The 56,420-nt window shown below is 66.4% G+C and carries 58 protein-coding genes (2 of these 58 running past the window's edge); 31 read left to right on the top strand and 27 right to left on the bottom strand.

What is annotated here, in order from left to right; genetic code table 11:
• The 3 genes from ACFWB0_RS03930 to ACFWB0_RS03920 all read left to right on the top strand — a co-directional run.
• Positions 1-476: the final stretch of a helix-turn-helix transcriptional regulator gene (locus ACFWB0_RS03930; RefSeq protein WP_378489109.1), read on the top strand. Its footprint begins 487 nt before the window's first position; the window shows 476 of its 963 coding nt (coding positions 488-963); the start codon falls outside the window, past its left edge; its stop codon occupies positions 474-476.
• A gap of 108 nt (positions 477-584) precedes the next feature.
• Positions 585-1,025 carry an OsmC family peroxiredoxin gene (locus ACFWB0_RS03925; protein ID WP_378489108.1) on the top strand — a complete coding sequence of 147 codons (441 nt, stop codon included), beginning with the start codon at positions 585-587 and terminating at the stop codon, positions 1,023-1,025.
• 64 nt (positions 1,026-1,089) lie between these two features.
• On the top strand, positions 1,090-1,794 hold the full coding sequence (locus ACFWB0_RS03920; RefSeq protein ID WP_378489107.1) for a DsbA family protein: 705 nt from the start codon (positions 1,090-1,092) through the stop codon (positions 1,792-1,794).
• 28 nt (positions 1,795-1,822) lie between these two features.
• On the opposite strand, the gene ACFWB0_RS03915 is transcribed toward ACFWB0_RS03920, so the two are convergent.
• Both ACFWB0_RS03915 and ACFWB0_RS03910 read right to left on the bottom strand, forming a co-directional pair.
• Entirely contained in the window at positions 1,823-2,344 is a 522-nt protein-coding gene (locus ACFWB0_RS03915; RefSeq protein WP_378489106.1) for a DUF1990 family protein, read from the bottom strand.
• Positions 2,344-2,649 (bottom strand): antibiotic biosynthesis monooxygenase family protein, encoded by a 306-nt coding sequence (locus ACFWB0_RS03910; RefSeq protein WP_378489105.1) that lies wholly within the window; start codon positions 2,647-2,649, stop codon positions 2,344-2,346. The genes ACFWB0_RS03915 and ACFWB0_RS03910 overlap by 1 nt, the downstream gene beginning before the upstream one ends.
• Positions 2,650-2,682: 33 nt before the next feature.
• Here ACFWB0_RS03910 and ACFWB0_RS03905 point away from each other — a divergent pair, with 33 nt between their 5' ends.
• Positions 2,683-3,420 (top strand): alpha/beta fold hydrolase, encoded by a 738-nt coding sequence (locus ACFWB0_RS03905; RefSeq protein ID WP_378489104.1) that lies wholly within the window; start codon positions 2,683-2,685, stop codon positions 3,418-3,420.
• 16 nt (positions 3,421-3,436) lie between these two features.
• On the opposite strand, the gene ACFWB0_RS03900 is transcribed toward ACFWB0_RS03905, so the two are convergent.
• Complete coding sequence (locus ACFWB0_RS03900) at positions 3,437-4,318, bottom strand: A/G-specific adenine glycosylase (RefSeq protein ID WP_378489103.1); 882 nt, start codon at positions 4,316-4,318, stop codon at positions 3,437-3,439.
• Positions 4,319-4,413: 95 nt separating this feature from the next.
• Here ACFWB0_RS03900 and ACFWB0_RS03895 point away from each other — a divergent pair, with 95 nt between their 5' ends.
• Positions 4,414-5,040 (top strand): carbonic anhydrase, encoded by a 627-nt coding sequence (locus tag ACFWB0_RS03895; RefSeq protein ID WP_378489102.1) that lies wholly within the window; start codon positions 4,414-4,416, stop codon positions 5,038-5,040.
• 57 nt (positions 5,041-5,097) lie between these two features.
• Positions 5,098-5,856: a hypothetical protein gene (locus ACFWB0_RS03890; RefSeq protein ID WP_378489101.1), complete on the top strand. Its 759-nt coding sequence runs from the start codon at positions 5,098-5,100 to the stop codon at positions 5,854-5,856.
• A 22-nt stretch (positions 5,857-5,878) separates the two neighbouring features.
• On the opposite strand, the gene disA is transcribed toward ACFWB0_RS03890, so the two are convergent.
• Positions 5,879-6,961, bottom strand: a complete 1,083-nt coding sequence (gene disA, locus ACFWB0_RS03885; protein ID WP_378489100.1) for a DNA integrity scanning diadenylate cyclase DisA — start codon at positions 6,959-6,961, stop codon at positions 5,879-5,881.
• A gap of 96 nt (positions 6,962-7,057) precedes the next feature.
• On the opposite strand from disA, the gene ACFWB0_RS03880 reads away from it, so the two are divergent.
• Entirely contained in the window at positions 7,058-7,618 is a 561-nt protein-coding gene (locus tag ACFWB0_RS03880; RefSeq protein WP_378489099.1) for a PaaI family thioesterase, read from the top strand.
• Between the two features lie 5 nt (positions 7,619-7,623).
• On the opposite strand, the gene dinB is transcribed toward ACFWB0_RS03880, so the two are convergent.
• Positions 7,624-8,865 (bottom strand): DNA polymerase IV, encoded by a 1,242-nt coding sequence (gene dinB / locus ACFWB0_RS03875; RefSeq protein WP_378489098.1) that lies wholly within the window; start codon positions 8,863-8,865, stop codon positions 7,624-7,626.
• A 78-nt stretch (positions 8,866-8,943) separates the two neighbouring features.
• Here dinB and ACFWB0_RS03870 point away from each other — a divergent pair, with 78 nt between their 5' ends.
• A complete protein-coding gene (locus ACFWB0_RS03870; RefSeq protein ID WP_378489097.1) occupies positions 8,944-9,750 on the top strand; it encodes a crotonase/enoyl-CoA hydratase family protein in 807 nt (268 codons plus the stop codon).
• On the opposite strand, the gene radA is transcribed toward ACFWB0_RS03870, so the two are convergent.
• Together radA and ACFWB0_RS03860 are read right to left on the bottom strand one after the other, a co-directional pair.
• Entirely contained in the window at positions 9,734-11,122 is a 1,389-nt protein-coding gene (radA, locus tag ACFWB0_RS03865) for a DNA repair protein RadA (protein WP_378489096.1), read from the bottom strand. The genes ACFWB0_RS03870 and radA overlap by 17 nt on opposite strands.
• Positions 11,123-11,221: 99 nt before the next feature.
• A complete protein-coding gene (locus tag ACFWB0_RS03860) occupies positions 11,222-11,851 on the bottom strand; it encodes a hypothetical protein (RefSeq protein ID WP_378489095.1) in 630 nt (209 codons plus the stop codon).
• 274 nt (positions 11,852-12,125) lie between these two features.
• Here ACFWB0_RS03860 and ACFWB0_RS03855 point away from each other — a divergent pair, with 274 nt between their 5' ends.
• The 6 genes from ACFWB0_RS03855 to ACFWB0_RS03830 all read left to right on the top strand — a co-directional run bounded on the left by ACFWB0_RS03855 (position 12,126) and on the right by ACFWB0_RS03830 (position 16,526).
• Entirely contained in the window at positions 12,126-12,614 is a 489-nt protein-coding gene (locus tag ACFWB0_RS03855) for a CarD family transcriptional regulator (RefSeq protein ID WP_378489094.1), read from the top strand.
• Between the two features lie 38 nt (positions 12,615-12,652).
• Positions 12,653-13,366 carry a 2-C-methyl-D-erythritol 4-phosphate cytidylyltransferase gene (ispD, locus tag ACFWB0_RS03850; protein WP_378489130.1) on the top strand — a complete coding sequence of 238 codons (714 nt, stop codon included), beginning with the start codon at positions 12,653-12,655 and terminating at the stop codon, positions 13,364-13,366.
• A 6-nt stretch (positions 13,367-13,372) separates the two neighbouring features.
• Complete coding sequence (gene ispF / locus ACFWB0_RS03845; RefSeq protein ID WP_378489093.1) at positions 13,373-13,849, top strand: 2-C-methyl-D-erythritol 2,4-cyclodiphosphate synthase; 477 nt, start codon at positions 13,373-13,375, stop codon at positions 13,847-13,849.
• A gap of 11 nt (positions 13,850-13,860) precedes the next feature.
• Positions 13,861-15,255 (top strand): cysteine--tRNA ligase, encoded by a 1,395-nt coding sequence (cysS, locus tag ACFWB0_RS03840; protein WP_378489092.1) that lies wholly within the window; start codon positions 13,861-13,863, stop codon positions 15,253-15,255.
• Positions 15,255-16,214 (top strand): 23S rRNA (guanosine(2251)-2'-O)-methyltransferase RlmB, encoded by a 960-nt coding sequence (gene rlmB, locus ACFWB0_RS03835; protein ID WP_378489091.1) that lies wholly within the window; start codon positions 15,255-15,257, stop codon positions 16,212-16,214. The genes cysS and rlmB overlap by 1 nt, the downstream gene beginning before the upstream one ends.
• Positions 16,215-16,295: 81 nt before the next feature.
• Positions 16,296-16,526 (top strand): hypothetical protein, encoded by a 231-nt coding sequence (locus ACFWB0_RS03830; protein ID WP_378489090.1) that lies wholly within the window; start codon positions 16,296-16,298, stop codon positions 16,524-16,526.
• Positions 16,527-16,562: 36 nt separating this feature from the next.
• Here the strand turns inward: ACFWB0_RS03830 and tnpA are convergent, their stop codons facing one another.
• Entirely contained in the window at positions 16,563-16,979 is a 417-nt protein-coding gene (gene tnpA / locus ACFWB0_RS03825; protein ID WP_378489089.1) for an IS200/IS605 family transposase, read from the bottom strand.
• On the opposite strand from tnpA, the gene ACFWB0_RS03820 reads away from it, so the two are divergent.
• Positions 16,926-18,248 (top strand): RNA-guided endonuclease InsQ/TnpB family protein, encoded by a 1,323-nt coding sequence (locus tag ACFWB0_RS03820; RefSeq protein WP_378489088.1) that lies wholly within the window; start codon positions 16,926-16,928, stop codon positions 18,246-18,248. The two genes, tnpA and ACFWB0_RS03820, sit on opposite strands and share 54 nt — an antisense overlap.
• A gap of 13 nt (positions 18,249-18,261) precedes the next feature.
• Here the strand turns inward: ACFWB0_RS03820 and ACFWB0_RS03815 are convergent, their stop codons facing one another.
• Together ACFWB0_RS03815 and ACFWB0_RS03810 are read right to left on the bottom strand one after the other, a co-directional pair.
• On the bottom strand, positions 18,262-18,486 hold the full coding sequence (locus ACFWB0_RS03815) for a hypothetical protein (protein WP_378489087.1): 225 nt from the start codon (positions 18,484-18,486) through the stop codon (positions 18,262-18,264).
• A gap of 80 nt (positions 18,487-18,566) precedes the next feature.
• Positions 18,567-19,427 (bottom strand): biotin-dependent carboxyltransferase family protein, encoded by an 861-nt coding sequence (locus ACFWB0_RS03810; RefSeq protein WP_378489086.1) that lies wholly within the window; start codon positions 19,425-19,427, stop codon positions 18,567-18,569.
• Positions 19,428-19,526: 99 nt separating this feature from the next.
• Between ACFWB0_RS03810 and mgtE the strand changes: the two genes are divergently transcribed.
• Entirely contained in the window at positions 19,527-20,900 is a 1,374-nt protein-coding gene (gene mgtE, locus ACFWB0_RS03805) for a magnesium transporter (protein ID WP_378489085.1), read from the top strand.
• A 17-nt stretch (positions 20,901-20,917) separates the two neighbouring features.
• On the opposite strand, the gene pxpB is transcribed toward mgtE, so the two are convergent.
• The 7 genes from pxpB to ACFWB0_RS03770 all read right to left on the bottom strand — a co-directional run bounded on the left by pxpB (position 20,918) and on the right by ACFWB0_RS03770 (position 27,414).
• Positions 20,918-21,526, bottom strand: a complete 609-nt coding sequence (pxpB, locus tag ACFWB0_RS03800) for a 5-oxoprolinase subunit PxpB (protein WP_378489084.1) — start codon at positions 21,524-21,526, stop codon at positions 20,918-20,920.
• 9 nt (positions 21,527-21,535) lie between these two features.
• Positions 21,536-22,294, bottom strand: coding sequence for a LamB/YcsF family protein (locus tag ACFWB0_RS03795; protein ID WP_378489083.1), 759 nt, complete (start codon positions 22,292-22,294; stop codon positions 21,536-21,538).
• A 21-nt stretch (positions 22,295-22,315) separates the two neighbouring features.
• Positions 22,316-23,911: a GMC oxidoreductase gene (locus tag ACFWB0_RS03790; protein WP_378489082.1), complete on the bottom strand. Its 1,596-nt coding sequence runs from the start codon at positions 23,909-23,911 to the stop codon at positions 22,316-22,318.
• An 82-nt stretch (positions 23,912-23,993) separates the two neighbouring features.
• Complete coding sequence (locus ACFWB0_RS03785; RefSeq protein WP_378489081.1) at positions 23,994-24,542, bottom strand: TetR/AcrR family transcriptional regulator; 549 nt, start codon at positions 24,540-24,542, stop codon at positions 23,994-23,996.
• A 28-nt stretch (positions 24,543-24,570) separates the two neighbouring features.
• Positions 24,571-25,458: a metal ABC transporter permease gene (locus ACFWB0_RS03780; RefSeq protein ID WP_378489080.1), complete on the bottom strand. Its 888-nt coding sequence runs from the start codon at positions 25,456-25,458 to the stop codon at positions 24,571-24,573.
• Positions 25,455-26,321: a metal ABC transporter ATP-binding protein gene (locus ACFWB0_RS03775; RefSeq protein WP_378489079.1), complete on the bottom strand. Its 867-nt coding sequence runs from the start codon at positions 26,319-26,321 to the stop codon at positions 25,455-25,457. The genes ACFWB0_RS03780 and ACFWB0_RS03775 overlap by 4 nt, the downstream gene beginning before the upstream one ends.
• 46 nt (positions 26,322-26,367) lie before the next feature.
• Positions 26,368-27,414 carry a metal ABC transporter solute-binding protein, Zn/Mn family gene (locus ACFWB0_RS03770; protein ID WP_378489078.1) on the bottom strand — a complete coding sequence of 349 codons (1,047 nt, stop codon included), beginning with the start codon at positions 27,412-27,414 and terminating at the stop codon, positions 26,368-26,370.
• A gap of 152 nt (positions 27,415-27,566) precedes the next feature.
• On the opposite strand from ACFWB0_RS03770, the gene ACFWB0_RS03765 reads away from it, so the two are divergent.
• A complete protein-coding gene (locus ACFWB0_RS03765) occupies positions 27,567-28,676 on the top strand; it encodes a LacI family DNA-binding transcriptional regulator (RefSeq protein ID WP_378489077.1) in 1,110 nt (369 codons plus the stop codon).
• Between the two features lie 6 nt (positions 28,677-28,682).
• Here ACFWB0_RS03765 and otsB read toward each other — a convergent pair whose 3' ends face one another.
• Both otsB and kstR read right to left on the bottom strand, forming a co-directional pair.
• Entirely contained in the window at positions 28,683-31,241 is a 2,559-nt protein-coding gene (gene otsB, locus ACFWB0_RS03760; protein WP_378489076.1) for a trehalose-phosphatase, read from the bottom strand.
• 106 nt (positions 31,242-31,347) lie between these two features.
• Entirely contained in the window at positions 31,348-32,025 is a 678-nt protein-coding gene (gene kstR / locus ACFWB0_RS03755) for a cholesterol catabolism transcriptional regulator KstR (RefSeq protein ID WP_378489075.1), read from the bottom strand.
• Between the two features lie 91 nt (positions 32,026-32,116).
• Between kstR and ACFWB0_RS03750 the strand changes: the two genes are divergently transcribed.
• From ACFWB0_RS03750 to ACFWB0_RS03720, 7 genes are all read left to right on the top strand, one after another.
• Positions 32,117-34,273, top strand: a complete 2,157-nt coding sequence (locus ACFWB0_RS03750; protein ID WP_378489074.1) for an acyl-CoA dehydrogenase — start codon at positions 32,117-32,119, stop codon at positions 34,271-34,273.
• Positions 34,274-34,445: 172 nt separating this feature from the next.
• Positions 34,446-35,495 carry an acyl-CoA dehydrogenase family protein gene (locus tag ACFWB0_RS03745; protein ID WP_378489073.1) on the top strand — a complete coding sequence of 350 codons (1,050 nt, stop codon included), beginning with the start codon at positions 34,446-34,448 and terminating at the stop codon, positions 35,493-35,495.
• Positions 35,480-36,631, top strand: coding sequence for an acyl-CoA dehydrogenase family protein (locus ACFWB0_RS03740; RefSeq protein ID WP_378489072.1), 1,152 nt, complete (start codon positions 35,480-35,482; stop codon positions 36,629-36,631). The genes ACFWB0_RS03745 and ACFWB0_RS03740 overlap by 16 nt, the downstream gene beginning before the upstream one ends.
• Before the next feature lie 14 nt (positions 36,632-36,645).
• Complete coding sequence (locus ACFWB0_RS03735) at positions 36,646-37,650, top strand: bifunctional MaoC family dehydratase N-terminal/OB-fold nucleic acid binding domain-containing protein (RefSeq protein WP_378489071.1); 1,005 nt, start codon at positions 36,646-36,648, stop codon at positions 37,648-37,650.
• Entirely contained in the window at positions 37,647-38,072 is a 426-nt protein-coding gene (locus ACFWB0_RS03730) for a MaoC family dehydratase (protein WP_378489070.1), read from the top strand. Before ACFWB0_RS03735 ends, ACFWB0_RS03730 begins: the two co-directional genes overlap by 4 nt.
• Positions 38,069-39,241 carry a lipid-transfer protein gene (locus ACFWB0_RS03725; RefSeq protein ID WP_378489069.1) on the top strand — a complete coding sequence of 391 codons (1,173 nt, stop codon included), beginning with the start codon at positions 38,069-38,071 and terminating at the stop codon, positions 39,239-39,241. The genes ACFWB0_RS03730 and ACFWB0_RS03725 overlap by 4 nt, the downstream gene beginning before the upstream one ends.
• Before the next feature lie 44 nt (positions 39,242-39,285).
• Positions 39,286-40,122 (top strand): mycofactocin-coupled SDR family oxidoreductase, encoded by an 837-nt coding sequence (locus ACFWB0_RS03720; RefSeq protein WP_378489068.1) that lies wholly within the window; start codon positions 39,286-39,288, stop codon positions 40,120-40,122.
• Here the strand turns inward: ACFWB0_RS03720 and ACFWB0_RS03715 are convergent.
• Complete coding sequence (locus tag ACFWB0_RS03715) at positions 40,112-41,740, bottom strand: MFS transporter (protein ID WP_378489067.1); 1,629 nt, start codon at positions 41,738-41,740, stop codon at positions 40,112-40,114. The two genes, ACFWB0_RS03720 and ACFWB0_RS03715, sit on opposite strands and share 11 nt — an antisense overlap.
• Positions 41,741-41,895: 155 nt before the next feature.
• On the opposite strand from ACFWB0_RS03715, the gene ACFWB0_RS03710 reads away from it, so the two are divergent.
• Entirely contained in the window at positions 41,896-42,855 is a 960-nt protein-coding gene (locus ACFWB0_RS03710) for an ATP-binding cassette domain-containing protein (protein ID WP_378489066.1), read from the top strand.
• 11 nt (positions 42,856-42,866) lie between these two features.
• On the top strand, positions 42,867-43,655 hold the full coding sequence (locus ACFWB0_RS03705; protein ID WP_378489129.1) for an ABC transporter permease: 789 nt from the start codon (positions 42,867-42,869) through the stop codon (positions 43,653-43,655).
• Positions 43,656-43,659: 4 nt separating this feature from the next.
• Here the strand turns inward: ACFWB0_RS03705 and ACFWB0_RS03700 are convergent, their stop codons facing one another.
• The 6 genes from ACFWB0_RS03700 to ACFWB0_RS03675 all read right to left on the bottom strand — a co-directional run bounded on the left by ACFWB0_RS03700 (position 43,660) and on the right by ACFWB0_RS03675 (position 50,850).
• Positions 43,660-44,706 carry an alpha/beta hydrolase gene (locus tag ACFWB0_RS03700; RefSeq protein WP_378489065.1) on the bottom strand — a complete coding sequence of 349 codons (1,047 nt, stop codon included), beginning with the start codon at positions 44,704-44,706 and terminating at the stop codon, positions 43,660-43,662.
• Between the two features lie 128 nt (positions 44,707-44,834).
• Positions 44,835-46,580: a cholesterol oxidase substrate-binding domain-containing protein gene (locus tag ACFWB0_RS03695; protein WP_378489064.1), complete on the bottom strand. Its 1,746-nt coding sequence runs from the start codon at positions 46,578-46,580 to the stop codon at positions 44,835-44,837.
• Between the two features lie 27 nt (positions 46,581-46,607).
• Entirely contained in the window at positions 46,608-47,468 is an 861-nt protein-coding gene (locus tag ACFWB0_RS03690; protein ID WP_378489063.1) for a MaoC/PaaZ C-terminal domain-containing protein, read from the bottom strand.
• Positions 47,469-47,520: 52 nt separating this feature from the next.
• Positions 47,521-49,236, bottom strand: coding sequence for a 3-oxosteroid 1-dehydrogenase (gene kstD, locus ACFWB0_RS03685; protein WP_378489062.1), 1,716 nt, complete (start codon positions 49,234-49,236; stop codon positions 47,521-47,523).
• A 92-nt stretch (positions 49,237-49,328) separates the two neighbouring features.
• Positions 49,329-49,700, bottom strand: a complete 372-nt coding sequence (locus tag ACFWB0_RS03680) for a hypothetical protein (protein WP_378489061.1) — start codon at positions 49,698-49,700, stop codon at positions 49,329-49,331.
• Position 49,701: 1 nt separating this feature from the next.
• Entirely contained in the window at positions 49,702-50,850 is a 1,149-nt protein-coding gene (locus tag ACFWB0_RS03675) for a Rieske 2Fe-2S domain-containing protein (protein WP_378489060.1), read from the bottom strand.
• A gap of 189 nt (positions 50,851-51,039) precedes the next feature.
• Between ACFWB0_RS03675 and hsaA the strand changes: the two genes are divergently transcribed.
• From hsaA to ACFWB0_RS03650, 5 genes are all read left to right on the top strand, one after another.
• Positions 51,040-52,215: a 3-hydroxy-9,10-secoandrosta-1,3,5(10)-triene-9,17-dione monooxygenase oxygenase subunit gene (gene hsaA / locus ACFWB0_RS03670; RefSeq protein WP_378489059.1), complete on the top strand. Its 1,176-nt coding sequence runs from the start codon at positions 51,040-51,042 to the stop codon at positions 52,213-52,215.
• 9 nt (positions 52,216-52,224) lie between these two features.
• Complete coding sequence (gene hsaD, locus ACFWB0_RS03665; RefSeq protein ID WP_378489058.1) at positions 52,225-53,097, top strand: 4,5:9,10-diseco-3-hydroxy-5,9,17-trioxoandrosta-1(10),2-diene-4-oate hydrolase; 873 nt, start codon at positions 52,225-52,227, stop codon at positions 53,095-53,097.
• Positions 53,097-53,999, top strand: coding sequence for an iron-dependent extradiol dioxygenase HsaC (gene hsaC / locus ACFWB0_RS03660; protein WP_378489057.1), 903 nt, complete (start codon positions 53,097-53,099; stop codon positions 53,997-53,999). The genes hsaD and hsaC overlap by 1 nt, the downstream gene beginning before the upstream one ends.
• Complete coding sequence (gene hsaB, locus ACFWB0_RS03655) at positions 53,996-54,607, top strand: 3-hydroxy-9,10-secoandrosta-1,3,5(10)-triene-9,17-dione monooxygenase reductase subunit (RefSeq protein WP_378489056.1); 612 nt, start codon at positions 53,996-53,998, stop codon at positions 54,605-54,607. The genes hsaC and hsaB overlap by 4 nt, the downstream gene beginning before the upstream one ends.
• Before the next feature lie 133 nt (positions 54,608-54,740).
• Positions 54,741-55,022, top strand: coding sequence for a DUF4193 domain-containing protein (locus tag ACFWB0_RS03650; RefSeq protein WP_378489055.1), 282 nt, complete (start codon positions 54,741-54,743; stop codon positions 55,020-55,022).
• 17 nt (positions 55,023-55,039) lie between these two features.
• Here the strand turns inward: ACFWB0_RS03650 and ACFWB0_RS03645 are convergent, their stop codons facing one another.
• Positions 55,040-56,420, bottom strand: the 3' portion of a protein-coding gene (locus ACFWB0_RS03645) for a bifunctional lysylphosphatidylglycerol flippase/synthetase MprF (protein WP_378489128.1). Its footprint extends 1,085 nt past the window's final position; 1,381 of the gene's 2,466 nt are visible here — the last part of the coding sequence; the start codon falls outside the window, past its right edge; the stop codon is at positions 55,040-55,042.

Genomic DNA, 56,420 nt, shown 5'->3' with positions numbered 1-56,420 from the left:
GAGAGTCCGGGTGGCGGACCGTCGACCCGATCGGTCTCGTCAGTGCCGCTGGACGGTGGTACCTGGTGGCCGCGCATCGCGGTGAGGAACGCACGTACCGGTTCTCGCGCATCGACGAAGTGAAGGTGCTGGACGTGCCTGCCGAGCGTCCCGCCGACGTCGATCTCGCCGAGATCTGGAATCGCAGGCGGGCCCAGTTCCGCGCGGGCATCTCCACCGTCTTCGCGACCGTGCGGGTACGCGAGAACCGCCGAGATGAACTCGCTGCGGTCGCGATCTCCCTCACCGCGTGTGGTGCGGACGGCTGTCATACGGACGGTGAGGGATGGTGCCGCGCCGAGGTGGAATTCGGCGGTTCGGGTCATGCGGGAGCAGTGATGTGGCAATTCGGTGAGGACGCCGAGCTCCTGTCGCCGCCCGAACTGCGCGACGAGATCCGCACGCAGGCGCTACGGCTTTCGACACGCCACGGATGACCGGGTGGTGCAGCTTTCGTCGATTGTCCGCGAACAGGAGACTGCGGTGCAGTCGACGGCGTAGGTTCGGGCCAGACCGTAGTTTCGGGCCAGATGGAGGGAATCACTATGCCGACACGGAGTGCACGGACCGCATGGAACGGTGGACTCGAAGACGGGTCGGGGCAGGTCGAATTGACCAGCTCGGGGCGCGGCACATTCGACGTGTCGTTCCCGAAGCGAGCGGCCGACAACGCCGACGGTACGACGAGCCCCGAGGAGTTGGTCGCCGCGGCCCACTCGACATGCTTCGCGATGCAGTTGTCCGCAGTGATCGCCGAGGCCGGGGGTACCCCGCAGAGCCTCGAGGTCAATGCCGATGTGTCGCTCGGACCGCACCCCGAGGGCGGGTTCAGGCTGACCGAGATCAAGCTGACGGTCCGCGGTGAGGTCGAGGGCCTCGACGCCGCAGGTTTCGCGAAAGCAGCGGAGACCGCAAAGGAGACCTGCCCGGTGAGCCGCGCGCTGACAGGTGTCCCGATCACGCTCGACGCCGCGCTCGAATCCTGACCGAGAGCTCGGTCGGAGACGGTGGCCGGGGAACAACCCCGGCCACGACGTCGTTGATCGAGCCGTGACCTCACCTGCCGGAACCGTACCTCCCACCGCCCACGTCGAAATCTGGTCCGACATCGCATGCCCGTGGTGCTACATCGGCAAGCGCAGATTCTCGGATGCACTCGCCGACTTCCCGCAGCGCGACCGGGTCTCGGTGACGTGGCGGTCGTATCAGCTTGCGCCCGACACCCCGGCGGGACTGCGGAAGCCCGAGATCGAGGCGCTGGTCGAGATCAAGGGGATGCCCGCCGAGCAGGTGCGACAGATGTTCGCCCAGGTGGCCGGGTCCGCCGAGCAGGTCGGGCTGGATATCGACTTCGACACGGTGATCGCGGCGAACACCTTCGACGCGCACCGGCTGCTGCACATCGCCGGCGACAAGCGCGAAGATCTGCTCGAGGCGTTGTTCCGCGCGCATTTCGTCGACGGCGAGGTCGTCGACGATCGTGACGCGCTGGTGCGTATCGCCGTCTCGGTGGGACTGGATGCAGATCAGGTCCGCGCGGATCTCGAGTCCGGCGCCGCTGCAGACTCCGTGCGCGCCGATCTCCTCGAAGCCCGGCAGTTGGGTGTCACGGGCGTTCCGTTCTTCGTCGCCAACCGCGCGGTCGCGGTGTCGGGTGCGCAGCCGAAGGACGTGTTCGTCGCGTTGCTCGAACGTGCGATCTCCGACGCCGAAAGCGCGGAGCTGTTTCCCGCGGAGGACGCCGACGGGTGTTGAGGGGCCGGACAGGGACCGATCCGCACACTTACGGCGGACCGGCGACGATCCCGTCGAGATAGCGCCGAGTGATCCGATGCTGAACCAGGCGGCCGAGCGGACCCGCGATCCGGGTGTACCAGCGTGCCGAGCGGGAGAAGGCCGTGATTCGGGCGGTGACTCGCCCGTCGGTGTCGCGTTCGACGACGAAGGTCTCTTCACCGCTCTCGGGGTGCCCGGTCAGCGTTCCGTACGAGAAACCTCGGCGGCCGGGTTCGTCGATGACGTCGACCACCCGGCACCACGCAGCCGAGCGGATCGGCCCGACGCCCCATTCGAGACACACGTCGACTCCGGGAGCGGGTGCCGGGGTCCCGGGCGCCACTCGAATACCGGCTGCGCGGTGCATGTGCCAGCCGAACAATCGTGCGACGGCAGCATCGAAAATACGGTCGCCACAGCCGATTTCGCGTTCGATCGTGAAGTGCCGATAGCCGGCCGGGGGGGAGCCCCGGCCGGCGCCGACATCGGGGTAGGTGAACTCGCGCCCGGATTCACCGGGCACGGGCATCAGGACTTCTTGACGTCGAGGACGACCTCGAACTCGAGCAGCGATGCGCCCGACGCAACAGGCTTCTTTGCCTCGCCCGCATGGGCTGCACGGGCATCGCCGTCGCGCCATGCAGCGAAGTCCTCTTCGGTCTCCCACTGGGTGACGACGAAGTAGCGGGTCTCGCCCGCCGTCGGGCGAAGGAGCTGGAATCCGAGGAAACCCTTGGAACTGTCGACGGTGTGCGCGCGATTGGCGAACCGCTTCTCCAGTTCGGGGCCTGCGCCCTCGGGGATCTCGATTGCGTTGATCTTCACGACTGCCATGCGCGCGAGCATACTCCGCTACCTTGGGCGATTGTGTTGCACGACGAGGGTGGTAGCGGACGTCCGATCCTGCTGTTGCACGGATTGATGGGAAGCGCGCGTACGTGGCGCCGCCACGTGTCGTGGCTACGAGAGCACGGGCACGTCCACACCTTCGATGCGGCAGGGCACGGACGCCCTGCGCCCGCGGAGTTGACGACCGACGCGTTCGTCGCGGATCTGGCGTCCCGTCTCGACAGGTTCGACGAGCCACTCGTGGTCATCGGGCATTCGATGGGCGCGCTGCACGCGTGGTGCCTCGCCGCCGCACATCCCGACCGGGTGGCGGCACTCGTGCTCGAAGACATGGCCCCGGACTTCCGCGGTCGTACGGCAGCGAACTGGGCCGCGATGATCGAGCAGTGGCCGCAGCCGTTCCCCACCGAGCAGGCGATGATCGACTTCTTCGGCCCGGTGGCCGGGCAGTACTTCCTCGATTCGTTCGAACGCCGCGACGACGGCTGGTATCTGCACGGCGAGGTCGCGACGTTCCGCGACATCTCGGATGAATGGGGCATCCGCCACTTCTGGGAGGAGTGGCGCTCGATCCTGATACCGGCGTTGCTCGTCGAGGGCGAGTTCACCATCACCCCGGAAGGGCAGATGCGAGAGATGGCCGATCAGCCGGGCGCCGAGTACGTGCGTATCGCAGGCGCCGGACATCTCGTTCACGACGACAGACCCGACGAATACCGCGCAGAAGTGGAACGGTTCTTGAAGGCCCTCGACTGACACGCCGGGCTCTCGATCAACGAGCGCCTTCCCCGGCGAGGGCGAAGCGCCCGTCGTCGGTCTGTTCGACGAGTCCGTCGACGAGCAGCGAGTGCAGTGCTCGGTCGCGCTGTCCGGTGTCGGTGAGCCACACCTGATCGAGTGCCGGACGCTCGACGGGTGTGTCGCTGTCGCGGAGCACCGCCATCAGCTTTCCGCGGACCTGTCGGTCGGTGCCTGCGAACTTCTGCACTCGCCGCGGCGGGCCGTCGTGGGCCGGCCGGCCGGCCTGGACCCACGCGCATTCGGGTAGCGGGCACAGGCCACAATCCGGGTTCCGCGCGGTGCACACCGTCGCTCCGAGTTCCATCAGCGCGGCCGAGAACGTCGCGGCTCGCGCGCGAGTGCGAGGCAACAATTCCTCGACATCTGCGAGGTCCCTTCGGGTGGAAGGATTCCCGGGCTCCGCGTTGCCGTGGACGGCCCGTGCGACGACTCGCCGCACGTTGGTATCGACCACCGGAACCCGCTGCCCGTACGCGAAGCATGCGACCGCCCGCGCCGTGTACTCGCCGACCCCGGGCAGCGACAGCAGGACGTCGACGTCGTCGGGGACCCGATCGTCGTGCTCGGCAGCGAGGACTCCGGCGCATTCGTGCAGGCGTAGCGCCCGGCGCGGATATCCGAGCTTGCCCCACGCCCGCAGAACCTCGGCCTGATTCGACGCGGCCATCGCGGAGGGAACCGGCCAGCGCCGCACCCACTCCTCCCAGATCGGCGCGACCCGCACGACGGGAGTCTGCTGCAACATGACCTCCGACATCAGGATCTGCCAGCCCGTCACGCCCTCGTTGCGCCACGGGAGATCCCGTGCCTCGGCGGCGTACCACCGCAGCAATATCGCGGAATCGACCGGCATCTCTCGTCTCCTTCTGTCGCAGCATGCGGTGTTGTTCACCGGGCGGGAACATATCCGCGTGAGTCCGGTCATCAGCGCAGGTGAATAATGTGCCTATGCCGAACTCGAATCCCATCTCAGCCTGGAAGGCCCTGACCGAGGGTAATCAGCGATTTGTCAGCAACACCCCGCTGCACCCCAGCCAGGGCATCGACCGCCGCGCGGAACTCGTCAACGGTCAGAACCCCACGGCCGTCCTCTTCGGGTGCGGCGACTCCCGGGTTGCTGCCGAGATCATCTTCGATCAGGGGCTGGGTGACATGTTCGTCGTCCGCACCGCGGGCCATGTCATCGACAGTTCCGTGCTGGGTTCGATCGAGTACGCCGTCGAGATCCTCGATGTGCCCCTCATCGTCGTGCTCGGTCACGACAGCTGTGGTGCAGTCGGTGCGACGCTCGAGGCGCTCGACGGCGGTGAGGTTCCGTCGGGCTTCATCCGCAGCATCGTCGAGCGGGTCGCCCCGTCGATTCTCCTCGGACGTCACGAAGGCCTCTCCACGGTCGACGAACTCGAGGCTCGTCACGTGGTGGAAACCGGCAAGGTGCTCAACGAACGATCACGGATCATCGCCGAGCGCATCGCCGATGGTCGGTGCGCTGTCGTGGGCGTGACCTACAAGCTCGACGACGGTCACGTTCAGCTGCAAGGCCACATCGGCGACATCGGTGTGACCTCGGACTGACGCGACACGCCGACGACCATGTGGCTATCGTCCGAGCTGGGACATACCGTGTGAAGCGTGCTTGAACCCAACGGCCCACTTCCCCCCGAGATCTACCGGCGTCGCCGCGTTCTTGCGATCGTCGTTGCGGTGGTCGTGCTGGCGTTGGTGATCTGGGCAGTTCTGGCCTTCACCAGCGGTGATGATCCGGAAACGGAACCTACCGCCTCCGAGACCACGATGTCCGAGACCACCACGTCCGCACCGGACGGCGCCGGCGTAGAAGCCGGAGCCGAGACCGGCTCGGGCGTCGCCGGTTCGGGCGCTGCCGCATCCTCCGGCGAGAACGACGCGGATTCGTCCGCGTCGTCCTCGACCTCGGGTGCTGCCGAGTCGGGCCCGGGGGCGGGCACCACCCCGGCCTCGGCATCGACGGCTCCCGGGCAGTGTTCCGATCAGTCGCTCGCAGTGCGAGTGACGGCAGGCGAGCCGAACTACCAGGTCGGGACCGAGCCCGAGTTCACGATCGTCATCACCAATATCGGGACTGCCGCGTGCGAACGTGATCTCGGTGCAGGACTCCAGCAGGTCCTCGTGTACACCCTCGACGGCAACAACCGGGTGTGGGCGAACACCGATTGCTTTCCCGACTCGACCGCCGACCTGCGGTCGCTCGCGCCCGGCGATCAGGCGGCGTTCACGGTGCAGTGGTCGGGCACGACGTCCGAGCCCGGGTGTGAGGCACCGAGGGAGCCGGTCGGGCCGGGTGCGTACACGGTCGTCGGGCAGCTCGGGGGCCTGCGCAGCAGCCCGGAGCCGTTCAACGTCACAGCGTGAGTCGGACGCGTCGTCGTCGGCGCTAGTCGTAGTGGGTGATCGACGCCTCGGCCAGGCGTGAGAGTCCTTCGCGGATGTACCGAGCCCACAGGGCACCGATTCCTTCGACGGCCTGAAGATCCGCGGCTGTCGCGGCGAGGAGACCCTGCAGGGTTCCGAAGGCGCTCACCAGCCGATCGATCTGACGTGCCCGCAGCCGCGGTACGCGATTGAGGACGCGGTATCCGCGCGGGCTCATTGCAGTGTCGAGTGCTTCGATGGTGTTCGGGTATCCGAATGCCCGCGCGAGCGTCGTGAGGTCCAGCAGATCGACGTCGGTCAGGCATCCCAGCGCATCGAGCGCCTGCTCCACGTCGAGGACCGACGGGGAATCGGTTCCCGACAGGTAGTCCAGCACGAGCAACTGCCGGGCGAGTTGATTGTCGCCGACGAGTTCTTCGAGTTGCAGCGCGAGCTGTCGCCCGTCGGTTCCGAGTTCGAGCACGTCCTGCTCGATCTCTACCGACAGGCGATGCATCATCTCGAGGCGCTGCGCGACCGTGAGCGCATCGCGCAAGGTCACGATGTCTTCGATCTCCACCACCGAGAGCTGTCGGGTGACCTCGTCGAGACGGGCCTTGTATCGCTCGAGTGTCGCGACGGCCTGGTTGGCGCGGGAGAGGATCATCGCCGAATCGTCGATGACGTGCCTGCGTCCCTCGACGTACACGCTGACGATGCTCATCGACTGGCTCACCGAAACCACCGGATATCCGGTCTCGATGGCGGTGCGTTCGGCCGCGCGGTGCCGGGTCCCGGATTCGACGGTGGGAATGCGGTGGTCGGGTACGAGCTGCACGTTCGCGCGCACGATGCGGGTGCCGTCGGTGGACACCACCACCGCGCCGTCCATCTTCGACAGTTCGCGGAGCCGGGTGGGGGCGAATTCGACATCGAGTTCGAAGCCACCGTCGCAGATCGATGCGACGTGCTCGTCGAAGCCGAGCACGATGAGCCCGCCCGTTCGGCCTCTCAGAATGCGTTCGAGCCCGTCTCGCAGAGCTGTGCCGGGTGCCAGGCGCGCGATCGTCTCGTTCAACGTCGCCGCGGCGGCCGACTCGGTCATCTGCGAAGTCCTCCCTCGGCCGCGCGTGCGGTTCTCGTCACATCGGCGCGGGCCACGGAAAAGCTGCAACCGAGCGCGCAACTACATTACTTGCTCATGAGTAGTCTCTGGACCTTGCCCGACGACCTCGTCGTTCCTGATCTTCGCGAGGATCATCCCGGTCCTGGTGCGCCGATACCGCAGCATTGGTCCAAGTGCCTCGGGTGCGGCGATGAACAGCCGACCGGCCTCGCGATGCAGTGCACGATCGGTGAAGGGCTGTCGGTGAAGGGCCGCTTCGAGGTGGCCACACGCTTCCAGGGCGGGCCCGGGTTCATCCACGGCGGCATCCTCATGACCGCGTTCGACGAGATCCAGGGCTTCGCCTGCAACGCTGTGTTTCGTACGGCCGTGGTCACCGGACATATGGGCACCGACTTCACGCGACCCATCCCGCTGGGTGCGGTCCTCGAATTCACGGCCCGGGTCGACGGGACGGTGCGCCGCAAGGTGTACACGAGCGCCGACGTGCGCATCGTCGATGGTCCGTTTGCTGATCCGGACGTGGTCGTCGGACGCTCCCACGGACTGTTCGTGATCGTCGGGCACGAGCATTTCGAGAAGGGGAAGGACTTCGCGGACGGACTGCCCGGTGCCGAGGACATCTCGTCGCTCTGAGGATCTCAATCGGGGAGCATCGGCACCCCGGGCCGGTTGTCGCGGCCCAGCAGCGTCGCCGACGTGAGCGACCCCGCCCCGAATCGGCCGTGGACGTCGTCGAGAACGGTGTCGAGGGCGTGCCTGTCGATCGGGCGGTGTGTCGGGGAGGTCTCGTCGGATACCGGATCGCGTGACGGCACGTGTTCGTCGAAGGGCAGTTCGAGTTGCTCGGTGCCCTCGCCGTCCAGGTTCGTCACCGCGACACCGATGAGGGTGAGCCCGCCATCCGCCACCAACGGCCTCGCGGACTCCAGCAGGGCTCGCGCGGTGGTGCTCAGGACATCGGTGCGGGCGGTGGAGACACCGAGCGTGTGCGACCTCGTGGCACGCGTGTAGTCGGCGAACCGCAGCCGCAACACCACGGTGCGACCGGTTCGGTGGGCTCGCCGCATCCGGTAGGCGACCTTGTCGACGAGGAGTTGCAGCGTCGCGTCGACCGACTCGATGCTGTGGGCTCCTCGGCCGAGCGCGTGCTGGGCGCCCATCGAGCGTCGACGTTGCCGTCGAACCGGTCGGGGGTCGTGTCCGGTTGCGAGCGCGTGCAGGTGTCGTCCCGTCGCCGGGCCCAGTAGCGCGGTGAGGTCGGATTCGGATTCGTTCGCGATGTCGGCCACCAGTCGCAGGCCGTGCGAGTGCAGGGTGGCTGCGGTGACCTTGCCGACGCCCCAGAGGCGTTCGACGGGCAGTGGGTGGAGGAACTCGAGCTCGCGGTCGGGTGGGACGACGAGCAGCCCGTCGGGTTTCGCGACACCGCTCGCGACCTTCGCCAGGAACTTGGTCCGGGCGACACCGACGGTGATCGGCAGGCCGACTTCGGCCATGACCGTGGCGCGCAGTCGCGCTGCGATCTCGTCCGGCTCGCCCGAGATGCGCCGCAGACCCGATACGTCGAGGAAGGCCTCGTCGATGGAGACCCCCTCGACGAGTGGCGTGACCCGATCGAAGATCGCGAACACCTCTTTCGAGGCGCGCGAATAGGCGTCCATGCGCGGCGGTACCGAGATCACGTGCGGGCACAGGGCGCGCGCTCCACGGCCCGGCATGGGTGTCGTGATTCCGTAGGCCTTCGCCTCGTAGCTCGCGGCCAGGACGACCCCGCCGCCGACCACCACGGGTTTGCCTCGCAGCCACGGATCGTCGCGTTGCTCGACCGACGCGTAGAACGCGTCGAGGTCGGCGTGGAGGATCGTTGCTCGAGTGGACACGAACGTATGTTCGCATGCGGGTCCGACAAAATGACCGATGCGACAGAACAGGCGCGTCGGCGGTGCTAGAAACGACACATGCCCGTCTCCGACGCCGGTGCCCCGGACGTCGTCGTCGAACGCGACGGCGCCGTCACCACCATCGTGCTCAACCGTCCCGACCGCAGGAACGCCGTGGACGGGCCGATGGCCGTGCAACTTCGCGAGGCCTTCGAACAGTTCGACGCCGACGGCGAGCAACGTGTCGCGGTGCTCTGGGGTGCCGGTGGTCATTTCTGCGCCGGTGCCGACCTCACCGCGGTCGGCGATCCACAGCGGCGGCACGAACTGGACCCGCAGGGCGGAGGAACGGGTCCGATGGGACCCTCCCGGATAGCGCTGACCAAACCGCTCATTGCGGCAGTGAGCGGCTACGCGGTCGCCGGGGGGCTCGAACTCGCGCTCCTCGCAGACCTGCGGGTGTGCGAAGCCGACGCGGTCTTCGGGGTGTTCTGCCGCCGCTGGGGTGTACCGCTCATCGACGGCGGCACCGTGCGGCTGCCGCGGATCATCGGGCAGGGCAGAGCCCTCGACATGATCCTCACGGGCCGTGCAGTGGAGGCGGCCGAAGCCCTGTCGTCCGGCCTTGTCAACCGCGTCGTCGACACGGGGACGTCACTTGCTGCAGCGCGGGAGATCGCGCAGCAACTGGCTGCATTCCCGCAGGAATGCATGTCTGTGGACCGGGCATCGGCGTACCGGTCGTTCGACCTGCCGCTCGACGAGGCCTTGCGCGCCGAGGGCGCCCACGGTGTGCCGATCGTCGAACGGGAAGGTGTCGACGGTGCCGCGCGGTTCGCGTCCGGGGAGGGCAGGCACGGCACCTCGGTCAGCCGATGGTCATGAGGGCCTGCCCGAGGTTCGTCACCTCGTGGACCTTCATGTCGGTGGGGGCGCCGTCGGTGTTGCGGGGGACCACACCGCGGGTGAACCCGAGACGGTGGGCTTCCGTGAGTCGGCGACCGGCCCCGGCCACGCGTCGAACCTCGCCCGCCAGTCCGACCTCTCCGAGGAGGACGGTGCCGGGCGGGACCGGCTGATCTCGCACCGCGGACACGATGGCGAGCGCCAATGCGAGGTCGGCGGACGGATCGGTGATCCGCATGCCGCCGACCGTCGACGCGTATACGTCGCATTTCCCGAGATTGCGGATGTTGCAGCGCCGTTCGAGCACGGCGAGGACCATTGCGACGCGCGCCGAGTCCAGGCCGCTCACCGCGCGCCGGGGTGACGGATTCTGGGTGTGGACCACGAGTGCCTGCACCTCGCCGAGCAGTGGGCGTTTGCCGTCCATCGTGACGGTCACCGCGGTGCCCGAGACTTCTTCGTTCCGATGCTGGAGGAACAATCCCGACGGGTCGGACACCTCGACGATGCCGCCTTCGGTGAGTTCGAAGCAGCCCACCTCCTCGGCCGCTCCGAACCGGTTCTTGATGCCGCGCACCATTCGCAGCGTCGAATGCTTGTCTCCTTCGAAGTGCAACACGACGTCGACGAGATGCTCGAGCGAGCGTGGACCCGCGACCGCGCCGTCCTTGGTGACGTGACCGATCAGCAGCACCGGGATGCCGCTCGCCTTCGCGAGTGAGGTCAGGGCGCTGGTGACGGCCTTGACCTGGGTGACACCGCCCGACACGCCGTCCACGTCGGCGGCGAGCATCGTCTGCACCGAGTCGACGACGAGCAGCGTCGGTTTGACCTGTTCGACGTGGCCGAAGATCGTCGCCAGATCGGATTCGGCGGCCAGATACACCCGTTCGTGTACGGACCCGGTGCGGTCGGCGCGGAGCCTGACCTGGCCGGCGGATTCCTCGCCCGTCACATACAGCGACCGGTCGTCGGCGCCGCGCTGAGCCCAGCGGTGCACGACTTCGAGAAGCAGCGTCGACTTGCCGACACCCGGCTCACCTGCGAGCAGGACGACGGATCCGGGCACGATCCCGCCGCCGAGGACTCGGTCGAGTTCGGAGATGCCCGTGGACTTGGCCGCGGTTTCCTTGCTGTCGATCCGGGTCAGGGGAGTGGCCGGGGTGGTGGGCAGTATTGCCGCGGCGCCCGCGCGAGCGAGCGAGGTACCCGGACGCGAGGCGACGGCTGCGGGCTGCACCGGCGCTTCGTCCAGCGATCCCCACGTTCCGCATTCGGGACAGCGTCCGACCCACTTGGCGACGGTGTGCGAACAGTCGGAGCAGCGATAGATCGTTTTGGTTCTGGCCACGGCCGGAGGATATGCGAAGGCGGTGACAGAACGCGGATGGCCCGGACGAGGATGTTCTCGTCCGGGCCATCCGGTGTGGTGCGTGGGAGCCGTGTCGGCTCAGTGGGCGTCGCCGATGATCGGGGACATCTCCGATTCGTTGCGCTCGAGCAGGGGCCCTGCGTCGACCGGGACGGACAGGGTCACGTCGCCGGCTTCCTGGAAGGAGAAGGTGAGGGGGATCGTCAGGCCGGGCCGGACACCCTCCTTCAGGTCGACCAGTTCGACGGTCTCGACGCCGGCGGGCACGATGGGGGTGTCCTCGGGCGAGGTGGGCTGCGGTGATTCGTCGACGGACTCGACGAGCTTTGCGGTCTCCGGGGAGACGCCTGCGACGACGGAGCCCAGTGCCGGGATCTCGATGCTGTCTGCGCCGGTCACCGAGCCTGCGAAGTCGGTCTCGATGCCGGTGAGCACGTCGTCGCGGTACCCGTCGAGATTCGCGATGGTGAAGCCCAGCAGAGCGGTGCCGCCCGGCTCGATGCTGTACTCCTCGGAATCCGGGTAGATGATGTGCACGTTGCGCAGCGCAAGGGAGCCGGCATCCGTATTGGTGCCGTTGATCGCAGCCACCTGTTCGGAGGTCTGGGTGATCTGACCGGCGCTGCACGCGGACAGCGCCAGCGTCGCACCCGCGGCCAGGGCGACAGCGGTCGCGACTCGACGAGTCGGCGTGTTGAGAGCAGTCACTTTTCCTCCACTCGGGGTTAGCCTCGCAATCCACTAGGCAGAGTAGTAGTTGCCCCACGAGGAGTGCGCGTCGGGTCATCGATATTGCCATTTTGTGCACGACAACGGGCCATAACGCCGCGTCAGGGCTGGTGTGTCGCAGATCACCGAATGCACGTAACCGGTTGCCTGTCAAGCCCTGCGCCCACGTGTCGATGCCCCTGACCTGCGCAGTTGATGAGAGCGCGATGTGGTCACGTGTTAAACTGGAAGAATCGAAAGGGGCACGGGACACATGATTTTCAAGGTCGGAGACACCGTCGTATACCCCCATCACGGTGCGGCGCTGATCGAAGCAATCGAAACACGCACCATCAAGGGGGAGCAGAAGGAATATCTGGTTCTGAAAGTCGCGCAGGGCGACCTCACAGTGCGGGTACCTGCTGACAATGCCGAATACGTCGGAGTTCGCGACGTAGTGGGGCAAGAAGGCCTCGACAAGGTTTTCCAGGTGCTGCGCGCACCGCATACAGAAGAACCGACCAACTGGTCACGGCGATACAAGGCCAATATCGAGAAGTTGGCCTCCGGCGATGTGAACAAGGTTGCGGAAGTAGTACGCGACCTGTGGCGCCGGGAACAGGACCGTGGCCTCTCTGCTGGTGAAAAGCGAATGCTGGCCAAGGCTCGGCAGATTCTCGTGGGTGAGCTCGCGCTCGCCGAGGGAACTGACCAGGTGAGGGCAGACAGCATGCTCGACGAGGTTCTCGCCGCCGCATCCTGATCGGCGACGCGACGTTCTGATCAAGAGAAGTGAATCGAATACAGCAAGTACACGATCGCCGCGGGCCGGTCGTCGGAATCATTCCGGCGGCCGGCCGCGGCGTCCGTCTGGGGGAAGCACTCCCCAAGGCATTCGTCGAACTCGGTGGGCGCACGATGCTCGACCGGGCCGTCGAATCGATGCTCGGCTCCGGCGCGGTCGACCGCGTCGTGGTGGTGGCGCCGCCCGAGCTCGCCGCCACGCCTCCGGCGGAGCTCGTACTCGAGGAGTACGCCGATCGGGTCGTGATCACCGCGGGCGGTGCGGAACGCGCCGACTCCGTACGAGCCGGCCTGCGGGCCGCACCCGACGCGCAGTTCGTGCTCGTGCACGATGCCGCGCGGGCGCTGACTCCACCGGCATTGTTCACCAGGGTGGTCGACGAACTGCGCGCAGGACGACGCGCGGTGATCCCCGTCCTGCCGGTCGCCGACACCATCAAGAGCGTCGACTCGGGCGGTGTCGTCACCGGCACCCCGGAACGCGCGACGCTGCGGGCGGTGCAGACGCCGCAGGGGTTCGATGCGGACCTGCTGGACCGGGCCAATCGCGATACGGGCGACGCGACCGACGACGCCGGTCTCGTCGAAAGGCTCGGCGAGTCCGTGCAGACCGTGGCGGGCGACCCACTCGCCTTCAAGATCACCACACCGTTGGATCTGATGCTGGCACGAGCGCTGCTCGCGGCCGCCCGGACCGAAGAGGGGAACTGAACACACGTGCGTGTCGGAATAGGAACAGACGTGCACCCGGTGGAGCCGGGGCGCCCGTGCTGGATTGCCGGTCTGCTGTTCGACGATGCGGACGGCTGTTCGGGACACTCCGACGGCGATGTCGCCGCGCACGCGTTGTGTGATGCGCTGCTGTCGGCCGCCGGTCTGGGCGACCTGGGGTCGGTGTTCGGGACGGATCGGCCCGAGATGGCGGGCGCCTCGGGAGCCTCGATGCTCGTCGAGGTGCGGCGGTTGCTGGCCGAGCAGGGCTGGGCCGTCGGCAACGCAGCGGTGCAGGTGATCGGAAACCGTCCGAAGATCGGTCCGCGTCGCGACGAGGCGGTGCGCGTGCTGTCCGATCTGCTCGGCGCGCCCGTGTCGGTGTCCGCCACGACCACCGACGGCCTCGGGCTGACCGGCCGCGGAGAAGGTGTGGCGGCTATCGCTACCGCACTCGTATTACCTGACATCGATCAACGGTAGGATGGTCTGTCGTGACTTTGCGCCTTTTCGACACCGAAACACGAGCCGTGCGGGATTTCGAACCGCTGGTGCCCGGACATGCCTCGGTGTACCTGTGTGGCGCCACTGTTCAGGGTGAGCCGCACATCGGCCACGTGCGCAGCGGCGTCGCATTCGACGTACTGCGACGGTGGCTTGCAGGGAAAGGCCTCGATGTCGCGTTTGTGAGAAACGTCACAGACATCGACGACAAGATTCTCCGCAAGGCCGGCGACGCAGGCCGTCCCTGGTGGGAGTGGAAGACGACGTACGAGCGCGCCTTCACTCGCGCCTACGACGCGCTCGGTGTGTTGCCGCCCTCCGTGGAGCCGCGCGCGACCGGACACATCACCCAGATGGTCGACCTCATGCAGCGTCTCATCGACGCGGGTCATGCGTACGCATCCGACGGCAACGTCTACTTCGACGTGATGAGCTTCCCCGAGTACGGCGCGTTGTCGGGTCACAAACTCGACGACGTCCACCAGGGTGAGAGCGCCGGACAGGGCAAGCGCGACCCCCGCGACTTCACGCTGTGGAAGGCGGAGAAGCCGGGCGAACCGTCGTGGCCGACTCCGTGGGGGCGCGGCCGCCCGGGCTGGCATCTCGAATGTTCCGCGATGGCCGAGTTCTACCTCGGCTCTACTTTCGACATCCACTGCGGCGGTATGGATCTGGTGTTCCCGCACCACGAGAACGAGATCGCGCAGGCCCGCGCCGCGGGCGACGGCTTCGCTCGTTACTGGCTGCACAACGGCTGGGTGACCATGGGCGGCGAGAAGATGTCCAAGTCGCTCGGTAACGTGCTGTCCATCCCCAACGTCCTCACTCAGGTGCGGGCCCAGGAGCTGCGTTACTACCTGGGCAGCGCCCACTACAGGTCGATGCTCGAATACTCCGACACGGCGCTGGCCGAGGCCGCCGCGGCCTACCGCGGACTCGAGTCGTTCGTGCTCAAGACACGCGATCGGGCCGGTGACGTTCCCGTCGGAACGTGGACCGACGCCTTCGCCGAAGCACTCGACGACGATCTCGGGGTGCCCAAGGCGCTCGCCGAGATCCACGGCAGGCGCAGCGAGGGCAACAAGGCACTCGACAACGGAGACCTGGCCGAAGCGGTGCGCATCGCTTCCCAGGTCCGTGCGATGCTTTCCGTCCTCGGCGTCGACCCACTCGATGCACACTGGCAGGAGAGCTCCGGCGACGAGTCGGGTGCGCTCGCCGCCCTCGATGTGCTGGTGGGAGCAGAACTCGATCGTCGACAGAGCGCCCGCGCCGAGAAGAACTGGGCGGTCGCCGACGAAGTACGTGACCGGCTGACAGCGGCGGGGATCGAAGTAACGGATACGCCGAACGGACCCGAGTGGTCCCTGAAAGCAGGGCAGTGATGGCAGGCAATTCCCAGCGTCGCGGAGCAATCCGCAAGGGCGGAACGAAGAAAGGTCAGGTCGTCGGCTCGGGCGGTCAGCGCCGTCGCGGACTCGAAGCCCGCGGAGCGACCCCGAAAGCCGAGGAACGTTCGTACCATCCCGCTGCACGGCGCGCCCGTGCAGCGGCGAAAACCGCCGACACCCGCGGTCGTCGCCCGGGTGGACGCAAGCCCGAGGACGGGCCCGAAATGGTTCTCGGCCGCAACCCCGTTGTCGAGTGTCTGCGGGCAGAAGTACCCGCGACCGCGCTCTACGTCGCGGTCGGCGCGGAAGCCGACGATCGGCTCAAGGAATCCGTGCAGCGGGCCGCCGACATCGGTATCTCGATCCTCGAAGTACCGCGCGCAGAACTCGACCGGCTCAGCGCCAACGGCATGCATCAGGGCATCGGTCTTCAGGTGCCGCCGTACCGGTACATGCATCCCGACGACCTGATCGTGCGCGCCAAGGAGAGGCACGAGAGGCCCTTGCTGGTGGCGCTCGACAACATCTCCGATCCGCGTAACCTCGGCGCGATCATTCGTTCGGTGGCCGCGTTCGGTGGTCACGGCGTCGTGATTCCGCAGCGTCGCAGCGCATCGGTCACCGCCGTCGCATGGCGTACCAGCGCGGGTGCTGCCGCGCGGCTCCCGGTCGCGCGGGCAACCAACCTGACCCGCACGCTCAAGGACTGGCAGTCCCAGGGTGTTCGCGTCGTCGGGCTCGATGCAGGCGGCGACACCGATCTCGACGATTTCGACGGCACCGATCCCGTGGTCGTCGTGGTCGGATCCGAGGGCAAGGGACTCTCGCGGCTCGTCCGCGAGACCTGCGACTCGATCCTGTCCATCCAGATGGCCGGCGACGTGGAATCACTCAACGCGTCGGTGGCGGCAGGCGTCGTGCTCGCCGACATCGCGCGCCGTCGTCGTTCCTGATTTTTTCGGCGCTCGTACGGGAACCGATCGGGCCCCCGCTGCGTCTGTATCGGTAGGACCGGACGGAAGCGGGGGCAACGAGTGGCATACACAACGGCGTTCGACGGGCGATTCGAGATCACACCGCCGTTGAACCGGCAGGAGATCGATTTCCTCACCGGGTTCGCGGGATCTGCGAGCGGTCCTCACAATGCGGGCCGCGACGGTCTGCCCACCCGCGGGCGGCCATTGTCGTGGTGTCAGTGGGTCCCGACCGGTGACGGCAGCGCCCTCGAGTGGGACGGCGACCAGGTCTTCTACCGATCTCAGTGAGAGTGCTCCATCGTTCACGGTGGAGGTGAATCACCGTCACTCAGGGCGCCGTTGAGACCTCACGTACTCGGCAATCACCGACAACGGCGCGCCGCCCGCAGTCCCGCAGTAGTAGGAGCGGGACCATAAATGCCCGCCCCACAGGTACCGGGAAAGGTGCTCCGCGTGATCGCGCCGCAGGTGCCGCGATGACACGCCCTTGAGTGAATTCACCAACTTCGACAGCTGCACGGTGGCGGGGAAGCCGACGAGCAGGTGCACATGATCGTCCTCGCCGTTGAACTCCCGCAGCTCGCATCCGAAGTCCGCGCACACTTTCCGCATGATCTTCTCGCAGTCCGCCAAGATCGGTCCGGTGAACGCGCCCCGGCGGAATTTTGTGACAAACACCAAATGTACATGGCAATCCCAGAGAGCATGTCTGCCACGTCGGACAAGGTCAACATCAGTCATGACACCAAATGCTATCGTGCTGGTGTGCTCAAGCGATACCGCTACCGCGCCTACCCCACAGGGGAACAGCACAGGGCACTGTCTCAACTGTTCGGGTGCTGCCGGGTCGTGTTCAACGACGCCCTCGCCGCGAGAGAATCCGCCCGCAGGGCGGGCAGGCCGATCCCGAGTAAAGGTGAGTTGTCGGCGGCGCTGACCGCCGCGAAAACGACACCCGAACGGGCGTGGCTGGCCGAGGTGTCCTCGGTGCCGTTGCAGCAGTCGCTGGCGGACCTGCATCGCGCGTACGCCAATTTCTTCGATTCCCGCACCGGGAAACGCAAGGGCCGCAAGGTCGGTGCGCCGCGGTTCAAGAAGCGGACACATCGCCAGTCTGCTCGTTTCACCCGTAACGCCGGGTTCTCGGTTCTCGAGCCGGGCGGTGGTATCGGCCTGGTGCGGTTGCCGAAGATCGGGCGGGTGCGGTACGAGTCGTCGCGGCCGTTGCCGGCGGATCCGTCGAGTGTGACGGTGATCCGGGAGGCGGACGGCCGGCACTATGTGTCCTTCGTGGTCGACGAGCCGGCGCCGGTGGTGGTGTCGACCCTGCCGGCTCGGGCTGCCGGTGTCGATGTCGGGTTGACCGATCTGGCGGCGATCGTCTATGACGACGGTACTCGCGAGAAGGTCGACAATCCTCGCTGGTTGCGGACGAAGGAACGGCGTCTGGGCCGCGCCCAGCGGGCGTATTCACGCACCATGCGGGGTTCGAAGAATCAGGCAAAGGCTCGCCGGAAGGTCGCTGCGGCGCACCGGAAGGTGCGCGAGACGCGCCTGGATCACCATCACAAGCTGGCATTGAGGTTGGTCCGCGAGAACCAAGCGGTTGCCCTCGAGGGATTGTCGGTGGCGGGTTTGGCGCGCACGAGGGTGGCGAAGTCGGTGCACGATGCCGGCTGGTCGACGCTGACCCGGTTGATCGAGGAGAAGGCCGCCCGGTATGGCGCGGTGGTGCACACGATCAGTCGGTGGGAACCGACGTCGCAGGTATGCGCGGGTTGCGGGGTGCGGGACGGGAAGAAGCCGTTGGATGTGCGGGTGTGGGTGTGCCCGTCGTGCGGGCTGGTGCTGGATCGGGACTACAACGCCGCTGTGAATGTGTTGCTCGCCGCCGGGCTGGTGGAGAGGGTAAACGCTTGTGGAGGGAGCGTAAGACGTGTGCTTGCATGCGCGGACCCGGTGAAGCAGGAACCCGCTGAACAGACCTTGCCGGATGGTGAGGCTGCGTAGGAATCCTCCGCGTTCACGCGGGGGAGGAAGTCAACGCTACACCGAATGGCTGGAGTACCTGATCGCCGCGTTGCTCGCGCCCCGCGGCCACGTGGTGTCCGGAACCGTGGAGGTACGCACGAGCGCCGGCGACTTCGGCCGGATCACTGTGCGTGACAACGAAGTCGACGGAGGAGGTCAACGCTACACCGAATGGCTGGAGTACCTGATCGCCGCGTTGCTCGCGCCCCGCGGCCACGTGATGTCCGGAATCGTGGAGGTACGCACGAGCGCCGGCGACTTCGGCCGGATCACTGTGCGTGACAACGAAGTCGACGCTCAGATCAGTCGGACGAACCGCACACGCCGACCCGGCCGGAGCTGCGCCGCCGTGGGAAGGTCCGCTGTTCTCACTACGGCGATCACCGGATATCCACCGGTGACGGGATGATCCGCGAGGAACAACACAGGGTGCCCCTCCGGCGGCACCTGAATCGAACCCGCAACCATGCCCTCGCTGGGAAGTTCGTCGTGGCGTGAGCGGTGCAGGGGGCCGGGGCCGCGGAACCTGATCCCCACCCGATCGAGTTGCGGTGTCACCGTCCACGGTTCGTGCAGGAGTGCCCGGACCGAGGCGGGAGTGAACCAGTCGTCGCGGGGACCGATCCGCACACGGAGTTCGACGGGATCGCAGACCGGGGCGGGCGGCGGAATCTGCTCCTCACCCGGGAGCTCTTTCGCGAGCGCACCCACCAGCAACCGATCACCGGCGCGCACAGGCGCGGGACCGGTGCCCGACAACGTGTCGGTCGAGCGGCTTCCCAGCACCTCCGGCACGTCGATGCCGCCGCGGACCGCCAGATACGACCGTAACCCCTCGGCCGGCACGCCGACCGAAACGATGTCCTGATCGCGGAGCAGCACTCTCGCGTAGTCGCCCACCGCGCGGCCGTTGACCGTCACGTCGACGCGGGCCCCGGTGACCGCGACCACCGTGTCGCCGACACTGCGGACGGAGAGCCCGCCGGTCATTTCGAGTGTGGCGGCATCCGGGTGATTGCCGACGAGCCTGTTTGCGGCGTCGTGCGCCGTGCGGTCGGCAGCACCGGATCCGGTCACGCCGTCGGTCCCGTGTCCGATGCGCCCGTGATCCTGCACGGTCGTGAAGATGCCACCGATGACGACCTCGAGCCATGCCATGGATCCATCGTCTCGCACACCGCGGTCGGGCGCGAGCACAGTTCGGTGGGCGCACCCGGAGCACGTTAGGTTGGAGTGCCGCAGTTCGAGGGAGACGTGATGAGCCGAGACGATCAGATCACCCGTGTCGAGGCGACCCGTGTCGAGTCGACCCGGATGGTCGAGCGTGCATTGGGCGACGGCGATCTGACCGCGGCGCACGATGCGGTCACCGACCTGAGTGTGGAACTGCTCGTCGACGTGCTCGAGCGGCTGAACCCTACCGACCGTGCGGTGCTCTATCGGTTGCTTCCCAAGGACCAGGCGATGGAGGTGTTCGAGCAGCTGGATCCGAGTCTGCAGAGCGCTCTCGTCGGTGGTCTGCAGGACGATCAGGTCGCCTCGATCTTCGCCGATCTCGAGCCCGACGATCGAGTCGAACTGCTCGACGAGTTGCCGGCCACCGTTGCAGCGAAGCTCATGCGAGGTCTTCCGTACGACGAACGTGAAATGACGGCAGCCATCCTCGGCTACCCGCAGGGTGCGCTGGGGCGGCGGATGAGCCCGGAGTTCGTCTCGTTGCGCCTCGACATGCCGATCGAACGAGCGCTCGCGATGGTTCGGAGCCGCCTCCACGATGCGGAGACGGTCTACACGCTGCCGGTCGTCGACAGGAACCGGGTCCTCGTCGGCGTGGTGGGGCTGCGAGAGCTGATGGGCGCGCCGGAGGGCAGCGTCGTCGGCGACATCATGAACGAGCCGTATTTCGCGCGTGCCACCGACGAAGCGGAGGAAGCGGCCCGTCGCTGTGCCGAGCTGAAATTGCTGGCGCTGATCGTCGTGGACAGCGAGACACGGCTGGTGGGCATCCTCACCGTCGACGATGCGCTGCGCATCCTGGAATCGGCCGAGAGCGAGGACCAGGCCCGCATCGGTGGCACCGAGCCGCTGAGGCAACCGTATCTTGCCACTCCCGTGGGGCAACTGGTGCGCTCACGGGTCGTGTGGCTGTTGGTGCTGGCAGTGGGCGCGACGCTGACCGTGCAGGTGCTCGAGGTGTTCGAGTCGACACTGGAGCAGGCCGTGACGTTGGCGTTGTTCGTGCCGTTGTTGATCGGCACCGGCGGCAACACCGGGAACCAGGCGGCGACCACCGTTACGCGCGCGTTGGCCCTCGACGATGTGAGCCCCCGCGACATCGGTCGTGTCGTCGCCCGTGAGAGCCGGGTGGGGCTCTCACTCGGGGTGCTGCTCGGAACAGTGGCGTTCGTGCTCGCGACTCTCGTCTACGACATGTCGGTGGGAGCGGTGATCGGATTGACGCTGCTCACCGTGTGCACGCTCGCGGCCACCGTCGGTGGGGTCATGCCGTTGGCGGCCAAGGCGATTCGTGCAGATCCCGCGGTCTTCTCCAATCCGTTCATCACCACGTTCGTCGACGCGACGGGCCTGGTGGTGTACTTCCTGATAGCGAAGGCCGTACTGGGAATCTGACGAGGCGAATCGGCGCCTCAGCGGGGTTCGAATCGCACCGTGGCGCCGGGACGCAACAGTGCAGGTGGGGTCCGGTCCGGTTGCCACAGCACCTGTTCCGTGGTGCCGATCAGCTGCCAGCCACCGGGGGAACTTCTCGGATAGACGCCGGAGAATTCGCCGGCCAGCCCGACCGCGCCCGCGGGCACCGAGGTGCGCGGGGAGTCGCGCCGGGGTACGTGCAAGCGGCTGTCGCCGCCCGTGAGATACGCGAAGCCGGGGGCGAACCCGCCGAACGCCACGGTCCAGACCTGGCCGGTGTGTGCCGCAATCACTTCGCTGACACCCAGTCCGGACAGTTCCCCGACCTCCTCGAGATCGGGGCCGTCGTACCGGACTTCGATCACCACTTCCGTACCTGCGGCGGGGTCCGCACGCACCGGCGGTGTCTCGACGAGCCAGCGGCGTACGTCGTCGGCGTGGGCCGTCTCGGCGTCGAAGCAGACCAGGAGTGTGCGGGCGGCGGGAATCAGGTCGACGACACCGGGCATGCGCACCGCATCGAGTGCCCGGAAATGCGCGAGCACGTCGTCGAGCGAATCGAACTCCGCGAGCATCGCGGAGTCGCCGTTGGGTAGCAGTCTCACGCGCGAAACCTAGACGAATGCGCGGATGTCGATGTTCTCGGCGTCCAGCAGTGCCCGGACGGCCACGGCCATGACGGTGGCGTCGGGAGAGTCGCCGTGGATGCATACGGATTTCGCGTCCACCCGTACGTCGGTGCCGTCGATTGCCGTGACCACACCCTCGGTGACCATGCGCAACACGCGCTGGGCCACGACATCAGGGTGGTGCAACACGGCACCTGGTTCGCGTCGTGACACCAGGGTGCCCTCGGGTGTGTATGCGCGGTCGGCGAACGCCTCGGTCACCACGACCAGTCCCGCGCGCTCGGCCTCCTCGAGGAACACCGAGCCGGGAAGGCCGAGCACAGGCAGGGAGGCGTTGTAGGAGCGGATCGCCTCCACCACGGCGCGGGCCTGCTCGCGGTGGTGCACGATCGCGTTGTACAGGGCGCCGTGCGGTTTGACGTAACTGACCGCCGAACCTGCCGCACGAGCGAGACCGTCGAGGGCGCCGATCTGATAGATGACCTCGGCGGTGAGTTCGGCGGGCTCGACGTCGATGAATCGTCGACCGAATCCCGTCAGATCGTGATACCCCACCTGTGCACCGATGCGCACGGAATGATCTGCAGCGCCCCTGCAGGTTTCGAGCAGCGTCGACGGATCGCCCGCGTGGAACCCGCATGCGATGTTGGCGCTCGTCACGAGTGAGAGCATGGTCTCGTCGTCGCCGAGGCGCCACTGCCCGTAGCTTTCGCCCAGGTCGCTGTTCAGGTCGATGCGGGTCACGTGCCCAATTCTAGGCGGGTGTCAGATCGTCACCCCGACGTCCTTCGCGACGATGTTGTCGAGTGCGCGTTCGGCGACGGCAGCGATGGTCATCGACGGGTTGCACGCACCGGCGTGGCCCGGAAGCAGGGCGCCATCGAGTACGTACAGGCCGCGCTGGCCGTGTACTCGTCCGTCGAGGTCGCAGACTCCGCCCATGCTCGCCCCGCCGAGCGGGTGCCACGTGGACGGCATGATGGCATTGGTGTCGGTGGCGATGCCTGTGTTGCCCACGATCCTGCGCACCGTGGGATCGATGTGGCCGTTCTGAATCGCAACGTCGCCGTCCTTCGGCCAATGCAGGATCGCGTCGTCTCTCGCGGAGTCGTAGACGAACGAGCCGCGGCTGTCGCTGATGCCGTAGCCCACGAGCACGGTGCTACGAGAGTTGACGCCCATCGCCGGAATCGACGCTTGGATCACGGTGAAGGCGGCGTTCGGATCGTCCCAGTTCTTGCTGCCGTAGACGACCGGGCCGCCCTGCAAGGCACCGAAGTCCTCGCGCATGTCGGTCCAGAGATAGATGCGATCTGCATTGCTGCCCCAGTTGCGTCCGAGATCGTCGGGGAGATCCGAGATCTGACCCTTCTGCGATGCCCGGACCAGCAGGCGGGTCGTGTTGACGCTGCCTGCGGCCAGGATGAGTGTGTCGGTGGTGAGGATCTTGTTCTCGAGGAGATTCCCCGAGGTGTCGATCCGGTCGACGTGCACGGTCCACCGGCCGTCGGAGGCACGTTCGATGTCCCTGACCTCGTGCTGGGTCTGCACGGTCACCAGACCCGTGGCCTCGGCAGCAGCGATGTAGGTGACATCGACGGAATGCTTGCCGCCGTTGTTGACACCGAGAGCACCGGAGCCGTCGGTGTACGAGGGGGTCATCTCACCGCGCAGCTCGGCGAGGGCATAGTCCCAGTCGATCGGCATGGGAATCTTCTCGAGCGGCAGTCCGGCCTGCTTCACGCGGTCGGCGAAGATGCGCGCTGCGGCGTAGTTGGGGTGGGAGACGAGTTCGTCGGGGGCCGTCGCGAGCTGCAGCATCCGAGCGACGCGCGGGTAGTGGATGCGATTCATGGTGGCCCAGTCGAGCTCGGTCGGGAAGTGGGTGTTGAACACCTCTTCGCTGGGCTGCAACGACATTCCCTGGTAGACCAGTGATCCACCGCCGACGCCCGCGGCACACAGGGCGGTCATGTTCTGTCCGACGACCGCCTCGACCAGCCCGGTGTGCGGCTCGACCATGACGGGCCTGCCGAAGAGCTCGGGTGCGGAGCGGAACCACAGCATGCGACCGTCGGGTGCGTCGACTCGCGGGAAGGTTGTCGAATTCGGTCCGGTAGGCCAGCGTTTTCCTCGCTCGAGGATGGTGACGGGTACCCCGGCTTCGGCGAGGCGTAGTGCGCTCACACCGCCGCCGAAGCCGGAACCGATGATGACGACGCGGTGTTCCTCGCGTGTCAGCGGAACCTTGTTCGTTCGGGCAGCGATGCCGGTGGACGCGTGTGCGGCCGATGCTCCCGCCAGTGCGGCGCCGACGGTGGCTGCCCCTGCGAGAAATGTGCGCCTGGTGATGCTCGACAAGATTTCGACCCCCCAAGAGTCCGCTCGACCCCGGCGGATGTCTCCGGGTCGCGTGCAAAACTAGACACAAGGGTTCTGAGTGTCAAGGTTTGGGCATCGCGGGACCGAGCCATCTGGTGAGAAATCGCCGCAACTCGTCGTCCGAGTGCATCTCCGGATCGTCGAACAGAACCACCGACAATCCGAGGAAGAGCGCGATGTCGGCGATGTCGTCGAGCTGGGGAGCGATCTGCGGATACTTGTCGGTCAATGGTGCAAGCAGGTGATGGACGACCGGTTTCGCCCGGCTCACCATGCCCGTGTCGAAGAAGGGATGCTCGCGTCCCGAACGGTGCAATGCGGCGAGTACCGGGTTGTCACGCACCGCCCCCCGGCCGGCGACAAGCAGTTCGACGACGTACTCGCACGGCGTGTCCGTTCCGGACAACCGGGTGCGGATATCGTCGAGTCCTCCCAGCGCCGCGCTCGCGACCGCTTGCGATACCAGATCTTCCCGGCTCCCGAATATCGAGTACACCGTCTGTCGGGAGACGCCGGCCGCCTTCGCCACGCCCGCGATGGTGACGGCGTCGAACCCGTCGCTCGTGATGAGCGCGAGCGTCGCGTCGAGAACTTTCGTACGGGAGCGCATCCGCTGATTGTCCCGCACCGAGCGGACGTCAGGAGGACGGTGCCAGAACCCGTCCCGCGCCCCGGCGACGTTGCACCGACCCGATCGTCCGGCACACGAGGTAGATGACGAAGGCGATCGTGGTGATGAAACTCGAGACCGGGACACCGGGTGCGAGCGCGAGCAGGATGCCACCGACCGCCGCGACCTCGGCGAAGATCACCGACAGGATCGTCGCCGCAAGCGGCCCACGGGTCACCCGCGCCGCTGCGGCGGCAGGCGTGATGAGCAGAGCCATGACGAGGAGCGCACCGACGATCTGCACACCGAGCGCGGCGGTGATGCCGACGAGTACCGCGAAGACCATGGACAGTGCCCGCACCGGCACGCCACGTGCGGCGGCGACCTCGGGGTCGGTGCTCGAGAACAGCAGCGGACGGTACATCAGGACCAGGGCACCGATCACCACGACCGCGCAGCCTGCGAGCAGTGAGATGCCGGTCCCGCCGGGTGCCACGATCTGACCGGTCAAGAGTGAGAACGCGGCGCCGGTGCGGCCGTCGTATGCCCACAGCAACAACACGGCGAGGCCGAGTCCGAAGGCCATGACGACGCCGATCACCGAGTCCCGTTCGCGGGCGCGGGTGCCGAGCAATCCGAACAGGATCGCCGCGACCACTGCGCCGACGACTGCACCGAGCCCGACGGAGACTCCGACCAGCAGTGCTGCGGCGGCGCCCGTGAGAGACAACTCGGAGGTGCCGTGCACCGAGAACGCCATCTGTCGGCTGATGATCAGCGGACCGATGACACCGGCGAGGAGGCCGAGGATGGCGCCCGAGATCAGTGCCTGTTGCACGAAGTCGTACTGCAGCAGGTCGGCGGTGGTCCGGAAGTCGAACAGCCGTCCCATGGCGTCCGTGAACTTGCTGCTCATGCGTGGTCCTCGTGATGGTGATGGTGGACGCCTTCGCCCGGGCGGAGCCCGCCCGCGCTGCCGAGCGCATCGATGGCGTCGCCGGTGCCGACCACGACGAGCCGCCCGCGCATCTCGAGCACTTCGACCTCGGTGCGGTACAGCTCGGAGAGCACCTCGGAGGTCATCACCTCGGCGGGCGTGCCGATGCGGAACTGGCCGTCGACGAGATACAGCACCCGGTCGACGAGCGGAAGGATGGGATTGATCTCGTGGGTGACGAACAGGACGGCGGTGTCGTGGTCCTTGCGTCGCTGGTCGATGAGCGCCGAGACGAGATGCTGGTTGGCGAGGTCGAGGCTGAGCAGCGGTTCGTCGCACAGTAGGACCTGCGGATCGCCCACGAGTGCCTGTGCCACCCGGAGTCGTTGCTGCTCTCCGCCCGACAGGTCACCGACCAGCGCGTTCGCGTACGACTGTGCGCCGACCTGAGCGATCGCGGCATCCACAGCGGTCTTGCGGCGCTTGAAATGCCGTATGCCCGTGCCCCAACGATGTCCGTCCACGCCGAGTCCGACGAGGTCGCGGCCGCGTAGCGGGACACCCACGTCGAGGGTCTTCTGCTGCGGTACGTATCCGACGTGGGGGCTGCCGGTGTGGACCGGTGTGCCCGCGATGGTGGCGGTGCCCGAGCTGAGCGGGAGCTGGCCGAGGAGAACCTTGAGCAGGGAGGTCTTTCCGGCACCGTTCGGCCCGAGGACCGCGATGAATTCTCCGGGGTGCACCGCGAGGTCGAGGTGGTCCCAGAGGGTGCGTTCACCGAACGCCAATCGGGCGCCGCTCAGTTCGACCGCGTGGGGGTGGTCGGGGAAGGAAGATGTCACCGGGAGTCCGCGTTCTCGAGCTGTGGTCAGGGGCTGTGCGTGGGGGTCACGACGCAGAATCGAGTCCGGTGGCGAGCGACTCGGCGGTCCGGGTCTGCCACTGAATGTAGTCGAGGCCCTCGGGCAGGGTCTCGAAAACCTCGACGACGGGAATGCCTGAAGATTCGGCGGCGGAGCGCATCTCCCGGCTCACCTTGTCCTCGGTCTGCGGGTTGTAGAGAAGGACTCCGACCTTCTTGTCGAGCAGAAGCTGCCGGGTTTCGGCGATGCTCGCGGGCGAGGGGTCGGTGCCGTTCTCGATCGCGTTGGTGAAGTCGGTGGGGGTCACGTCGTCGAGACCGGCCGACAGCACGAGGTAGTGGCCGATGGTCTCGGTCTGCGCGATGGGTGCGTCGGCGTGGGTGTCTGCGATCCGGGTCGTCACGTCGGAGATGCCGTGCAGGCTCTCGTGGAAGGCGGCGGCGTTGTCGCGGTACACCTGCGCACCTTCCGGGTCGAGCTCGGAGAGTTGCTCGGCGACGGCGTGTGCGACGGCGTCGGCGGTCGCGAGGTCGTACCAGACGTGCTCGTTGACGCCGCTGTGATCGTGGCCCTCGTGACCGTCGCCGCCGTGATCGTCGCCTGCGTGGTCGTGTGTGGCCTCGTCTTCTGCCGGTGTTTCGGCCGCGGGGGTATCCGTGCTCGTGCCGTGGTCGTGGCCGGCGTGCAGGTCGCTGTGTTCACCGGACTCGAACAGTGCGAATGCTTCGACGGTGGGAACCTCGCCGCCGATGGACTCGAGGATGTCGTCGACGAAGTGGTCGTATCCGCCGCCGTTGTACACCACCAACGACGCGTCGCTGATCGCTGCGGCATCGAGCGGGCTCGCCTCGTAGGAGTGCGGGTCGGCGCTCGGCTGTGAGATCAGCGATTCGACTTCGATCCGGTCGCCCGCGACCGCTTGGGCGATCGAGCCCCACACGTTCGTCGAGGCGACCACACGCAGTTCGCCGTCCGAACTCGGGCCGCCTGCCGTCTCTGAGCCGCATGCAGCGAGGACGGTGACGCACGACAGGGTGGCCGCAGCGAGCGCGGCGCGGGAGGACAGACGCACAGTTGTTCTCTCCTGGGTCGGGGTGCGACACGGCGACGGTGAGGCCACCCTAACGCTATTGGAAACCGTTACCGTTCCACTTTAGCGGACGATTTCAGCATTCTGCCCAACCCGCTTGGTCGTGAGTATCGACACAGGACTACGGTCCGATCATGTCCAGGTCCCGTCAGCCGCGCCGACAGGCGACCCTGGCGTCGATCGCCGCCGAGCTGAAAATCTCCCGCACCACGGTCTCGAACGCGTACAACCGGCCGGATCAATTATCCACTGAGCTGCGCGAACGGGTCTTCGAGGTCGCGAAACGCCGCGGCTACGCCGGTCCCGATCCGATGGCTCGGTCGCTGCGCACCCGTAAGGCAGGGGCGGTCGGGGTGCTTCTCACCGAAGCCCTGAGCTACTCGTTCCGCGATCCCGCCGCGATGAGTTTTCTCTCAGGTCTGTCCGAAGCATGTGAAGCCGCCGGGCAAGGCCTGCTGCTCATTCCCGCGGGCCCCGGCCTCTCCGACGCCGATGCCGCGCAGGTCGTGCACCGCTCATCCGTCGACGGGTTCGTCGTCTATTCGGTGCCGCCCGAGGATCCCTATCTGGCGGCCGTGCTCGAGCGGCACCTGCCGATCGTCGCGTGCGACCAGCCGCGCGGTCTCGAGGTGGCCCCGGTCGTCGGAATCGACGACCGCAGCCCGATGCGTGATCTGGCCACCCATCTGATCGAGCTCGGTCACCGCGACTTCGGGATCGTCTGCATGCGGCTCGGTCGCGAACGGCACGACGGTGTCGTCGATTTCGCCACACTCGGGGACACCGGCTTCCACGTCCAACGCGAACGCATCCTCGGGGTCCGCGACGCCATGCGCGCCGCCGGGCTCGACGATTCCGCGCTCACCGTGGTCGAACGGTTCACCCACACCTCCGGCGACGGGCAGTCTGCCGCCGCACAGATCATGGGCGTCAACCCGCGTATCACCGCGCTGATGTGCACCACCGATGTGTTGGCGCTCGGTGCGCTCGCGTGGGCCGACCAAGCGGGCCTCGACGTCCCCGGCCACCTGTCGATCACCGGATTCGACGGCGTCGACGAGGCTCTGCGTGAAGGCTTGACGACGGTGAGCCAGCCCCAGAAGGACAAGGGACGCCGCGCGGGCGAACTGCTGTTGGCGTCGCCCGCGCACTCGGGCATACCCGAGCTCGAGATCCTCGACACCCGGCTCGTATTCGGCAAGACCTCGGGACCCGTCGAAAGCACCGGCTGGTACGCAGAGTAGTAGTGCTCAGACGGGTTTCGCGGCCAGCAGCTGAGCGCAGCGCAGCAGCCCGATGTGGCTGTATGCCTGCGGGTGATTGCCCAGCGACCGCTCGGCGACCGGGTCGTACTCCTCACTGAGCAGGCCGGTCGGGCCGGCGGCAGCGACGAGCTGAGCGAACAGTGCCTCCGCGTCGTTGCGCTGCCCGACGAGCAGATACGCCTCGACGAGCCATGCCGCACACAGATGGAAGCCGCCCTCGATGCCCGGCAGTCCGTCCTCGTGGCGGTACCGGTACACCGTCGAACCACTCCGCAATTCCGCCTCGGTGGCCCGGACCGTCTCGCGGAACCGCTCGTCGGTGGGGTCGATCAATCCGGTCAGTCCGATGAACAGGGTTGCCGCGTCGAGATCGGTGCCGTCGTATGCGGCGGTGTAGGAACGGACGTCGTCGTTCCAGCCCTTCTCGAGAACTTCCTCCGCGATCTCGTCGCGGAGGGATTCCCATTCCTCACCGGCGGGTCGCGAGAACGTGGACGCGAGTGCGAGCGCGCGATCGACGGTGAGCCAGCCCATGACCTTCGAATACACATGGTGTCGCGGGTTGTCGCGGATCTCCCAGATGCCGTGATCCGGTTCGAACCAGCGACGTTCGACGGCCGTGACCATCGAGCAGACCAGCTCCCAGTCGCGATCCGTGAGCGCGGACGCGCGGTCGGCGCCGCGTGCGTCGCGCCGATGCGCAACCGCGGAGATCAGATTCACGATGGGGCCGAACACGTCGAGCTGGACCTGCTGATTGGCTGCGTTGCCGACGCGCACCGGTCGCGAACCCGCATATCCGGGAAGGGAATCGAGCACGGCCTCCGGGGGCAACGCGCCACCTGCGAGTGTGTACAGCGGATGCAGGCGCTCGGGTCCGGGCAACGTCTCGAGGACCCCGTGAACCCAATCGAGGTAGTTCTCGGCCTCGGCGAGTGAGCCCACGTCCACGAGCGCGTGCGACGTCAGTGCCGCATCGCGTAGCCAGCAGTACCGGTAGTCCCAGTTGCGCACGCCGCCGATCTCCTCCGGCAGTGACGTGGTCGCTGCCGCGAGGATCGATCCGGTCGGTTCGTGGACGAGACCGCGCAATGTCAGCGCCGACCGCTTGGCGAGATCGGGCTTGAGTGTGGGGAGGTCGAGTTCCGCGGCCCACTGCCACCAGTATGCTTCCGCTTGTGCGCGACGCTCCACTTCGGAGATTGGATGTTCGTCGAGATCTTCTGTACCGCAACGCAATTCCAAAGTGATATCGCCCTCGGACGGGTCGACCACGGCATGAGCGGTGTGGTGGCCGCCGTCGCTGGTGATGTCCCAGCGCACACCCGGGGACCGCAGGACGTAGGGCTCGTTGAAGCCGTGCACGCGCAGGCCGTCGTCCTCGGCCTCGAGGATCACCTGGCCCTGACCGAATTCCGGTCGCGGTGCGAAGGTCACGACTGCCGTTGCGCGGCCGGCGATCACCCGCGTCAGGTCGGTGCGGCCGGCATCGACGTCGTGCGGCAGGTAATCGATCACCGCCAGACTCGCCCAGCGGGTCACGACGGTCATCGTCGAGTCGATGTAGCGCTGGCTCAGCGGAAGGGCCTCGCGCGTCGGGCCGATCGTGAAATGACCGGCGGCGTCGCCGCCGAGCAGATGGGCGAAGATCGCGGCTGCGTCCGGCTCCGGATGGCACAACCAGGTGATGGTGCCGTCGGGCGTGACCAATGCCTTCGAGCGCGGGCTCGCGAGCATGGTGAGTCGTTCGATGGGTGCGGCGTGGGCGCCCGACAACCAGGTGCGTCGTTCCTCGAGGAGGAAGGCCAGCGCGGCCACCACGTCGTCGGATCGATTCACCCGGAACTCGGCGATCGTCTCGCCTTCGCCGACCTTGATGCCCACGTCGGGTCCGCGCAGGGACGCGAACGCTTTCTCGTCGGTGACGTCGTCGCCGAAGAACACTGCGGCGCTGCAGGATTCCTGGTGACGGATGATGTCGAGTGCGCTGCCCTTGTCGGTCGGGACGACCGACAGCTCGATGACGGACTTGCCTTCGGTGACCTGGATGCCGGGGCGCAGCGCGAGATCGCCGCGCACCGCCGCCAGCGCGTGCTCGGCATCTTCGGGCATGGCATTGCGCACGTGCAGAGCGGCGCTTGCGGGCTTCGCCTCCACCCCGACGCCGGGAAAGCGGTTCGCGATCGCCTCGAGCCCGATGACGATGTCGCGGAGCAGGCTCTTGGATTCGTCGTCGATGGCGTGGACGAATCCGACATCGAACTCGGAGCCGTGGCTTCCGACCAGCTTGACCTCCACGGGCAGACGCGAGAGCGCTGCCAGGTCCTTGAGTGCGCGTCCCGAGATCACCGCGGCGGAGGTCGCAGGGAGAACCGCGAGGTTGCGCAGGGCGCGAACCGCTTCGGCATGGGGATGAGCATTGTCCGGATCGGACACGATGGGCGACAATGTGCCGTCGTAGTCGCTCGCGACCAGAAGCCGGGGCACTCGTGCGACAGCAGCCAGGGCGCGGCGCAGCTCGATGGGAAGGTCTAGTGCGCTCACCTGTCCCAAGGTAGGCGAAAAAGCCGATGCATCCACCCCGAGTGGAGCCAATCGTGAGGTGTTTCGCGTTACACCGTCGGATTGTGGGAGGAACGAGCCGGTCGGCTCACGAATCGCCGAGCGACTCGGCACCGCCGGGCATGGAGTACAGCTCGCGCGGGGAATCGCCGAGCAGCAGGTCGACGGTCAGTTCGAGTCGGCGCGCGACGTCGGTGGCCGAGGAACGGCGGGTCAGCCATGCCACGAGGTTGGACAACCACACATCGCTGATGACGCGCGCGATCGCGAGTTCTTCCTCGGTGGGTTCGCCCTCGTTCATGGCCCGCGCGAAGAGCCGGTCCATCAGCTTGCCCACCTGGTCGACCTCGGCTGCAGCCGAGGCATCGGCGAACATGAATGCCCGGGTCATCGCCTCGGTGAGCAGCGGGTCGCGCTGCATGGCCTTGGTGATCAGGCCCAGGATCAGATGCATGCGTTCGAGCGGGCTGTGGCCGGGCGGGATCTTTCCTCTGCCTTCGATGCGGGCGAATTCGCGCCCGAGCGCCGAGACCAGCAGGTGCACCTTCGACGGGAAGTACCGGTACAGCGTGCCCACTGCGACGTCGGCGCGTTCTGCCACCGCACGCATCTGCACGGCCTCGTATCCGCCCTTGGACGCGAGCGTCAGGGTGGCGTCGAGGATCCGCTTGCGCCGTTCCTTCTGGGCGTTGGAACTGAGATCGTCCTCCGTGAGGGCGGTCAAAGTTCCGTTGCCATTGGAACGCGAGCGAGACGGGGGGGCCATAGATCGTTTCCTCACACCTTGACTCTGAACCGGTGTCATATTAGAACACGTTCTAGGTAATTGTGTCATCTCGAAAGGTCGGAGACCCGCTGTGAGTATTGCCATGACAGAGGAACAGCGGGCCGTTCAGGCTTCTGTTCAGGCCTGGTCACGAGCCGCCACGCCGATATCCAGGATACGTCGGCATCCCGACGACACCTGGCGTGAGGGATGGGCGTCGCTCGCCGAACTCGGGCTGTTCGGTGTCGCCGTCCCGGAAGAGGCCGGAGGGCTCGGTGCCACCGTGGTCGACCTGGCCGTCATGCTCGAGCAGGCGGCACACGAACTCGCCGCCGGCCCCGTCGTCACCACCGCCGTTGCTGCGCTCGTGTTCGGACGCGGCGGAGACGCGGCGGCGAAGACGGCCGCGCTCCTCGCGGAAGGCGCCCTGCCCACCGCCGTCGCACTCGACCCGGTCGCCGCTGAACCCACCGCCGACGGGGTCGTGATCACCGGAGAGGCCGGCGCGGTGATCGCGGCGGAGCCCGGTGTCGCAGTCCTCCTTCGGCTCGATACCGGCAGTGGAAGCGCGGGTGGGGAGGGCGTCGAACGGTGGGCGCTCGTAGACCCCGACGCTTCCGGCGTGCATCTGGACGCGCTCGACACGATCGACAAGTCGCGCCCGCTCGCGCGAGTGCGGTTCGATGGAACGGTCGTCCCCGCCGATCGGGTGGTGCAGGCTCCCACCGGGTTCGTCCGCGATCTCACCGCGGCGCTCTCCGCGGCCGAACTCGCAGGCATCGCAGGCTGGGCACTGACCACTGCCGTCGAGTACGCCAAGATCCGTGAGCAGTTCGGAAAACCCATCGGCTCGTTCCAGGCCATCAAGCACCTGTGCGCGGAAATGCTGTGTCGTACAGAGAAGATCCGTGCCCTCGCCTGGGATGCAGCCGTCGCCGTCGACACGGATCCGGACGAGCTGCCCGTCGCGGCCGCCGTTGCCGCGGCAGTGTCGCTCGATGCTGCCGTGCAGACCACCAAGGATTCGATCCAGGTGCTCGGCGGTATCGGCTTCACCTGGGAACACGACGCGCACTTCTACCTGCGGCGTGCGGTCGCGACGCGGCAGTTGCTCGGTGGCTCCACCATGTGGCGCGCACGCCTGACAGAACTCACCCGCGCGGGCGCACGCCGTCACCTCGGAATCGACCTGTCGGAGCACGTCGCCGATCGCGAACGCATTCGTGGTGAGATCGCAGCCATCGCGGCGCGTCCCGAATCCGAACACCGGCAGATGCTCGCCGAATCCGGTTGTCTCGCACCGCACTGGCCCGCTCCGTACGGGCGCGGCGCGGGGCCCGCCGAACAGCTCCTCATCCAGGAAGAACTTGTGGCCGCAGGCATTTCGCGACCCGACCTGGTGATCGGAGCGTGGGCGGTGCCGACCGTTCTCGAACACGGAACAGCCGAGCAGATCGAACGTTTCGCGATGCCCACCCTCCGCGGCGACATCGTGTGGTGCCAGTTGTTCTCCGAGCCCGGCGCCGGATCGGACCTCGCGGCGCTGCGCACCACCGCGGAGAAGGTCGACGGCGGCTGGACGCTGCAGGGACAGAAGGTGTGGACGTCGCTCGCGCACGAGGCGGACTGGGCCATCTGCCTGGCTCGCACCGACCGCGATGCTCCGAAGCACAAGGGCATCACCTACTTTCTCGTCGACATGAAATCCGCGGGCATCACCGTGGCGCCACTGCGGGAGATCACCGGCGACGCCCTGTTCAACGAGGTGTTCCTGGACTCGGTGTTCGTACCCGACGAGTGCGTCGTCGGTTCGCTCGGCGGCGGCTGGAAACTCGCACGGACCACCCTCGCAAACGAACGGGTCGCGATGGGCGGGAAGTCGTCGCTCGGCCCGGCCATCGAAGAACTGCTCACCCTCGCCGCACCCGGCGACGCGGTGGCCGACGACCGGATCGGAACTCAGATCGGCGAGGCGCTCGTCGGCTCCCTGCTGGACCTGCGAACCACTCTCGCGCAGCTCGAGGGGCAGGACCCCGGTCCGGCGTCCAGTGTGCGGAAGCTGATCGGGGTGCGTCAGCGTCAGGACACCGCGGAGCTTGCGATGGATCTCGCGGGGGAGGCCGGATGGGTGGAGGGTCCGCTCACGCGCGAGTTCCTCAACCTCCGGTGCCTCACGATCGCGGGCGGAACCGAGCAGATCCTGCTCACTGTCGCGGCCGAACGCCTTCTCGGATTGCCTCGGAGCTGACGGGGGGCGAACCTGCCCGATCCCGAAGGGCGGGGCGAGCCCGTCGGTCCCGAAGGGCGGGACGAGCCCGCCGTCGACTCCTTCAGGCATGCACGATACGAGCCGACGGCGGTTTCGCCGACACCGGAATGGTGCTACAACTAGAACACGTTCTAACTAGAAGGTGGTTACGGTGGATTTCGCACGTGACGAGACGCAGGAGGAAGTGGCCGGAGTCGCCGCCGACCTGCTCGGTCGGGGTCTCGACTCCGACGAACTGTGGACCGCGCTCGCCGGTGCGGATCTGCTCTCCCTGGCATTACCCGAACGGCTCGGCGGTTCCGGACTCGGAGTTGCCGAGGCGCTCACCGTCCTGACCGAGGTCGGCCGTACGGCGGCTCTGATCCCGGCGCTGCCCACCATCGGATTCGGTGTGCTGCCGGTCCTTGCGCTCGCCACCGACGAGCAGCAGGACGAACTGCTCAGCGGGGTCGCCGCCGGTGGTGTCCTCACCGCGGCGCTCGCAGAGCCGAGCCGTCCCTTCCCGCAGACACCCGCTGCGACGGCCGTCGAGGTCGACGGCGGTGTCGCGGTCACGGGGTCGTTCGTTGCGGTTCCCTACGCGGACCGGGCGCGCAGCATCCTCGTGCCCACCGCTGCCGGTGTCGTCGCTGTGGCTCCCGACGCCGACGGGGTGACCCTGCGGGAAAGCCCCACGTCGGCGCACACCCCCGAATTCTCCGTCCGGCTCGACTCTGCGGTCGGAATCCGGCTCGGCGCAGGGGCCGAGCCGGCATCCGACGTCGAAACCCTGTACCGCCTGGCGACCACCGCGATTGCCGCATACTCGGACGGCCTGCTCACCGGCGCCACCGAACTCACCGCGAAGCACCTGAGTGAACGCCAGCAGTTCGGCAAGCCGCTCGCCGCCTTCCAGGCCGTCGCGCAGCAGATCGCCGACGTGTACGTCACCACCCGCACCCTGCACGTAGCGGCCCTGTCGACCATCTGGCGGGTCTCCGAGGGACTCGACGCCGCAGACGACCTCGACGTCGCCGCGTACTGGATCGCCGCGGAACTTCTCCCGGCGATGCGCGTGCTGCACCACTTGCACGGCGGCATCGGCGTCGACGAAACCTATCCGATGCACAGGTATTCGTCGTCCGCCAAGGATATTGCGCGGCTGCTCGGCGGCGCTTCGTACCGACTCGACCTCGTGGGGGCCCGGTGTTCATCGAACTGACCGAAGACCAGCGCGCGCTGCAGAACGAACTGCGCAGCTACTTCTCCAACCTCATCTCGCCCGAAGAAGCCGAGATCATGCGGATCGAGCGGCACGGCCCCACCTACCGTGACGTGATCCGTCGCATGGGCAAGGACCGGTGGCTCGGCGTCGGCTGGCCCGTCGAATTCGGCGGACACGGCTTCGGCGACGTCGAACAGCAGATCTTCGCCAACGAAGCCGTCCGCGCCGACGTGCCGCTGCCCAGCGTCACGCTGCAGACCGTCGGCCCCACCCTGCAGGTCTACGGCACCGACGAGCAGAAGCAGAAGTTCCTGCCCTCGATCCTCGCCGGCGAAGTCCACTTCGCCATCGGATACTCCGAACCCGAAGCAGGCACCGACCTCGCTGCGCTGCGGACCACCGCCGTCCGCGACGGCGACGAGTACGTGATCAACGGCCAGAAGATCTTCACCACCGGCGGGCACGACGCCGACTACATCTGGCTCGCCGCCCGCACCGGAACCGCGGACTCGAGGCACCGCGGCATCTCCGTCTTCATCGTCGACACCAGCGACCCCGGATTCAGCTGGACGCCCATCATCACCGCCGACGGTGCCCACCACATCAACGCCACGTACTACAGCGATGTGCGGGTGCCCGCGAGCATGCTCGTGGGCGAGGAGAACAAGGGCTGGCGCCTGATCACGACCCAGCTCAACCACGAGCGCGTCATGCTCGGACCGGCCGGGAAGGTCGCGGGAATCTACGAGCACCTGCTCGATTGGGTGCGCGAGCACAAGCTCACCGACGAACCCGACGTGCGCCGTGCTCTCGGCGAAATCCACGCGACGTACCGGCTCAACGAACTGCTCAACTGGCAGGTCGCCTCGAGCGATGGCGACGCCGTCGATATCGCTGACGCATCCGCGACCAAGGTCTTCGCCACCGAACGCATCCAGCGGGTCGGCATGCTCGCCGAAGAGATCGTCGGACGCCACGGCGACCCCGCCGATCCCGACACCGGCACATTGCTCAGCTGGCTCGACATGCAGGCCAAGCGGAACGTCGTCATCACCTTCGGCGGCGGCGTCAACGAGGTGATGCGGGAACTGATCGCAACGGCCGGCCTCGGGATGCCCCGGGTGCCGCGATGACGGAGGCGAACACCATGAGCACGCCCGAAGAAATCCTCGCGTCCGCCGACGGTGTTCGTGCCGACGGGCCGTCCGCCCCGCGCGCGGGACGCGACCCCGTCAACCTGCCGATGATCCGCAACTGGGTCGAGGCGATCGGCGACCTCAACCCCATCTACACCGACGAATCCGCGGCGATCGCGGCCGGACACGGCGGCCTCGTCGCGCCCCCCGCGATGGCGCAGGTGTGGACGATGCGCGGCCTCGGCGCCGAACGTGAGAAGGACGATCCGCTCGGCCGGATGACCAACATTCTCGACGAGGCGGGTTACACGTCGGTGGTCGCAACCAACTGCGACCAGATCTACCACCGGTACCTTCGCCCCGGCGAAGAGGTGACGATCGAGTCCACGCTCGAGGACGTCGTCGGTCCCAAGAAGACCGGACTCGGTGAGGGATGGTTCTTCACCACCCGCAACATCTGGAAGGTCGGCGACGAGGCGGTCGCCGAGATGATCTTCCGCATCCTGAAGTTCGCACCTCCGGCGGCGGAGAGCGATGACCGAATGTCACCTTCGGCCACAGCGCAGTCGGTCCCGGACGATCTCGACCCCACCCGTATGCTGCGCCCGTCCGCGTCGCACGACACGAAGTTCTTCTGGGACGGTGTCGCCGAGCACGAACTGCGCATCCAGCGTCGCCCCGACGGCTCACTGCAGCACCCTCCGGTGCCCGCACTGTGGCTCGACAAGGACGAGACGACCGATTACGTCGTCTCGTCGGGTCGCGGCACCGTCTTCAGCTTCGTGGTGCACCACGCACCGAAGGCGCCCGGACGCCAACTGCCGTTCGTGGTCGCCCTGGTGGAGCTCGACGGGGAACGAGTCCGCATGCTCGGCGAGCTGCGCGGTGTGGACCCGGCCGACGTGAAGATCGGAATGCCCGTCCAGGCAACCTATCTCGATTTCCCCGGCGACGACGAGACCGGCGGAATCCCCTGGACTCTCTACGCTTGGCAGCCCCGTGAGGAGGACGCGTGAGCACATCCACGACGACGGTGGGGGAGAAGCTCCCGCCCCTGTCCGTCCACGGCGACCCGACCTTCGTCATCTCGACGGCGTTGGCCACGAGGGACTTCCAGGACGTCCACCACGACCGCGATCTTGCACAGCAGCGCGGTTCGAAGGACATCTTCGTCAACATCCTCACCGACACCGGACTCGTCCAGCGGTATCTGACCGACTGGGCAGGGCCGCGCGCCGTCGTCAAGTCGATCTCATTGCGCCTCGGCGTTCCGTGGTACGCCTACGACACGCTCACGCTGAACGGCACCGTCGCTGACATCGCAGACGACGGCGTCATCACCGTCGACATCGTGGGTAGCAACTCGCTCGGCAACCACATCGTCGCGAAAGCCACGTTCCTCGCAGGCGAGGGCACATCCGAAGGAGGAACCGCATGAGCGGGCTGTCGCGTAAGGCTGCGATCGCCGGAATCGGCGCGACCGATTTCTCCAAGGACTCCGGGCGCAGCGAACTGCGCCTCGCCGCTGAAGCAGTGACCGATGCCCTCGACGACGCAGGACTCACACCGGCCGACGTCGACGGACTGGTCTCCTTCACGATGGACACCAACACCGAAGTCGCGGTCGCGCGGTCGGTCGGTATCCCGAGCCTGAAGTTCTTCTCCCGCATCCACTACGGCGGCGGGGCTGCGGCCGCGACGGTGCAACAGGCCGCGATGGCCGTCGCGACCGGTGTCGCCGACGTCGTCGTCGCCTACCGCGCGTTCAACGAACGCTCCGGTGCCCGCTACGGCCAAGTCAACAGTGCTCTTGCAACGCAGGTGAATTCGTCGGGTACCGACAATGCGTTCTCATACCCGCACGGCCTGAGCACCCCGGCTTCGTTCGTCGCGATGACCGCGCAGCGCTACATGCACGTCACGGGCGCCACCAGCGCGGATTTCGGTGCCGTCGCTGTCGCCGACCGCAAACACGCGGCGACGAACCCCAAGGCGTTCTTCCACGGTAAGCCGATCACCATCGAAGACCATCAGAACTCACGCTGGATCGCCGAGCCGCTGCATCTCCTCGACTGCTGCCAGGAATCGGATGGTGGTGTGGCACTGGTGATCACGACGCCCGAGCGTGCCAAGGATCTGAAGCAGACGCCGGCGATCATCACGGCGGCCGCGCAGGGCAGCGGTCCGGATCAATACATCATGACGAGCTACTACCGGGATGGCCTGACCGGCCTGCCCGAGATGGGTATCGTCGGCAATCAGCTGTGGGACCAGTCGGGGCTCACTCCGCAGGACGTGCAGACCGCGGTGCTCTACGACCACTTCACCCCGTACGTGCTGATGCAACTCGAGGAGCTCGGCTTCTGCAAACCCGGCGAAGCGAAGGATTTCATCGCCGACGGCGGAATCGAACTCGGCGGGCGCCTGCCGCTCAACACCCACGGCGGCCAGCTCGGTGAGGCCTACATCCACGGCATGAACGGCATCGCCGAGGGCGTCCGTCAGATTCGCGGATCATCCGTGAACCAGGTGGATTCCGTGGAGAATGTGCTCGTCACCGCGGGCACCGGTGTCCCGACATCAGGTCTGATGCTGTCGCGGTCCTGACCGGTCGCGCGTCCGGTAGTCACCCAACAGAGAAGGGCACGTACATGAGCAACTTCGAGGGCAAGGTCGCGTTCGTCACGGGAGCCGCACGCGGCCAGGGGCGTTCGCACGCATTGGCATTCGCGGAGGCGGGGGCGAACCTCGTCCTGTGCGACCGCTGCGAGGATTCACCCGTCGTGCGGTACCCGCTCGCCACCGAGGACGACCTCGCCGAGACCGTGCGTCTGGCCGAAGCTGCCGGTGCGAAGGTCATCTCGGAGAAGCTCGACACGGCAGATCGCGCAGCGATGGACGGTCTCGTCGCACGCGCCCACGACGAGTTCGGTCGCATCGACATCGCGGTCGCCAACGCCGGGGTGTCGACGGCCGCGCCGGTCCAGTCGATGCCGCAGGCCATGTGGGACGAGACGATCTCGTCGAACCTGACCGGTGTATTCAATACGATCGCGGCCGTCGCGCCCGGCATGATCGAACGCGGCTACGGACGCATCGTGACGATCTCGTCGATGCTCGGGCGCGCCGGCAACACCAACATGGTCGCCTACGGTGCATCCAAGTGGGGTGTCATCGGCCTGACCAAGAGTGCTGCACTGGATCTCGCGCAGAAGGGGATCACCGTCAACGCGATCGCGCCCGGCAATATCTCCACACCGATGATCCACAACGATGCGCTCTACGGCATGCTCCGCCCCGACCTGGAGAACCCCACCGCCGACGACGTCGCACCGGTCTTCACGTCGCTGCACGCCCAGCCTGTGCCGTGGCTCGAGCCCGAAGAGATCACTCGCGCAGTGCTGTTCTTCTGCGACGAGGCTGCCGCGCACATCAGCGGAACCGTGCTTCCGATCGATGCGGGGAACGCCGCGCGCGTTACGGGCTAGCGACTTCGGGACCGGTGCCGACGGCTCGCGTCGGCAGCCGGCCCGTACAGAACAGTGCCGCGACCGCGAGCAGTGCGGTCACACCGAATGCCACCTGCAGAGCTTCGAGGCGCGCGTCGCTGTTGACGGCGACGACGGCGTCGTGGGTCGGTTCGTCCAAGCCCGCGGCGTCCAAAGCGCCATCGAGTTCGGTGTTCGACAGGAACGGCACGCCCTGGGCGATCTGCGTGGTCGCCTGTTCCTGAACGGTTGCCGGGATCTCCGGGTTGTCTGCGATCCCCGCGCCCACCGACGTGGAGAGGGTGGCAATCAGGATCGATCCGATCAGCGCCGTACCGAGCGATGCGCCGAGGTTGGTGGCGGTGTTCTGGACGCCGCCGACCTCGGCGCTCTGCGATTCCGGGACCGCGGAAACCGTGATCGCTCCCAACTGCGATGACAATGCCCCGAGCCCCGACCCCATGAACAACATCGGGATCGCGACGACGGCTGCCGTGGCACCGGGGTCCATTCCGGCGGTGAGAATCACGATTCCTACGATCATCGACGCGAGACCGATCCGCACCACCCGTCGCGGATTCGCGTGGGGCCATAGTTTGGGGATACCCGCCGCTGCGAGGACGAGTGCGATCGAAAGCGGGAGGATTCGTACACCAGTCTCGAGTGCGCTCAACTCCAGCACCACGGACAGGAAGAGCGGCACCGAGAAGAAGACCCCGGCCTGGACTGCGAACTGCGCGAAGAACATCGTGAGTCCGCCGGTGAGCTGACGGTTCTCGAACAATGCCGGATCGATGAGTGGGTCGCGGCCTTTCCTGACCAGCGAATGCTGCCGTCGCATGAACACATAGAGGACCAGCAGCCCGCCGAGAATCAGCCAGATCACCGGAGACACCCCGATGATCTCGGGGCCGGAGGGAGTGGCGATCACCCAGCCCCATTCACTCGACCGCAGAACGCCGTACACGATCGTCGCCAGCCCCAGCATCGACATGATCGCGCTGGGCACATCGAGCGACACCGGCGACGGCGGCACGTCCCGCACCCGCCGCAGTACCAGCAGGATCAGTGCCACCACGACGACCTCGCCGAAGAACACGTATCGCCACGACGCGAAGGTCGTCACCGCCCCTCCGAGCAAGGGCCCGACGGCGACGGCCATCGCGCCGGCCGCTGCGACGAGTCCGTACGCTGCTGCCCGTCGTTCCGGTGGGAAGTTGGCGGCGACGAGCGACACGATCGCAGGCATGATCAGCGCCGCGCCGATGCCCTCGAGCAGACTCCACCCCACCAGAAGGATCAGCAGATTCGGGGCGAGCCCGGTGACGAGCGAGCCGACACCGTAGATCACGAGGCCGATGCCGAATGCTCGTCGTCGTCCGAGTGCGGTACCGATCTTGCCGCCGGTGATCATCAGAGACGCCATCACCAGCGTGTACAGGGTGATTGCCGTCTGGATTCCAGTGATCGTCGTGTCCAGATCCTGCGCGACCGTCGCCATCGACACGTTCATCACCGAACTGTCGAGCGTCATCAGAAATTGTCCCGACGCCAACACGGTCAGGACGAGCGTCGAGCCGGAACGCACTTCCGGACCTGATCTACGACTCGTGCTCATAGTCGAACCGGCTTCCGATTCCAGAAGTGAACCGCGCAGTACAGACAAAGTACAACAGCTCGGAGCCGGCAATCACGAGACTGCAAAATCGGTCGCACCCTGTCGGTGCCCTGGTGCACACTGGGCGAGCAACCCACATCCAGCGGGAGAAACTCATGGCCGATGCCATTGTTGTCGAAGGATTGATCAAGCGGTTCGGGGAGCTCATCGCGCTCGACGGGATCGATCTTCGTGTTCCGGAGGGGACGGTCACGGCGCTGCTCGGCCCCAACGGTGCGGGGAAGACCACGGCTGTTCGCGTCCTGACGACATTGCTGGCCCCCGACGGTGGCCGCGCCGAGGTCGCCGGTTTCGATGTCGTCTCCGACGCTGCAGCGCTGCGCACCCAGATCGGTGCGTCGGGTCAGTACGCCGCGGTCGACGAATACCTCACCGGGTACGAGAATCTCGAAATGGTCGGGCGTCTCTATCATCTCGGTGCCAAACGAAGTCGTGAGCGGGCACGCGAGTTGCTCGGCCAGTTCGACCTCGTCGAGGCGGGCGATCGCCCGGTGAAGACCTACTCGGGTGGTATGCGTCGCCGGCTCGACCTTGCGGGTGCGTTGGTCGCCGAACCGCCCGTGTTGTTCCTGGACGAGCCCACCACGGGCCTCGACCCCCGCGCCCGACTCGGCCTGTGGGACATCATCGAGAAGCTCGTCGAACGCGGCACCACCTTGCTGCTCACCACGCAGTACATGGACGAGGCGGAGCGGCTCGCCGATCGGATCGTCGTGATCGATCGGGGCACCATCATCGCGCGGGGTACCGCCGACGAGCTCAAGTCGCTCGTCGGTGGTGAACGCATCGAGCTACTGGTTCCCGATGGCGGGCAGGTCGAGACCGCACGTGAGGCTCTGGCGGGGCTTGCTGCCGGAGAGATACGCGTCGAAGCGGGTCGCGTGATCGTGCCGGCCACCGGCGGCACCGAACTCCTCGTCGCGGCACTCGGTCGGGTCGCCGAGGCCGGGGTTCGGGTCACCGACGTCACGCTGCGTCGGCCCACTCTCGACGACGTGTTTCTCACCCTGACGGGCCACGAGGCAGCGGAGAAGATCGAGGAGACGGCAAAGTGAACACTCTGCAGATGACCGCATCCGACGGACTGACCATCGCCAAACGCAACGTCATCAAGATCAAGCGCGTGCCCGATCTGATCGTCTTCACAACCCTGTCGCCGATCATGTTCGTGCTGTTGTTCGCGTACGTGTTCGGCAGCGCAATCCAGATTCCGGGCACGTCGTACCGCGAGTTTCTCATCGCGGGTGTCTTCACCCAGACCGTGATCTTCGGCGCCACGTGGACGGGCCTCGGCATGGTCGAAGACCTTCAGAAGGGCATCATCGACCGATTCCGAACGCTGCCGATGGCACCGTCCGCGGTGCTGATCGGCCGTACCTCCACCGACGTGCTCATCAACATCGTGAGCTTGGTGGTCATGTCGCTGACCGGACTGGTCGTCGGCTGGCGTATCAATTCGTCGCCGCTGGAGGCGCTCGCCGGTTATGTGCTCCTGTTGCTGTTCGCGTATGCCCTGTCGTGGCTGATGGCGGTGGTGGGGATGTGGATCCGTACGCCCGAGGTGTTCAACAACGCGAGCTTCATGGTGATCTTCCCGCTGTCGTTCATCGCCAACACGTTCGTCGACACGTCGCAGATGCCGACCGTGCTGCGTACGTTCGCCGAGTGGAACCCGGTGTCGGCGGTGACCCAGGCGGTCCGTGAACTGTTCGGCAACACCAATCCGATGATGCCGGTACCCGACGTCTGGCCCTTGCAGAACCCCATCATCGCGTCACTGCTGTGGACCGCGTTGATGCTGCTCGTATTCGTGCCGTTCGCAATCCGTCGCTACAAGAAGGCGGTCAGTCGCTGAGACATCACGCTCCGCGCTGCGCAGCCCATCCGTTGATGGCGGTCGCGAACTCGGTCGACGCGGGCAGCAGCGCCGGGCCGTCTGCAATGCCGGCAGGCAGGGGGCCGAGTTCTTCGAGGCTGTGATTGGCCGTCGTGAAGTGCCCGAACTGCAGATCGGTGTGCTCGAGTGAGGCCCGCAGCGGCTCGATCTGATCGCAGGTGATGTTGAGGTCCTTGTCGGAGCAGGTCAGCAGGACCGGGGTGTCGGACGGCAGTGATGCGGCGAGCTCCGGCGGATTCAGTGCGTCGGCCTCGGCCAGGAACGTCGCGTTGTACGCGTTGAAGCCGAACTGCACCATGATCGGGCTCAGGTCTTCCGGGACGGTGCCGGTGCTGCGAAGAGAATCGACGGCACGGGGAATGTCGTTGCGCAGCGCCTCGGCGTCGGCGTCGGCGAGTTGCCCCGAATTCGCGATCGACTCGAGCTGGCCGCGCAGTAGATCGAGGTAGCGCATCGACAACGGTGCCAGCAAGCCGTATCCCTCGCCGACTCCGCGCTGCGCGAGTGCGAGCGTGGTCAGGCCGCCCTCGCTGTGGCCGAGCACGAGGATGTCGTCGGCCGCGAAGCCGGTGCGCTCGGAGAGCAGTGCGGCAGCTGCCTGAGCGTGGTCGACCTGATCGGTGAACCCGTACACGTTGCCGGACTCGGGCGCGTACGACCCGAGCCCGGTGGCACCCGCACCGATCTTGTCGAACCGCAGGCTCGCGATCCCGTGTGCGGCGAGCGACTCGGAGACACGAAGCAGGGTGTCGGCCACCATCATCGGAGCCTGGTTGCCGTTGCGATCGGTGACCCCACTGCCGGGCAGCAGTAGCGCGGCACCCTTGACGTCGCCCTCGGGGGTGCGCAGGCTTCCGTGGAAGGTGGTTCCGGAAGCGTCGAACGTGACGTCGGTATCGGAGCCCGCAGGCGCGATGACGGACCCCGTGTCGGGCAGTGCAGACGCAGTACCTGTGAACGTCGCACCGCCCGCCACTACGAGTAGGGGAATCGCTGCTGCACCGATCACACGCCGAAGGCTTCGCATAATTGCGAACCCTAACAAACCTCGCGAACCCTCATCATTTCCGAGCGAATGTATCACTCGTCTCATCAGATAGAGCCAGGGATACATTCGCTCGGAATAGTCGGGTGGGTTCAGGGGAGCAGGCGGTCGATGAAGGTGTTGCTGTATACCCGGTGGGGATCGAACCGGTTGTACACCGCTCGCGCGGTATCCCAATTCTCATCCGCCGGAACACCTTCACGATAAGTGTCGGGAAGGCCTTGGGTGATGATCTGCTCATCCGTGTACGGCAGTTCGGGTCCGAATGCCCAGCCCTTCGACCACTCGGGGCGGAACGTCGAATCGCCGCCGTTGTAGCGCTGGCGCATCCACTGTTCCATCTCGCGGTAGAACGCGAACATTCCGGGCGTACCCGGAACACCGAGCACGTTCAGCCAGATCGCGGTGTCCCACTCGGGCTTGTCCGGACGCGGGCGCGTCGCGGAGATGGTCGGCGGGCCCGCCGACGGAACACGCACATCGGATGGCTGATCCAGTCCGCAGCATCGGATTTCGACGGGACCGTTGAGCGGGTACTGGCCGATCCCGCGGTAGTGCTCGATCCGCTCGTTGAACCACTGCGCGAAATCGTGGACGACGTTGGCGATGTTCGCGCGGTTGGTCAGGACCGCCCCGCCGCCCTCGGTCAGACGCAGCGTTGTCGCCTTGATGTAGAACTGCAGGTCTTTGGACCAGCCCCAGATGTCGGTCGACGCCGTCGCTGCGAGGCCCGCGACGGTCACACCGTAGTAGGTCTGACCGAAAGCCGGTGCAACCTGAGGGTTTCCCGCCGTCATCTGCCCGAGCAGGTCGGTGATCGGTTCGGGAACGTTGTCGGAGAACGGGTAGTTGTACGGGCCCGTGACCTCGCGCGACTCAGCGGGCTTCTCGGGTGCGAGCGACCACACCTTCATCCATGGTTTGTCGGTGAACGGGTACCAGATGGCCTCTGCGCGTCCCGTGCTGCTGACGAACGACTCGAATGTCCGACCAGAAGCGCCTGCGGGGGCGAATATTTCTCTCCAGTCGATGTCGGTGTAGCTCTGGCACCGCATGCGGTAGTTGGGGCCGACCTGGAGCGTGACCGACGTCAGGAATGTCCTGCCCAGGTGAGTGAGGAGCGCGGTGATGTCGGGATCTGCGCGGGTGAAGGTGCGCAGCGCGTACTTGTTGCCGTCCCAGACGACCGCGGTGAGTTCGGTGACGAGATTGCTCAACGACCCGAAGGTGTGCCCGGGAACGCGTTTTTCACCGTCGGCCGGTAGGGCCGCTCCGTGAGCGTTGACGGCGAGCGATCCGGCGATCGTCAGCACGCCCGGAGCGGGCAGGTTCGCGAATCCCAGACCGTGGGCCTGCAATGCCGAGGTGATCGCGTCGAGCGTCGCGCCGGGGCCTGCAGTGACGGTGGCCGGGTCGCCGCCCGGGTTCACGCTCACCGAATTCAGATGGAGCATGGTGTCGGCGAGGATCACCCGGTCGACCGGAGCACCGTTGACGATAGTCAACGGCGTCCAGCCGTGCATCGCTCCCCGCGGCCGGATGGTGTATCCGTTCTCGTGGGCCCAATTCGTCAGCCGCACCACGTCGTCGGCGTTGTTCGGCGCGCATGTCCAGATCGAGTCCAGCATGATCTCTTTGGACCAGTTCTGGTACGCCTGCTGGTACAGATCGATGCCGTCGGGAAACGACGGCGGCGCAGGGAGCGTTGCGTCGGAGGACCCGAACGGAATCGCATGCGCCGGAGTCCAGCCGCCGACAGCGGTCGCGGCCAGAGCGCCTGCACCGGCAGCGAGGAAACCCCGCCGGGAGAGACGCGGTGCGGAATCTCGAATTGTCATATCGGCTACAACTTTCCGGGAGGGGAGCTATGCGACGGTGAGCACCACATCGGCCAGGGCGGGCGCAAGGTCTCGTTCCGCAACGGCGACGGTTGCGAGGAGTAGGTTCTCGATCTTCCAGACCCGCACGCGCAGTGTCTCGCCCGGAAATACGACACCGGCGAACTTGGCGCGGAAGCCCGCGACACGTGTCGCGTCGGAATCGAGGAGATGGTCGGTGATCGACTTACACACCGTGCCGTAGGTGCACAGGCCGTGGAGGATCGGTGCCGGGAATCCGGCGGCCTTCGCGAAATCGGGATCCGAATGCAGAGGGTTGCGGTCGCCGCACAGGCGGTACAGGAGCGCCTGCTGCGGCAGTGTCGGAACATCGAACTCGGCGTCGGGTGCGCGATCGGGCAGTTCGACGGATCCCGACGGTCCACGCTCACCGCCGAAGCCGCCTTCCCCGCGCGCGAAGATCGACGAACGTGCGGTCCACAGGGGGTTCCCGTCGAGATCCTCGGTGACGGATTCCTGCACGATGACCGCGGCCTTGCCCTTGTCCCACACCTCGGCGATACGAGTGGTGGTGCGGCCCTTGCCGGATGCCGGGATGGGCGCGTGGACCGCGACCTCCTGGCTGCCGTGCACGACCTTCGCGAGGTCGATCTCGACACCGGGGAAGGAAACCCTCGGAGGTTCCGTGTCGTGGAATGTCGCCGCCACCGTTGCGAACGTGGGGAGCACCTGGGGATCACCGTCGCGCAGGTAGCGAAGCTCACCGGCATCGGTGGGGCGGGCGCCCGCACCGAGTCCGAGGTTGTAGAGCTGGACGTCGCTGCTCGTCCACGAGAATTCTTGGACGGGGAGCGTTGCACCGAGGGCAACTGAGGGATCGATGGGCACGGGGGTCCTTTCTTCACTACCGGGCCGCGCTTCGGCGCCGGACAGGCGCAGGCTATGTGCGGTCGGCGGTGTCCACGACGGGCTCGTCGGCCGATCGGTTTTCGTCCCTGCGGAGAATGTCGAGGACGGCCAGGTAGCCGAAGGTCATCGCGGGTCCGATGGTGGCGCCCGGGCCGGCGTAGGTGTGGCCCATCACGGGGGAGCTGACATTGCCGGTCGCGTACAGGGCGTCGATGACCGTGCCGTCCTCTTTCAGGACGCGGGCATCGATATCGGTGACGAGACCACCCTTGGTTCCGAGGTCTCCCGGAACCACCTTGATTGCGTAGTAGGGCGCTTTGCCGATCACCGCGAGGCTGGGGTTGGGCTTGTTGCGGGGGTCGCCGTAGTAGTGGTCGTACTTCGACTCGCCCCGGCCGAAATCCTCGTCCTTGCCGGAACGAGCGAAACCGTTGAAGCGCTCGACGGTTTCGGTGAGGGCGGACGCCGGAACACCGATCTTCTCGGCGAGTTCGCTGACCGTGTCGGCCTTGACGATCACCCCCGCCTTGAACCATCGCTTCGGGAACGGTTGCCCGGGCGTGATGCCGGCGAAGGTGTACCGGTTGCGGTAGCGCTGGTCGAGGACCAGCCAGGCCGGAATGTTCTCGCCCGGTCCGTCGCCGCGCCCGTTCTTCCCGCCGTACATGGCATGGGTGGCCTCGACATACGGTGCGGATTCGTTGACGAACCGCTTCCCGGCGCTGTTGACCATCATGCAGCCCGGCAGGCTGCGTTCGGACAATGCGAACCACGGGCCGCCGGTGAGCGGAAACGATGGCCCCCACCAGGCGTCGTCCATGAAATCGACCGCACCGCCGACCGCCTGGCCGGCACGGATACCGTCGCCGGTGTTGGCCTTCGCGCCCACCGTCCACTCGGTACCGATCGGCTGACGCTGGTACTGCGCACGCATCTCCGCGTTGTGTTCGAAGCCGCCCGTAGCGAGAATGACGCCCTTGCGCGCGTGGATGGTCCGTTCCTCGCCGCCGGATTCGACGCGCACTCCGCGCACGACCCCGTCTTCGATGACGAGATCGGTCAGGGCGGTGTCGAGCAAGAGGGGGACACCGGCGTCGCGAAGGCCGATGCGCAATCCGGCCATCAGGGCCTGACCGCGGACCAGCAGGTTCTTCTTGGTGATCTTGGCCCACACGAACCGCGCGCCGACCTTCGCTGCGCGCAGCGGGCCGCGCGGGTTGCGCATCAGCAGGTTGAGCCACTTGTAGTCGGCCTGGGTGATGACGAAGTTCGGTGGTGCCTTGACGTAGTCGGGTTCGAGGAGTTTCAGGTCGTCGCCGAGGCGATTGCCGTCGAACGGCTTCGGTTCCACCGAGCGGCCACCGGCTCGCCCGCCGGGCGCTTCGGGGTAGTAGTCGGAATATCCCGGTACCCAGTCGAGTTCGAGTGCGCTGTTCTTCTGGATGAACGACAGCATTTCGGGGCCGCGGTCGATGTAGGTGTCGATCCGTTCGGCGGGGACGACGTCGCCGATGATGCTGTGCAGGTAGGTGCGTGCCGCTTCCGGGGTGTCGTCGACACCGGCTGCTTTCAGGGCGTCGTTGTTGGGAATCCATACGCCGCCACCGGAGCGTGCGCTCGAGCCGCCGTAGTGGGGTGCCTTCTCGATCAGGACGACACTTGCGCCCTGGCGGGCAGCGGTGATCGCGGCGGTCATGCCGCCGGCGCCGCTGCCGACGACGACGATGTCGTACTCCTGAATTGTCATGTAGAACACGTTATAGAATGAGACCGCACCGAGTCCATCTTTTGTCTGCAGGCAGCGGTTTCGGATCCCCGCTCGAGGACGGAAAACACGTTTCAGTGCTGTTCGTCGGAAGCATTGCCGGGCACCGGAACCGAGCCGTCAATGACGGCCTGTTCGATGCTGTCACGTAGATTCGGGCAGCCTTCACGCGGTGTGATCGACGTGCCCATGCCTGCGGCGTCGGCGCGGAGGACCGGGCACACGGCGCTCGGGTCGTCGCGCCACTGCACGCTCGTGTGTCGGTAGCTGTTCTTGCGCACGAGAACACACGTGCCGCACTCGCGACACGTGACTTCGTGGAGGCCCGAGTCGAGATAGTTGATCTTGTCTATTGCGGTCTGGGCGGCGATGGCCTCGACCCGGTCGGGGCGATCGGCGAAATTCGGGGACTTCGCCCATTTGGCTTCTCGGGTCGAGGCGTTCACGTCAGACCTCCGCTTCCTGCTTGCGCTTTTCCTCTTCTGCCGCTTTGCGCTCGAGATTCTCGGCGACTTCCTTCTCCCAGGCCTCGTTGGCCTTGGCAGTGTCGACCTCGAATTCGAAGCGTCCGGTCATCTTGTCGGTGACGTCGGCCGCGTCGACGTAGAACTGCTCGTACCAGCGGCGCAGTTGGTAGACCGGGCCGTCCTCGTCGCACAGCAGCGGATTCTCGATCTTGGTCTTGTTCTTCCAGATCTCGACGTCCTGCAGGAAGCCTTCGCCGACACCTTCGGTCAGTTTGGCGGCCAGCATGTCGGTCTGCTCGGCGTTCATGCCGGTCGGCTTCTTGACGATGATTCCGTACTGGAGCATGAACGAATCGTGCGTGATCGGGTAATGGCAGTTGATCAGCACGGATTCGGTCTCGTAGCCCCCGTAGCTGTTCTTCAGCGGGTTGATCATGTAGGACGGGCCGTAGTACGCGGCGTACGACTCGAGCTTCGATTCCATGCCGTACTGGGTGGCCATGCCCTTGTCGGGGCGTCCGCGGGTGTTGAGGTACTGCTCCGCGACGTGGCCTTCGAAGACGTTCTTGAAGAACGTGGGAAAGGCGTAGTGGATGTAGAAGAAGTGCGCCATATCGACGACGTTGTCGATGATCTCGCGGCAGTTGGAACCCTCGATGACGATCTGGTGCCACGTCCAGTCGGTCCACTCGTCGGTCCCGTACTGCTCGAGTTCGGGGATGGTGACATTCTCCGGTGGCTTGTTGCCTTCCGGGTCGTTCCACACGAACAGCTGGCCGTGCTTCTCCATCGTGGTCCAGGCGCGGGTGCGGGCGAGTGGAGGAACGCGACGGGCGTAGGGGATATCGGTGCATTTGCCGTTGCCGCCCCAGCGCCAGTCGTGGAACGGGCACGCGATCGAATCGCCCTTGACCTCCCCCTGGGACAGGTCGCCGCCCATGTGCCTGCAGTAGCCGTCGAGCACCTTGATCTCGTCGTTGCTGTCGGCCCAGACCACGAGTTTGGTGCCGAAGGCCTCGACGGAGTGCGGCTTGCCGTCCTTGAAACTGCGACTCAGTCCGAGGCAGTGCCAGCCCCGCGCGAACCGGGTCCGTGTCTCTCCGACGTCGATCTCGCGAATCTGTGCCATCTCCGCTCACTTCCTTCAGGATCTCTTAGTAGAACACGTTATAGAATTTCGTCCGTGATCGAAAGGGAACGGGGACTTTGGTCCCGGTGGAACCTGTCGCGTCATCGAACTCCTCCGGTCTCGACACAAATAAGAACATGTTCTAGTCTCGAACCAAGCGATCAATTCCTGAACAGACGGGAGCGTCCAGTGGGTGACCACGACAGTCACGAGGTACTGCAGCGGATCGACGCTCTGCTGCCCAGCCTGCGGGAACGCGCGCAGGAGGCCGAGGATCTTCGCCGCATCCCCGACAGTTCGATCAAGGCGCTTCAGGAATCCGGGTTCTTCAAACTTCTGCAACCGGCGCAGTGGGGAGGGTACGAGGCCGACCCCGTCACCTTCTACAGCGCGGTGCGCAACATCGCTGGTGCTTGCGGGTCCACTGGTTGGGTGTCCGGGATCATCGGCGTCCACAACTGGCACCTCGCACTGTTCGATCAGCAGGCGCAGGAAGACGTCTGGGGAGACGACACGGATGTGCGGATCTCCTCGTCCTACGCGCCGATGGGTGCCGGCGAGGTTGTCGACGGCGGCTACAAGGTCAACGGTTCCTGGGCCTGGTCGTCGGGCAGCGATCACGCGACCTGGGTTGTCGTCGGAGGCCCGGTCATCAAGGACGGGCGTCCCGTCGACTTCGGCAGCTTCCTGATCCCGCGCTCCGAATACGAGATCGACGACGTGTGGAACGTGGTCGGCCTGCGAGGAACGGGCTCGAACACGATCGTCGTCAAGGACGTGTTCGTTCCGCGACACCGCTTCCTGAGCTTCAAGACGATGAACGATCTGGCCTCGCCCGGTCTCGAACGCAACACCGCACCCGTCTACAAGATGCCGTGGGGCACCATCCACCCCACGACCATCTCTGCTCCGATCGTCGGCATGGCGTACGGGGCCTACGACGCCCACGTCGAGCACCAGGGCAAGCGGGTGCGCGCCGCATACGCGGGGGAGAAGGCCAAGGACGATCCGTTCGCGAAGATCCGCATCGCCGAAGCATCCAGCGACATCGACGCCGCGTGGCGTCAGCTGTCGGGCAACGTCGCCGACGAGTACGCCTGTCTTCTCGACGGCAAGGACGTTCCGATCGAACTTCGCCTGCGCGCCCGCCGCGACCAGGTGCGCGCGACCGGTCGTGCCATCGCCTCGATCGACCGACTGTTCGAGAACTCGGGCGCCACCGCGCTCGCCAACGGCACACCTATCCAACGATTCTGGCGCGACGCTCACGCAGGCCGTGTGCACGCTGCGAACGACGCCGAACGCGCATACGTCATGTTCGGCGGCGCCGAATTCGGTCTTCCTCTCACCGACACGATGGTTTAAGGACCGCCCGTGACTGCAACGCAAGAGATCACCTACGAATCGACGTCCCGGTTTGCGCAGGTCCGCGACGATCTGCGCCTGCACTACCACGAGGCAGGCATCGGGAACGACACGACGATCGTGCTGCTGCACGGCGGTGGCCCGGGTGCGTCGGGCTGGTCGAACTTCTCTCGCAACATTCCCGTGCTCGCGGAGAAGTTCCACGTCATCTGCGTCGACCAGCCGGGATACGGCAAGTCCGACAAGCCCACCGAGCACCCGCAGTACTTCGTGCACAGCTCGACCGCGCTGAAGGACCTGCTCGACCACCTCGGTATCGAGCGAGTCCACTTGCTCGGTAACTCCCTCGGCGGCGGCGCTGCCGTGCGTTTCGCTCTCGACTTCCCCGACCGCGCCGGCCGGCTGGTCCTCATGGGCCCGGGCGGGCTCAGTGTCAACCTGTTCGCCCCCGATCCGACCGAGGGGGTTCGCAATCTCGGCAAGTTCAGTTACCAGCCGACGCGTCAGAACCTCGAAACCTTCCTGCGGATCATGGTGTTCGACCAGTCGCTCGTCACCGACGAACTGATCGACGAGCGATTCGAAGCAGCCAGCGCACCCGAATCACTCGCTGCCGCAAAGGCGATGGGAAAGTCGTTCTCCGGTGCCGACTTCGAACTCGGCATGCTCTGGCGCGACGCCTACAAACTCCGGCAGCGTGTCCTGCTCATCTGGGGTCGCGAAGACCGCGTCAACCCGCTCGACGGGGCGCTCGTCGCACTCAAGATGATCCCGCGCGCGCAACTGCACGTGTTCGGTGGCTGCGGACACTGGGCACAGCTCGAGAAGTTCGAGGAATTCAACCGGATCACGGCGGATTTCCTCACGGACGGAGGTAAGTGATGTCGATCCGCTCCCTGGCATATCTGCGCATCGGTGCGACCGACATGGCCGCATGGCGCGACTACGGTCTCAAAGTGCTCGGCATGGTCGAGGGGAAGGGCGCCAACCCCGATGCCCTGTACCTGCGCATGGACGATTTCCCTGCGCGCCTCGTCATCGAACCCCACGACACCGATCACCTGCTGGTGTCGGGCTGGGAAACCGCGAACGCCGGCGACCTGCAGACCGTGCGCGACAACCTGTCGGCCGCCGAGGTCCCGTTCAAGGAAGGCACCGCGGAGCAGATCGCCGACCGCCGCGTCGACGAGATGATCGTGTTCCAGGATCCGTCCGGCAACACCCTCGAGGCGTTCCACGGTGCCGCGCTCGAACACCGACGCGTCGTCAGTCCGTACGGGCACACGTTCGTCACCGGCGAGCAGGGCCTCGGACACGTCGTGCTCTCCACCCGCGACGACGAGGAGTCCCTGCGGTTCTACCGCGACGTCCTCGGCTTCCGTCTGCGCGACTCGATGCGGCTGCCTCCGCAGATGGTGGGCAGGCCCGCCGACGGCAAGCCGGCGTGGTTGCGGTTCTTCGGATGCAACCCCCGCCACCACAGCCTCGCGTTCATGCCGATGCCCACCTCCAGCGGCATCGTGCACCTGATGATCGAGGTCGAGAACTCCGACGACGTCGGACTCGGGCTCGACCGGGCGCTGCGCAAGAAGGTCAAGATGTCGGCGACTCTCGGCCGCCACGTCAACGACAAGATGCTCTCGTTCTATATGAAGACGCCGGGCGGCTTCGACGTCGAATTCGGGTGTGAAGGACTGCAGGTCGAGGACGAGGGCTGGATCGCCCGGGAGTCGACCGCGGTGAGCCTGTGGGGGCACGACTTCTCGGTGGGGTTCCAACAATGACTGTCCCCACGGACGGCGACGCCGGTGCGTTCGAACAGTCGCAGGGGGTTGCGCCCCTCGATCCGAGGACGTTCCGTACCGTCCTCGGGCAGTTCTGCACCGGCGTCACCATCATCACGACGATCGACGACGACGCGCCCGTCGGATTCGCCTGCCAGTCGTTCGCGGCACTGTCGCTCGACCCGCCGCTCGTCCTGTTCTGTCCTACGAAGCAATCCCGCTCGTGGTCGGCGATCGAACGCAGCGGCCGATTCTGTGTGAACGTGCTCGGGGAAGAGCAGCAGGACGTGTGCGCCCGCTTCGGGTCGAGGGAGCCGGACAAGTTCGCGGGTGTCGAGTGGACGTCGTCGCCGCTCGGCTCACCCATTCTCGACGGATCGCTCGCGCACATCGACTGCACCGTGGAGACCGTGCACGACGGCGGTGATCACTGGGTCGTGTTCGGTCGGGTCTCCTCGCTGAGCGAGGTGGGTGACGAGCTGGGCCGGCCGCTGCTGTTCTACCGAGGCCAGTACACGGGCATCGAACCGGAGAAGACCACCCCGGCCCCGTGGCGCGACGATCTCGAAGCGTTTCTCACCACGGCCTCCGAGGACACCTGGCTGTAGTGACCGAAAGCTGATCCGAAAATTGTTGCCCATGTGATCGGGCATAAATCCTCACCGTGGCGTGTTGTGCTCTACCATCGGTCAACCAAGGCCGGTAACCGGCAGCCGCCAACATCCACGAACGGAGGAGCCCATGGCAACCGACTATGACCGCCCCAGGGTCGAAAGCAACGATGAGTCGCTCGACATTTTGGGCCCCGGCCGCAACTCCGCGCAGGCGGCGGTGGCGGACGTGGAGGAGGCCGATACTGCCGAGTCGTTCGAGCTTCCTGGCGCCGATCTGTCCGGTGAGGAACTCACGGTCCGTGTCGTTCCCCGTCAATCGGATGAATTCACTTGCACGCGTTGTTTTCTCGTCCAGCATCGCAATCGCATGGCCGACCCCGCGGAGAGCGTCTGCATGGACTGCGCCTGAAGGGCGAGTGACCGATTTCAGCGCTGCAGGATTCGTGACATCAGCTGCCGTCCCTGCCCGAACGACATGTTCGGCAGGTACGCGTGGCTGACTGCGAGTCCGATCCCGGGCAGTGCCGTGGCGTCCGGGAACACCATGTACATGGGTCGATGCCGTGGTTGGAACTTGGTCTTGAACGACAGCAGTGACCGGAACCCGTAGACGGGCTCGAGGACCTGACCGAGTAGTTTCAGCAGATCGTCGAGTGCACCTCGCTCGTCGGTGCCCGAATTCTCCGTGGCACTGGCGAGTGGAGCGCCGGACAGGCTGAGGAACTCGAGACCGTCCTCTTGGGCCGACAGCGCAGCGGACGCGATGAGGAACTCCATCACCGGCGGAAAGCCGTCGGAATGCCGCCGCATGAAGTCGAGTGTGAGTCCCACGGGTGTGCCGTCACGGAACACCGGCATCCACGACGTGACGCCGTGCACGTGGCCGTCGTCATCGAGCGCCACCAGCAGCCGTATCTCCGGGTCCTTCAGTTCCTCGAGGCCACCCAGCGTGAAGCCCATTTCGGGAAGGCCTTTGTCTGCCACCCACTCCTCCGAGATCTCCGCGATCTGTGAGACCACCGACAGGGGAGCGTCGGAGAAAGTGGTCCAGCGTGCTTGGATGCCCTGTTTGGCAGCGCGGTTCAAAGAGGTACGGACGTCCTGGAACTTCTTTCCCTTGAAGGCCAGTTCGGGCAGGTCGATGATCGTTTCCTCGGCGACCTGCACACAACTCCACCCGTGATCGCGTGCGATCGTCGCGAGATCCTCACTCACCGAATAGAAGCACGGCGTCCACCCGTTGCGTAGGCAGTAGGCGGCGAACGCATCGACCGCCTCCGTTCGGGTCGACGGATCGCCGACCGGGTCGCCGGTGGTCAGCGCGATGCCCGAATGCACGCGGTATGCGATGGTGTGCGCGCCGTCGTCGCTGAACCAGTAACTGTTGCCGGGCCAGGTGATCATCCACGACAGTGACGACCCTCCGGGAGAACGAAGCAACGCGCGAACCCGCTGCTCGTCGGTGGCGGAGTGCCCGAGTACGGGAATCATGAAACTGCGGAGCATCAACACGGCAAACACGATCCACACCGCGGTACCCACCCATTCGAACAGCACCGTCGCGGGAGTAGTCAGTGGCAGCACCGGCGGCTCGAACAACTGCAGATACACCGGCGGCACGAGCCGGTGGACGAAATCGCGGAGCAGAGTCACCGGGCCGGGATCGCGATCGAAACCGTCGGCAAGCAGGCTTCCCACCGCAACATAGACGACGAGCGCCGCCGCGACTGCCGCGACGGTCCCGAGCCACACGCGCCGGTAGGTTCCGCGGGACGCACGTACGTCGAACAGCCGGTGCGTCGCCAGC

It is taken from the genome of Rhodococcus sp. NPDC060086 (assembly GCF_042730275.1).
Lineage (GTDB): Bacteria > Actinomycetota > Actinomycetes > Mycobacteriales > Mycobacteriaceae > Rhodococcus.
The sequence above is the reverse complement of the archived record's forward strand: the minus strand, read 5'-3'. Positions and strand labels throughout refer to the sequence as shown.

Bases quoted from the DNA above. Each gene is read 5' to 3' on its own strand.
- ACFWB0_RS03925 (WP_378489108.1), top strand. From the start codon at position 585: ATGCCGACACGGAGTGCACGGACCGCATGGAACGGTGGACTCGAAGAC.
- ACFWB0_RS03915 (WP_378489106.1), bottom strand. From the start codon at position 2,344: ATGCCCGTGCCCGGTGAATCCGGGCGCGAGTTCACCTACCCCGATGTC.
- ACFWB0_RS03910 (WP_378489105.1), bottom strand. From the start codon at position 2,649: ATGGCAGTCGTGAAGATCAACGCAATCGAGATCCCCGAGGGCGCAGGC.
- ACFWB0_RS03900 (WP_378489103.1), bottom strand. From the start codon at position 4,318: ATGCCGGTCGATTCCGCGATATTGCTGCGGTGGTACGCCGCCGAGGCA.
- ACFWB0_RS03895 (WP_378489102.1), top strand. From the start codon at position 4,414: ATGCCGAACTCGAATCCCATCTCAGCCTGGAAGGCCCTGACCGAGGGT.
- disA (WP_378489100.1), bottom strand. From the start codon at position 6,961: ATGACCGAGTCGGCCGCCGCGGCGACGTTGAACGAGACGATCGCGCGC.
- ACFWB0_RS03880 (WP_378489099.1), top strand. From the start codon at position 7,058: ATGAGTAGTCTCTGGACCTTGCCCGACGACCTCGTCGTTCCTGATCTT.
- ACFWB0_RS03870 (WP_378489097.1), top strand. From the start codon at position 8,944: ATGCCCGTCTCCGACGCCGGTGCCCCGGACGTCGTCGTCGAACGCGAC.
- ACFWB0_RS03855 (WP_378489094.1), top strand. From the start codon at position 12,126: ATGATTTTCAAGGTCGGAGACACCGTCGTATACCCCCATCACGGTGCG.
- rlmB (WP_378489091.1), top strand. From the start codon at position 15,255: ATGGCAGGCAATTCCCAGCGTCGCGGAGCAATCCGCAAGGGCGGAACG.
- ACFWB0_RS03820 (WP_378489088.1), top strand. From the start codon at position 16,926: ATGGCAATCCCAGAGAGCATGTCTGCCACGTCGGACAAGGTCAACATC.
- tnpA (WP_378489089.1), bottom strand. From the start codon at position 16,979: ATGACTGATGTTGACCTTGTCCGACGTGGCAGACATGCTCTCTGGGAT.
- ACFWB0_RS03810 (WP_378489086.1), bottom strand. From the start codon at position 19,427: ATGGCATGGCTCGAGGTCGTCATCGGTGGCATCTTCACGACCGTGCAG.
- mgtE (WP_378489085.1), top strand. From the start codon at position 19,527: ATGAGCCGAGACGATCAGATCACCCGTGTCGAGGCGACCCGTGTCGAG.
- ACFWB0_RS03785 (WP_378489081.1), bottom strand. From the start codon at position 24,542: ATGCGCTCCCGTACGAAAGTTCTCGACGCGACGCTCGCGCTCATCACG.
- ACFWB0_RS03780 (WP_378489080.1), bottom strand. From the start codon at position 25,458: ATGAGCAGCAAGTTCACGGACGCCATGGGACGGCTGTTCGACTTCCGG.
- ACFWB0_RS03765 (WP_378489077.1), top strand. From the start codon at position 27,567: ATGTCCAGGTCCCGTCAGCCGCGCCGACAGGCGACCCTGGCGTCGATC.
- kstR (WP_378489075.1), bottom strand. From the start codon at position 32,025: ATGGCCCCCCCGTCTCGCTCGCGTTCCAATGGCAACGGAACTTTGACC.
- ACFWB0_RS03735 (WP_378489071.1), top strand. From the start codon at position 36,646: ATGAGCACGCCCGAAGAAATCCTCGCGTCCGCCGACGGTGTTCGTGCC.
- ACFWB0_RS03725 (WP_378489069.1), top strand. From the start codon at position 38,069: ATGAGCGGGCTGTCGCGTAAGGCTGCGATCGCCGGAATCGGCGCGACC.
- ACFWB0_RS03720 (WP_378489068.1), top strand. From the start codon at position 39,286: ATGAGCAACTTCGAGGGCAAGGTCGCGTTCGTCACGGGAGCCGCACGC.
- ACFWB0_RS03715 (WP_378489067.1), bottom strand. From the start codon at position 41,740: ATGAGCACGAGTCGTAGATCAGGTCCGGAAGTGCGTTCCGGCTCGACG.
- ACFWB0_RS03710 (WP_378489066.1), top strand. From the start codon at position 41,896: ATGGCCGATGCCATTGTTGTCGAAGGATTGATCAAGCGGTTCGGGGAG.
- ACFWB0_RS03705 (WP_378489129.1), top strand. From the start codon at position 42,867: ATGACCGCATCCGACGGACTGACCATCGCCAAACGCAACGTCATCAAG.
- ACFWB0_RS03695 (WP_378489064.1), bottom strand. From the start codon at position 46,580: ATGACAATTCGAGATTCCGCACCGCGTCTCTCCCGGCGGGGTTTCCTC.
- kstD (WP_378489062.1), bottom strand. From the start codon at position 49,236: ATGACAATTCAGGAGTACGACATCGTCGTCGTCGGCAGCGGCGCCGGC.
- ACFWB0_RS03675 (WP_378489060.1), bottom strand. From the start codon at position 50,850: ATGGCACAGATTCGCGAGATCGACGTCGGAGAGACACGGACCCGGTTC.
- hsaC (WP_378489057.1), top strand. From the start codon at position 53,097: ATGTCGATCCGCTCCCTGGCATATCTGCGCATCGGTGCGACCGACATG.
- hsaB (WP_378489056.1), top strand. From the start codon at position 53,996: ATGACTGTCCCCACGGACGGCGACGCCGGTGCGTTCGAACAGTCGCAG.
- ACFWB0_RS03650 (WP_378489055.1), top strand. From the start codon at position 54,741: ATGGCAACCGACTATGACCGCCCCAGGGTCGAAAGCAACGATGAGTCG.